This window comes from Yinghuangia sp. YIM S10712 (assembly GCF_051388935.1).
GTDB lineage: Bacteria > Actinomycetota > Actinomycetes > Streptomycetales > Streptomycetaceae > Yinghuangia.
Genome location: NZ_JBPKBI010000022.1, coordinates 57,672 through 101,317, shown reverse-complemented (window position 1 = coordinate 101,317; position 43,646 = coordinate 57,672). Strand labels below are relative to the sequence as shown.

Sequence of the window (43,646 nt, the reverse complement as noted above, 5' to 3'; positions counted from 1 at the left end):
ACCGCCTGGGCCCACCACGCGAACCTCACCGCGGCTTGACGCCTAACGCCATGGGATGTCTGACAGGAGGAGCGAGACGAATCGGGGCCCGCCGGACATCCGGCGGGCCTTGTGACGGGCGGAAGTTGCGTGATGTGTGCCGCTCAAGGCGTTCTGCCGCACCGGAGTTCGCCTCGGAGCACACGCACACGCACGCGACGAGCGGACCCCTACGCGCCCGGGAGCTCCCCGGCGGGATTCCGGGGGACCGACTCGTCCTCGGATTGGCGCGGCAGCACCGCTTCGTCGGCCTGTGCGCCCTTCGGCGTCGCTCGCGGCTCCGGGAAACGCAGCAGGGTCAGTGCCGGGCCGGTGAGCACGGTGGTCACCAGCGCCACGAGCACCAGCACCGTGTACAGCGACTCGTCGATGATGCCGCTCTGCAAGCCCATGTTGAGTGCGATCAGCTCGGTCAGGCCGCGGGTGTTGAGCATGACGCCGACGATCGTCGCCTCGCGGTACGACATGCCTCCCACGCGCGCGCCCAACACACCGCCGCCCAACTTGCCGGCGATCGCCACTGTCCCGAGGATCGCCAGCAGTGCGTAGTCGTCGGCCGTCAGCGCGCCGATGTCCACGGACAGGCCGCTGACCACGAAGAACACCGGCAGAAGGACGGTGCCGGTCTCCTGGAGCGGGCGGACGAGATCCGGCTCCGGCTCCCCGGCATCGTTGCGCGGCATGATCAGCCCGGCCACGAACGCCCCGAAGATGACGTGCAGTTCGAGTGCGGCGGTGGCCCACGCGGAGGCCATCGCCAGCGCGGCGACGACCGGCAGGTCATCGCGCGCGCGAGCACCGGCCCGGCTCAGCCAGCGGCCCAGCAGCGGGCGGACGACGCACCACATCGTCACCAGGTAGCCCGCGAAGAGCGCAACGGTCATTGGCAGCGGCAGGTGGTCGCCGTCGGTCGAACTGCTCATCAGGATCGCCGCGGCCAGGAACAGCCAGCCCAGTGCGTCGATGATGCCCGCGGACGTCATCGCGACGACGCCGGGGAGGCTGCCCGCCGCGCCCCGCTCGCGGATGATGCCGGCCAGCACGGGCACGGCGGTCACCGCCATCGCGACGGCCATGAACATCACGAACGAGACGTTGTCGTGTGCCGGGCCCTCGGGCGGCGTGTAAAGCGGCCCGATGAGGAAGGCCGTACCGACGCCCAGCAGCATCGGGATCACGAAGGCCCCGGCGGTGACGGCCGGGACCAGGCGCCGCCGCTGCCGCAGCACCCTCAGGTCGAGTTCGCACGAGACAGCGAACATGAAAGGCACCAGGGCGACTTGCGCCAGCACCGAGATGTACGGCAGTACCTGCGTCGGGAACAGCGTCTCGGTGGGGTCGCCGGGCAGGTGCCCCAGCAGGCTCGGCCCCAGGGCGATGCCCGCGAAGATCTGCCCGATGACCTCCGGCTGTCCCAGCCGTCGGGCGACGGACCGCAGCAGATAACTGAGAGCGACGATGATCGAGGTGGCGGCTACGACTTGGGTGACCAGTTCGTCCGTGCTCACCTGAAATCTCTCGTTGTGTTGGGCCAGGGCGCGACCAGGTTCGCCCACCGGCCCGAAGCGGTGTCCCGGGCCGCGTGATCCGGCTGACGGATCGCGTTGTGCGGACGAGCAGTTGCCCACTGTGCACGCCGCACCGGCAGCTCGGTGCCACGGCGGTCCGCATGGCGGCCCCGATTCGGGTTACGGGCTTCCTCGGAAGGGAGCCGATATGTCGGGGAGTGGCAGCAGCACTGTGGACCGGGCCGGGCGTGAGGCCGCCGGGAGTTCGTCACTGAGCGTCCTCGCGCGAGCAGGGCTTGTGGCACGCGGGGTCAACTACATTTTGGTCGCCGTGCTCGCGATTCAGATAGGCCGCGGCGCCGAAGGAGCAGAGGCGGACCGGCAGGGGGCCCTCGGAGCGGTCGCCGGGAAGCCCGGCGGGGAAGCCGTCCTGTGGGCGATCGCGGTCGGGTTCGCCGGGCTGGCGTTGTGGCGCCTCGCGGAAGTGGCGTACGGCCAGGCCGGGCCCGAGGGAACGAAGCCCACCAAGAGGCTGATCTCGCTCGCGCGGGCGATCGTGTACGGCGTGATCTGCGGCAGCGTCGTCGCGTTCGTGACCGACAGCGGCGGCGGCACCTCGGGCGGGCAGCAGTCGAGTGACGAGCAGTCCAAGGGATGGACCGCGCGCGTCATGGACCAGACCGGCGGACGGTGGCTCGTCCTGCTGATCGGTGTCGGCGTCGTGGTCGCCGGTGTCGTGGCGATCGTCAACGCCGTACGCCGCCGGTTCCTGCGCCACCTGAAGACCGGGCGGATGTCGGAGGCGACGCAGCGACTGGTGGAATCCCTCGGCGTTCCCGGGCGTTCGGCACGTGGCGTGGTGATCTGCGCGGTCGGCGGCTTCCTGATCTCGGCGGCGGTCTCGTACGACGCGGGCAAGGCCAAGGGGCTCGACGACACCCTGCGCGAGACCGCCACGACGTCGGCCGGTCCGTGGCCGTTGTTCGCCATAGCGGTGGGGCTCATCGCCTTCGGCGCCTNCGGCGGTCTCGTACGACGCGGGCAAGGCCAAGGGGCTCGACGACACCCTGCGCGAGACCGCCACGACGTCGGCCGGTCCGTGGCCGTTGTTCGCCATAGCGGTGGGGCTCATCGCCTTCGGCGCCTACTCGATCTTCGAGGCGCGCTTCCGTGACGTACAGCCCGCCAAGGCCACCTGACCGTGCCCGGGAGGCGCCGGCGCAGCAGTGCATGCCTGCGCCGGCGCCGTTTCGTACCGCGCGGCCTGTCGGTGCGGCGGCTCCCCGGACCGGTCCCACGGCACTCGGCGGCACGTGGGGATCGGTCTGCGTGCGGGGGGCTCAGCCGACCTTCGGCCCAGGAGCCGTCGGCGTGCCCGGCGCCGCCTCAGCCGGCGCGGCCGGGTCGTCGCCCTGTGATTCCTGCTGTGCCGCACGCAGCCGCTCGGCCATCGCGTCCGTCCGTGCGCGCAGCGCGACCGCGCGTGCTGCGGCGTCCTGCGTCCTCGGCGGCGCGGGGGTGACGGGGACGCCGTGTGCGACGGCGGTCGCCACGAGGGCCGCCGCGACCTCGGGCCGGTGCGCGAGCAGCGCGGTCGCGAACAGGCCTGCGTTCAAGGTCTTCTGACGACCCAACATGCCCTTGTAGGTGATCTCGCACGCCACTTCGACGGTGTCGAGCCTTCGCTCGGCGGCCTGTTCGAGGGACGCGAGCGCGACCGTCGCGGCGGCCTCGACGGCCTTGCCCACCACCCACTTGCGGCCGGGCAGCGGCGGCAGAACCTCGCGCACCCGGTCGATCTCGGCGTCGAGGCCGTCCGTCGTCATGACCGTGAAGGCGTCGTGCAGGCGCAGCCCGGTGACCTTGTCCCAAGGCACGTTCTCGCCGTCGAAACCGACGCCCTCGGGGCCGAAACCGACCGCGCCGAGACTGTCGAGCGGGGTGAGCAGCCTGGCCGTCGCCGCGGGCACGCGAGGGTGCGTGCAGATGAGCACACCGAGCGAGTACTCCCAGGTCGCCGTCGCGGGTGACGACGGCACCGGCAGCGCGCCCAGCGCCGTGCGCACCCAGTCACCGGACGCTATCCCCTCACGACCGGCCTCGACCCCGCGCCCGACCGCGGCGCGCCCCGCCGACGCAGCCGATCCGACCGCGCTGCCGATACCGCGGACTTTGTCCCCGAATCCCATGCGCCTGCCCTTTCCTGTTCCTTGTGCCGGGCCCTGTGCCGCCCGTGCCGCGGCCGCCGACGCCCCCCGGGGTGCGGCCCGGTTCGTGGGCGGTCCCTCGGGTGGTCGTCACCCGGGTCCGCTGTGCGCGTCACCTTAACGGGGTGTGACGACGGCCGCGTGAGCGTCCGCATCCGGCGTCCACGATCCGCCGCGACGGGTCCGCGTGACCGGGCGCGTGACAGGACTGGCTCTTGAGATTCGGCCACGACGTACGCTGATGCGACAAGACCCCTGCTCACCGCCCCTGTGGCCGGTGCGCCCAGGTGGTCCCGAACCGATGCGGGGTGGGAAGTGACGGTCCTCTTGGTGGTGATCGGGGTGCTCGTGGTTGTCGCGGCGATGACCGGCGTGCACTGGTACGTGTGGTGCCGCATGGTCCGTGACACGACCCGGTCCGGCGGGAGTGCCCGGCGCGTGGGGACGGCCGTGCTGGTGGCCCTGCCGATCGTGACCATCGCCGCGTTCGTCTCGTCGCGCGCGGGTGTGTGGTTCACCGTGCAGCAGATCGTCGCGTGGCCGGGCTACCTGTGGCTGGCGGTGCTGTTGTACCTGGTCCTCGCTCTGCTGGTCGGAGAGGCGGTACGTCCGCTGCTCACCCGCCATCTGGCCCGCCGGGCGGCACAGTCGTCGGCGGACGAGATACCCGAGCCGGCCGTCGGCTCCGTCGCCGCGATGCGCAGCACCGGCGCCGCCCGGGCCGAGGACGCGTCGACGGAGACGGGCAACCCCGGCGCAGCCGGCGACACGGTCCGCGACACGGTCCGCGACACGCAGGCCGACGGCACTTCCGCATCCGCCCCCGACGCCGTTCCCGCATCAGACGAGCAACCCGCGGTGTCCCGAAGGCTGTTCGTGTCCCGTGTCGTCGCCGTCGGTGCGGCGGCGGCCGCGGCCGGCACGGTCGGGTACGGAACGTACAGCGTCCTACGGGGCCCGAGCACCAGGCGTGTGACCGTGCCGCTGGCCAAACTGCCGCGCGCCGCCCACGGGTTCCGCATCGCCGTCGTCAGCGACATCCACCTCGGCCCGATCCTGGGCCGGGGCCACGCGCAACGCGTCGTCGACGCGGTCAACCGCACCAACCCGGACCTGATCACCATCGTCGGAGACCTGGTCGACGGCTCCGTGGACGACCTCGGCCCGGCCGCCGCGCCGCTGCGTGAACTTCGGGCCCAGCACGGGGCGTTCTTTGTCACCGGCAACCACGAGTACTTCTCCGGAGCGGAGGAGTGGGTGGACCACGTCCGCGAGTTGGGCATCCAACCCCTGGAGAACGCCCGGGTCGAACTGCCCGCCTTCGACTTGGCCGGAGTCAACGACTTCGCCGGTGAATCGGACGGTCAGGGGCCGGACTTCGGCCTCGCGCTCGGCAACCGTGACCGAACCCGCGCCTCCGTGCTCCTCGCCCACCAGCCCGTCGCCATCCACGACGCCGTCGACTACGGCGTCGACCTGCAACTGTCCGGCCACACGCATGGCGGCCAGATGTGGCCCGGACCGCTGATCGCCGAACTCGCCAACCCCACCGTGGCCGGTCTGGAGCGTTACGGTGACACCCAGTTGTACGTCACGCGGGGCGCCGGCGCGTGGGGCCCGCCCGTCCGCGTCGGGGCGCCGGCGGACATCACCGTGGTCGAACTCGCTTCTCTGAAGGCATAGTTCCATGACACCTGAGCAACTCAAGGCGCACTGCCTGGCGTTCAACGGCGCCGTCGAGACCTTCCCCTTCAACGAGCAGGTCTCGGTCTTCAAGGTCGAAGGAAAAATCTTCGCCCTCAGCGCACTTGCCGCCCAACCGCTGACCGTCAGCCTCAAATGCGAACCGGAACTCGCGGTGCGGCTGCGGAAGCAGCACCCGGCGATCGTCGGCGGCTACCACCTCAACAAGCGGCACTGGAACACCGTCACCCTCGACGGCACGGTGGGCGACGAACTTGTCCGCGACATGATCGAGGACTCCTACGACCTGGTCGTCGCGTCACTGCCCAAGTCGACCCGGCTCAGGCTGGATTGGCCCGGAGACCGCGACTGAGCACCCCGGTCGCGCGGCTCGGCATCGCCGAGGGCGTTGCCCGACAGCCGCGACAGTGCCAATGTTGCCGGAGTGGACCAGGATCTCGGATGGTGGCTGCGGATCGGCCTGGACGGCTGGGACACCCGCGAGGGTCCGCGCTACCGGCAGATCGCCGCGACGCTCGCCGAAACCATCGAACGCCGGCTCGTGGGCACCGGCGTACGCCTGCCCGCCGAACGACTCGTCGCCCAGGCGCTCGGGGTGAGCCGGGGCACGGCGGTGCGCGCGTACGACGACCTCGCACAGAGCGGACTGGTCGAACGCCGCCAGGGCGCAGGCACGTTCGTCCGCCCGAAGCCACCGTGGACCCATGCGGCCCGACGGCCACCCGGCGACCCCGACCACCCCCGTCTGACCGTACCCCCGCAGCAGGCCCGGCGGTACGACGGCGACACGATCGACCTGTCGTTCGCCGTCCCGGCCGACACCGGGCACCTGCCGCCCGTCGCGCCTTTGTCGCTCGCCGAGTTGGGCGATGCGGCCGGAGCCGCCGGGCAAGGTGCCGCCGAACCGGCAGGACTGCGCGCGTTGCGGGAGGCCCTGGCCACCCACCTGACCCGCCGCGTCGGACTCGCCACGAGCCCCGACCAACTGATCGTCACCTCCGGGTCCCAGCAAGCGCTTTCGCTGATCGTGGAGGCACTGGTGGCGCCCGGCCGCACGATCATCGCCGGCTGCCCCGCGCACGCCGGCCTCGCCGCGGCCGTCGCACTGCGCCAAGGGCGCCTGGTCGGCGTGCCGGTCGACGGCTACGGCATCGACGTCCACGCCGTGGACCGCGCCGCTTCGCACACGCACGCACCGCTGATCTACGTCGACTCCGCGGCACACGACCCCACCGGCGCGGTGCTCAGCCGGCTGCGCACCGAAAGGCTCCTCACCGTCGCGCGACGCCGCGACGCGCTGATCGTCGAGGACCTGTCCCAGACCGGACTGGGATTGGTCGCCGCGCCCTCGCACGGCGAGCCGACGCGCCCCCTCGCCGCATCGGACACCTCCGTGATCGCGATCGGCTCACTGTCGCGCACGTTCTGGGCGGGCCTGCGGATCGGCTGGCTGCGCGCCCCCGCGGCCCTGCGCGGCCGCCTGCTCCGCCTGCGCACCGCCCTGGACGCGGCACCGGGAGTTCCCTCCCAGATCCTGGCCGTGCGCCTGCTCGCCGCCGCCGACACCGCGTGGTACGAAGGGCTGCGCCGCGCCCTCCGCGCCCGCCGCGACCTGCTCCTCGACGACCTGGAGCGCCGGCTCCCCGCCTGGACACGCCACGTCCCCCACGCGGGCCGGGCCGCGTGGGTCACCCTCCCGCTCGCCGAAACCGACACCTTCGCCGGCCACGCCGCCGCCCACCACGGCATCGTCGTCACCCCCGGCAGCACCTTGTGCTTCGACGGCCGCCACCACGACGGGCTCCGCCTCTCCTTCGCCGAGTCCCCGGCCACGTTGCGCGCCGCCGTCGACCGCCTCGCGGACGCATGGCAGGAACACAACCGAAAAGTGGTCACCGGCACAGCGTGAAAGACTCGACGCCCGACGGCTCCCGATTCAGTCGATGCGACGTGCCGGCTGCCCGGTAATACGGGCGATGGCCTCGAAGTCCCGGTCCGCGTGCAGGACGGTGAGCTTGTGGTGCGCGGCCGTGACGGCGATGAGAAGGTCCACCGGGCCGGCTGACTGGTGCCAACTGCGATCGGCCATTCGCTGCTGAAGGCGCGCGGTCTCCTGCCATGCGTGATCGGGAACACCGTAGTAGGGGAAGGTCTCGTGGAGCATGGCGTCGGCTTCGTAGTAGTCGGCGCGTCCGCCGACGGCCCGCAGGTACTCCTGGCGCACGGGTTCGCATAAGCCGACAAGCCCTGCGCTGACTGGAGGGTGCGTACGTCGTGCGCGGTTGCGGGCTCCTCCTGTTGGTCCCAACTCATGGCGCTCCCAGAGACGTTGATGTGCGAGTGTGTCGCAGTCGCGGCACCCGCACCAGACGCCGCGAGGGCTTCGCGGGTGTGGTTCACTGCCGGGTGATGGCAGACAATCAGCAGATCACCCGGCAGTTCATTCAGTCCGAACCGACCGCGGCCGACCTCCACCACGTCATCCAGGTGCGCGGCGCGCGGGAGAACAACCTCAGAAACGTTTCTCTCGACCTGCCGAAGCGACGGCTCACGGTGTTCACCGGCGTGTCCGGCTCGGGCAAGTCGTCGCTCGTCTTCGGCACGATCGCCGCCGAGTCGCAGCGGCTGATCAACGAGACGTACACCGCGTTCGTGCAGTCCTTCATGCCCAGCCTGGGCAGGCCCGACGTCGACGGGCTGCACAACCTCAGCGCCGCGATCGTCGTGGACCAGGAGCGCATGGGGGCCAACTCCCGCTCCACCGTGGGGACCGCGACCGACGCCTACACGATGTTGCGCATCGTCTTCAGCCGGCTGGGCAGCCCGTACGTGGGCACCTCGACGGCATTCAGCTTCAACAGCCCCGAGGGCATGTGCCCGCGCTGCGAGGGGCTGGGGGAGATCTCCACGATCGACGTCGACCAGCTCGTCGACCGCGAACTGTCGCTCAACGAAGGGGCGATCACCGTCCCGCAGTTCGGGGTGGACTCGTGGTACTGGCAGGTCATGGCGCACTCCGGGTTCTACAGCCCCGACAAGAAGCTGAAGGACTTCACCACCCAGGAATGGGACGACTTCCTGCACAAGCCGTCATGCAAGGTGAAGGTCGGCTCGAACAACATCACGTACGAAGGGCTCGTCACCAAGGTCCAGCGCATCTACCTCGCCAAGGACCGCGACGCCATGCAGCCCCACATCCGCGCCTTCGTGGACCGGGCCGTGGTGTTCGCCGCATGCCCGGAATGCGCGGGGACACGCCTCGGTGCCGCAGCGCTCTCGTCACGGATCGGCGGCGTCAACATCGCCGAGTGCTCCTCGATGCAGATCACCGATCTCGCGGAGTTCGTCAAGGGCATCGACGACCCGTCCGTGGCCCCCTTGTTGGCGAACCTGCGCCATCTGCTCGACTCGCTGGTCGAGATCGGGCTCGGATACCTGAGCCTGGACCGGACGTCGTCGACGCTGTCCGGGGGCGAGGCCCAGCGCGTCAAAATGGTCCGGCACCTCGGGTCGAGCCTGACCGATGTGACGTACGTCTTCGACGAGCCGACCGTCGGCCTGCACCCGCACGACATCCGGCGCATGAACGACCTGCTGCTGCGACTGCGCGACAAGGGCAACACCGTGCTCGTGGTGGAGCACAAGCCCGAGGTCGTCGCGATCGCCGACCACGTGGTCGACCTCGGTCCGGGCGCGGGCCAGGACGGCGGACGGATCTGCTACGAGGGCGACGTGGCCGGGCTGCGTGCCTCCGGAACGCTTACCGGGAGGCACCTGGAACACCGGGCCCGCCTGCGGGAGGCCGTCCGCCGGCCGACGGGGCACCTGTCGATCACGGGCGCGCGGCAGCACAATCTGCGGGACGTCGATGTCGACATCCCGCTCGGTGTCCTGACCGTCGTCACGGGTGTCGCGGGATCGGGCAAGAGCTCGCTGATCCACGGCAACGTGTCCGGCCGCGACGGCGTCGTGGTCGCCGACCAGTCCCCGATCCGGGGTTCGCGGCGCTCCAATCCGGCGACGTACACCGGTCTGTTGGGGCCGATCCGCACGGCGTTCGCGAAAGCCAACGGGGTCAAGCCCGCCCTGTTCAGCGCGAACTCCGAGGGGGCGTGCGGCAATTGCAACGGCATCGGACTGGTCTACACCGACCTGGCGATGATGGCCGGGGTCGCTTCGGTGTGCGAGAAGTGCGAGGGCAAGCGCTTCACCGCCGAGGTGCTGACGTACCGCCTGAACGGCAGGAACATCAGCGACGTCCTCGACATGTCGGTGGCCGAGGCGCACGGTTTCTTCACCTCGGGACAGGCGCACGCCATCCTCGGTCGGCTCAACGACGTCGGGCTCGGCTACCTCCGGCTTGGCCAGCCGCTCAACACGCTGTCCGGCGGTGAGCGGCAGCGCATCAAGCTCGCGATCCACATGGCCGAGAAGTCGTCGGTGTACGTCCTCGACGAGCCCACCAGCGGCCTGCACATGGCCGACGTCGACAAGCTCCTGGCTCTGCTGGACCGGCTTGTCGACGAGGGCAACACGGTGATCGTGATCGAGCACCACCAGGCGGTGATGGCGCACGCCGACTGGCTGATCGACCTCGGCCCGGGCGGCGGCCACGACGGCGGTCGCGTCGTCTTCACCGGTACGCCTGCCCAACTCGTCGCCGAGGCCGACACTTTGACGGCACGTCACCTGCGGGAGTACGTCGGCGGCTGAGCCCCCGAGGCCGCCCACGAGGTGCGCCCCGCCCGCTCGTCCCGGCCGCGAGGCCGGGCGGACGAGGCGGGGCGGACGCCCGCGAGGCCCGGCGACCGTGTGCACGCGCCCAACTGGCACCGACGTGTGGGCGTTCGCGTCGCGCTATGTCACAGGGGGTTCGCTCCACGTCATGCCGAGAGCGAATGTGGCCGCTTCGGTCACCCCGCCGCCGTGCCGCGCCCGGCGCCTGTGGCATCGTGAGCTGCGCAATATCTCCCCGCCCTGGTCTGCGGCCGGGCGGACGGCCTCTTACGATGGTGATCAAATTGGAGGGGGCGGTGTGAGCGTCGATACCGTCGGGCCAAAATGGTCATCGGAAAACGCGGGTCTGTCAGACTTCGCGCGCTTTGTCGCGGGGAGCGCTCCGCGCGATGTGCTGTTCCTGGGGTTCGCCGCCGAACGCGCCGGACTCGGCGATGACGCGCTGCCCGCCGCACGCACCACAGGTGCCCGGGTCGCGGTGATCGCGAACGCGCCGTACGGCGTGTACCACGCCGGAGGCCGCGACCCGTCGCGCGCGGCCGTCCTCGGCTTCGCGCCGCGCGTCGCGCTGCTGCTCGGCGACGACACCGCGCGCCTGGCCGTGGGCTCGCAGGGGGACGACGCGCTGTGGACCACGGTCGCCTGCGCGCGCGGCTCCTCGCACGCGATGCTCGCCGACCTCGCGGACTGGCTCGAATCCCTATGCGGCGCATTGGAGTTCGCCCCATGGGCCGAAGCCCACCTCCGCGAACTGGCCGACGCGGTGGCCGAACGCCACATCGGTGCGCCGGTCGGCCCCGACGACGAGGCACGTCTCCTCCACAACCTCCACGCGCCGCTGCTCGACCGGCTGCCAGTGGGCCCGGTCACAGAACTCCGCATCCACGCACCGGTCTTGGACCCCGACGCGCGGGCCCTGCGTGCACTGGTCGACCGCCTCACCCCCGCACACATCACCCTCGTGCTGCCCCCGCCGCGCGTCGGCTACGACCCGGACGCCGTCGCTGCGGCACTGGCCGGGCACCCCGCGGAGATCCGCATCGTCGACGACGCGCACGTGCGCGGCGGGCGCCTGATCCAGTGGCGGGCCGGCGACCGGTGGACCGTGCTCACCGGGGGATCCGAACTCACGTGGCGTGCCCTCGGGTCGGCCGTTGCCACGGGCGGACTGCCGGAGCTCGCGGTCTGCGGTGAAGGCGACCCGGCGCTGCTCCCGTCCGAGGGCACGCGCATACCGTACGACGCGGCGCCGACGACGTCCGACGAACCCGCAAGCGGCCGACCAAAGGGTGCGCCGGTACACGTCGTCGCGCCACCGGGCGCGCCGCAACCGGCAGCACCGCCGGGCGCCGTCGGCGCGGACTCGCTCCTGAGCCCAGGACGAACCGCGCCCGCGCCGGCCGCACCGGCACCGGCCGCGCCCGGACCGGCGGTCACTGCGGTCAAACCGGTCACTCCGGCCGCCCCTCCCGCCGCACCGTCGGCGGCCCCGGCCGCCGCGCCGACGCCACTCCCGCAAGTCGCCCCGCAAACCCGGGACTTGCCCTCCACGCCTGAAGAACCCGCGCCCGCTGCCTGGCCGGACGACGACACCGATAACGAAACGCCCGAGTTCCAGGGCCCATTCGCGGACGTCCTGGCCAACCTCGCAGCCTCCGGCTTGACCGCCGACGAGCAGGACGGCATCTGGGAGGTCACCGGCTCGTTCGCCAACCCGCTCCCCATCGCCGCCGGCGCGGTCGACGGATTCGCCCAGGTCCACGACGGCCTTGTGTTCGTCCGCGCCGCGAGCAAGGGCCGCTGGGTCTTCCTCGCCTGGGACGGCCGCCACGCGGTGATGCTGAAGCACGATCAGCCGGTGTGGCGCACCTACCGCATCGACGCCCCCGCGACCCCCGGCTCGCGCTTCAGCGGCGGCAGCGTCGCGGTCCCCGGCCTGCTCGCCACGACGCCCCAGGTCAAGGGAGCCCCGCCGGTATTGGCTGCCATGCTCGGTGAACTGGGCTGGGATTACCCCGAGTTGATCAAACGCCTGTTCGTGGACTGAAAACCGGGAAGGCGCCCGCCGAGCAAGCGGGCGCCTCCACGGTCTCGCCGGTGGCGCGGGGTCACAGGCCTTCGCGGGCTGCGACGGCGGTGTCGGGGTGGTCGCTGAAGACGCCGTCCACGCCGAGGCGGTAGAAGAGCTCGTACTCGGCGGTGATGTCGCCTCGGGCGTTCGGGTCGCTGCCGATGCGGAAGTCGACCGGAAGGAACTGGTTCTCGGCGCGGAACGTCCACGCGTGGACGATCAGGCCGGCCCGGTGTGCGTCCCGGACGACGTCGGTCGGGGCGAGGAGCTTCCCTGCGGCGTCACGCGGGACGACGAGGTTCTTGTTGACGCCGATGCCGTCCGCGTACGTGCTGATCCACTTGAGGTTCTCGGGCTTCGCCAGGTCCTGGTAGGTGCGCGGGTCGCCGGAGACGGTGAAGTCGTACGGCTTGCCGCTCGCGTCCATCAGTTGGGCGAGCCTGACCCGCGTCATCTTGTCGAGCTTGCGCAGGTTCGCCGTCTCGAACGACTGGATGATCACCTCGGCGTTCCGAGAGTTCAACCGGTTCTTCTCCAGCAGCGCGACCAGCGGCTCCTCCAGCGGCAGACCGATCGACTGGAAGTACGACGGGTGCTTCGTCTCCGGGTAGATGCCGATCGTGCGGCCCAGACGCCGGCTCTCGGTGCGGGCCAGGTCGACGACCTCCTGGAGGGTCGGCACCTCGAACCTGCCGTCGAACGCGGTGTTCGTCGGACGCACCTGCGGCAGACGCTCCTTCGCGCGCAGCGTTTTGAGCTCGCCGAGGGTGAAGTCCTCGGTGAACCAGCCGGTCACCGTGGCGCCGTCGATCGTCTTGGTCGCCTTGCGCGCGGCGAACTCCGGGCGTGCGGCGACGTCGGTGGTGCCCGATATCTCGTTCTCGTGCCGCGCGACGAGCACGCCGTCCTTCGTGGACACGAGATCGGGTTCGATGTAGTCCGCGCCCATCCGGATCGCGAGGCGGTACGCCTCCAAGGTGTGCTCGGGGCGGTAGCCGCTCGCGCCCCGGTGCGCGATCACGATCGGCTCGGCCTCGGGGCGTCCGCGGTCGGACGAATCCTGGGCCGCGGAGGCCGGCACCGCCACCAAAGCGGCGAGCATGGCGCCGGCCAGCCCCAGAGTGGAAAGAGTGCGTCGCAACGTGGTCTCCTGTCGTCGTTCGACTCGCGGCGGGTTCGGCCGAGTCAAACGACGGCAGGCGACCTCCGGCCACGACGGAGCTGGCCGGCGGGTGAAGCTCTCGGGAACGTCCGGATCCGGCGTCTCGGCGTGCGGCGTCACTTCGTGTCCGTGTCGGCCGTCTCCGGCGCACCGGCACCGGCACCGGTGTCGGTCGGTGCCGCGCGCGGTGCGGCCCCGTTGCCGTTCGGTGCGGCGGCGGCCTGTTCCGCCTCCGCGTCGTCGGACGCGGAGCCGTTCGTCGCGGGCGGCGGCGCTCCTGTCCCGCGGCGGACCGACCTCAACAGGACTTCCGAGACATCGGTCACGCGCACGGACTCCGCCGCCCTGCCCTCCTGTTTGCGGGTCGCCACGCCGTCGGTCAGCATGACGATGCAGTACGGGCACGCCGCGGTCACCAGGTCCGGTTCGGTGCCCAACGCCTCGTCGGTACGCGTCTCGTTGATACGCGTGCCGATCGTCTCCTCCATCCACATGCGCGCGCCGCCCGCCCCGCAGCAGAACGAACGCTCCCGGTTGCGTGGCATCTCGGTGAGGCGAACGCCCGGCACGCTGCCGAGGATCGCCCGCGGCGGGCTGAACACCCGGTTGTGCCGGCCCAGGTAACACGGATCGTGGTAGGTCACGTTGGCGTCCACCTCGCCGGCCGGGACCAGCCTGCCTTCCTCGACCAGCCGGGCCAACAGCTCGGTGTGGTGGACGACTTCGTAATGGCCGCCGAGTTGCGGGTACTCGTTGCCGAGCGCGTTGAAGCAGTGCGCGCACGTCACCACGATCTTCCTCGTCTCGCGCGCGCCGAACGCGGCGTCGAGGGTTTCGACGTTCTGCCGCGCGAGTTCCTGGAACAGGAGTTCGTTGCCCATGCGGCGGGCCGCGTCACCCGTACACCCCTCGTCGCGGCCCAGCACCGCGAAGCCGACGCCGGCTTCGTGCAGCAGCTCGGCAACCGCCCGGCTCGTCTTCTTCGCGTGGTCGTCCAACGAGCCCGCGCAGCCCACCCAGTACAGGTACTCGACATCGGACGGGATCTCCTCGCCGCCCAGCACCCGCACCTCGAACGGCAGTCCGACGGCCCACTCCATCCGTGCCTTCCGGCCGCGCCCCCACGGGTCGCCCTTGCGCTCCAGGTTCCGCATCATCGACGACGCTTCCTTGGGGAACGCCGATTCCATCATCACCTGGTAGCGCCGCATGTCCACGATGTGGTCGACGTGCTCGATGTCGACGGGGCACTGCTCGACACACGCGCCGCAGGTCACACAGGACCACAGGACGTCGGGGTCGATGACCCCGCGGTCGTCCGAAGGGCCTACCAACGGCCTTGCGGCCTCCGCCGCCTGGGCCTCGGGCAGCGCCGCACGTGCCTCGTCCGACGACGCCAGGAGGTACGGCGCCTTCGCGAGCGCGTGGTCACGCAACGCCATGATGAGCAGTTTGGGACTGAGCGGCTTTCCGGTGTTCCACGCAGGACACTGCGACTGGCAGCGCCCGCACTCGGTGCACGTCGCGAAGTCGAGCAGCCCCTTCCAGGTGAAATCCTCGATCGCGCCGCGCCCGATCGTGTCCTCCTCGTCCGGGTCCTCGAAGTCGACCTCCCTGCCCCCCGATCGGACCGGCAGCAACGGGCCGAGAGCGCGCGGGCGTCGCGAGAAGAGCACGTTGAGCGGGGCGAGGAAGATGTGCAGGTGCTTGGAGTACACCACCAGGACCAGGAAGGTCAGGACCACGCCCAAGGACACCAACAAGGCGACGTGTTCGAGGACTTCGTTGCCGTCGTGGCCCAGCGGCTCGAGTACCTCGCCGACCGCCTCGGAGGCGAACGCGCCGTCCTGGTAGGGGAAGGTGCCCGCGTTGACCTGCGAGCCCCGGAACAGCAGCAGCGTCCACATCACATTGAAGATCATCAGCAGCACGAGCCACGCGGCACCCGTGTGCGAGCCGAAGAACCGCGAGCCGCGACCGGCCCGGTCCGGCGACTGCCGCCACCGGATCACCGCGAACGCCGCGATGCCGCACAGCACCGCGACCACGAACGCGTCCTCCAACGCGCCCAGCCACGCCTGCTTTCCGATGATCGGAATGTGGAAGTCCTTGTCGAACAAAGCCCCGTAGCCCTCGACGATGGTCGCGCCGAGGATCACGAAGCCCCAGAAGACCGCGAAGTGCGCGACGCCGGCACCCGTCCACTTGAGCAGCTTCCGCTGGCCCAGCACCTCGGTGGCGACGGCCCACAACCGGGTCCCCGCGCCACGGGTGCGGTCCGGCTCCACCGCCTGCCCGGCGCGGCCGAGCCGGTAGAGGTTCAGGACGCGGTGTCCGGCCAGCGCGAACGCGACCGCCGTGATCGCGAGTCCGATGACGAGTCGTACTGCCACTTACGCCTCCCACGGGGATCGGGGTCTCGGTCCGAAGGGTGTGCTTCGTACGAGGTGCCGTGCGGGTACGCGAATTCGTGCGGGTACGTCGTGCCTCGTGCTCGTTCGTCCTGCGGCGGTCAGGTGACCGCAGTGTCGGCCGCGGCCGTCTCCTCGACGCCGCAGGGCTGTCGCCGCCGCCGGTCCAGCTCCGCGAGCAGGGCCGGCAGCACCTCGTGCAGGTCGCCCACCACGGCGACGTCGGCGATCCGGAAGATCGGCGCCGACGGGTCCTTGTCGATCGCCACGATCGTGGACGCGTGCCGCATGCCGGCCCGGTGGTGCACCGACCCGGAGATGCCGCACGCCAGATACAGGCGCGGATGCACGATCGCCCCCGTCTGGCCGATCAGCGCGTCGGGCGGACACCAACCGTGATCGGCCGCCGCGTGCGTCCCCCCGACCGCGCCGCCGAGAGCGTCCGCGACCTTCTCGATGAGCGCGAACCCGTCGGCGGAACCGACACCACGCCCGCCGGCGACCACCACGGCCGCCCCCGCGACACCGGGGCGCCGGGTTTTCGGCGTGCGCGCCACCACCCTCACCGCACAGGCCGGTTCTGCCGGCCGCACGCGCACACGTTCGACGACCGGCACCGCCGGATCAGGTACCGCCGCGACCGCGCCGGGGGCCACCGTGATCACCGGCGAATCCCCGCGCACCACCGACTCGACGCGGTACGCGCCCTCACACACGTCCTGCACGGTCACCGGCCCGCCCGGGCCCGGCCGCACATCGACCGCATCCGTCACGATCCCGGCACCGAGCCGCACCGATGTCCGGGCCGCCACCTCGCGCCCCTCGCGTCCCGAACCGATCAGCACGGCCACCGCGGACATCTGCCACGCGAGTTCGGCGAGACCCGCGACCGCGACCACGGCCGGGCTCGCACCCGGTACGGCGGACTCCACCACGCAGACGCGCGTCGCGCCGTACCGTCCCAGCGCCGCGACGCACGCCGCGTCCACCGGATGCCGGGCCACTGCCACCGGATCACCGAACCGCCGTGCAATCGTAAGCAGTTCGTATGTGCGTGACTGGACGGTGTCGCCATTGCCTTCGTGTTGTTCGACGAGCACTAGCACAGGGCCCATCGCCCGGCCTCCCAGCGCCTCGTTCATCGATCAGATCAACTGGTGCTCCGTCAGGTAGCGTGCGAGGCGCGCCGCAGCGACGTCCGATGCGCCTTCGATCAGCACCGCGGGCCGCTCGCCCGGATGCGGGGTCACCGAACGCACAACGGTCGCCGACGCGTTGGCGCCCACCGTCTCGGGTCGGATGCGCAGATCCGCCAACGACCAAGTGCGCAGCACCTTGTGGCGGGCCTCGACGATCGCCCGGAACGACGGATACCTGGGCTCGTCCGCGCGTTCCGTGACGGAGACCACCGCGGGCAGCGGTGCCGCGACCTCCTCGACGAATCCGTCGGCGTCGCGGCGTACGAGGACTTCGTCCTCACCCACCCACACCGCGTCCGCGTCGCACGCCACGGGGACGCCCAGATGCTCGGCCACCATCGCCGGGACGACGGACATCCCCGAGTCCGACGACGCCGCGCCGCACAGCACGAGGTCGAAGCCGAGCCGGGCAACGACTGTCGCCAACACCGAAGCCGTCGCCCGCGCATCCGATCCGTGCAGGGCGTCGTCGCGCACGTGCACGCCTTCGTCGGCTCCGAGCGCAAGGGCCCGGGCCAGCGAGCGCTCCGCACCTGCCGGGCCCATCGTCACGGCGATGATCTGCACGTCGAGCCGCCGCCGGGCGATGCGCATCGCCTGCTCGACCGCGTTCTCGTCCAGCGCGCCGAGGCGACAGCTCAACGCGCCCCGGTCGATCGTCAGGTCGGGCGCGAAGACTTTGGTGCCGGACGCCTCGGTACCGGAAGGGCGATCGGCTGCTTCGTCGGGCACGTGCTTGACCAACACCACAACTTTCACCGGTGCTCGCCTCCGCTCATCGTGCGGATCGTGCTGCCGGATGCGAGTGTAGGCGCACCGCACCGCCGACCAACAGAGCTGAGACGATCCGCATGATAACCATGCGTGATCAAGAACTGCCCGGTTTGGTACGGTAGTTGATTGTTCTGGGCCTGAACGGCTCCGGTCAGCGCAGCCGACCGCGGCCGATCCGCCGCAGCCGCGCGCGACCGGTCCCGACGGAGCCTTCGGCGTTCTTGTCGGACGACGTGGACTCCGCACGATCCAAAGCGAGTTCGGCGTGCCTGCCGTGAATCGTCAAGGTCATCAGGTGGTTTCCGAACCAAGGGCCGCCGAGCTTGGTCCAGTGCAGCGGCCTCGGCGGCAGGCCGGCGTGCCGGGCGAGAAGGCGCCCGATGCCGGTCGCCAACCGGCCCCAGCCGAACAGGAATCCCGCACGGATCGCCGGCGGCACCGAGTTGTGCAGCGGCGAACAGGTCAACTGCACGACGCAAGCGGCGCCTTGCGCGGTGTCGACGCCCGGCCAGTGCGCCTCGGCGACGTACGCGTGGTGCACATCCCCGGACAACACGCAGATGGTGGACGGACGTTCGCCGTTCGACCCGGTGCCTTCCGCGGCGATCCGGCGCAGCTCTGCGCTGAACTCCTCGAACGACTCACGGAATGCCGACCAGTGTTCGAGGTCTCCCGCGCGACGCACCTTCTCGCCGACCTCGGCGGCGCGCGGCCCCCAGACCCCCGAGCACAGCGCCTCGTTCCACGACTCCAGATCGTGGATCGCGTGCGGCAGCAGCCACGGAAGCGAACTGCCGATCAGCAGATGGTCGTAGCCGCCCTCCTCGAACTGCCGGACCGCCCAGGAGAATTCCTCGCTGCTGAGCATGCGGCGGTCGGTCGGCGTCAGAACCCGCCCCGCCCGGTTGTCGAGCATGACCAGCCGCGTCCGGCCGAAGTCCCGGCGGAAACTCCACTGCATACGGGGGCGGGCACCGTCCTCCTGATCGGCGTCTCCGTCGGCCCGGACCGCGAACTCGCGCAGGATCCCGGTGGCTTCCTCGGGCGCTTCGGCGGCCTGCACAGCGGCGAACGTGCGGTCTTCCGCAAGTGTTTCCGGCGACAGATTGCCGAGGTGCTGATACACCCAGTAGGAGGCGAACGCGCCGGTGATGCGCTCGGCCCACCACGGCTGTTCCGCCATGTCACGGCGCCAGCTGTGCGACGTGTTCCAGTCGTCGATCATCTCGTGGTCGTCGAAGATCATCGCGGTCGGCACCGTCGACAACAGCCAGCGGATCTGCGGGTCGGTCCACGACTCCTGGTAGAGAAGTGCGTACTCTTCGTAATCGGCGGCCTGGGGCCCAGGTGGCTGCGACAGGTCACGGCGCTCGGCGAGGCGGTTCCGCATCCGGTGGGAGATCTCATCGGCGTACACCTGGTCACCCAACAGCAACAGAGCGTCGGGAAGTTCGGCGTCCGGCTCGTGTGCAAGCCGCAGTGCGAGGGTGTCCAGCGCATCAGGGGCGAGGTGGCGTTCCCCGGACTCACCGGGAACCGGAGGCCGCGACCAGCGGCACGAACCGAAGGTGATGCGCTGCGGGCCCGAACCACCGTCGTCGGACAGCGTCCGGATGACGCTGGGCGGGAACGCGCCGTCCTCCGGCGGCCACACCTGCCGCCCGTCCACCAGTACCTGGTACGCCCGGCTCCGCCCGGCGGCCAGCCCCTCGACCACCACAAGCGCGTAATGCCGCCCGAACACCGACCAGGTGTCCGTCGACCCGGCCGCGTCGTCACACTCCACGGCGACCCGCGCCGGCCCGTCGGTCTCGACCCACACCGTCGCGGTCGTCCGCCCGGTGTAGCGCAGCAGCGGCCCCAACGTCAGTTCGGCCATGGTCGTTCGCTCCTCCCGGCACGCTCCGGCCTCTTGCCCAGGGAGCATCCACGGGAGACTCTGCCCGACCGGGGGCCGCCTACGCGCGTGCTACTCGCGCACGGCCGGGGAACGCGCCTTGCCTCCGAGCTCCTGCCGGCGGCCCGAGGCGAACGCCGCACACGTGAGGGCCAGGATGGCCCCGCCGAGCAGCCAACCGCCGACGACGTCGGTCAGGTAATGCGCACCGAGAACCGCGCGAGTGGCACCGACACCGACGACGGAGACCAGTGCGATGCCGCGCACCAACAGCCCCAGGCGAGCGGAGAGGGCGGGTGCGAGCAGCAGCACCAGAACACCGGCACCGACCGTCGCGGTGACCACATGGCCCGACGGGAAGGAGCCGCCGGGGGCCGTGACCGCCATCCCCTCCGGACGCGGCCGGTCGAATGCGATCTTCATCAGCCCGCTCGTCCCCGCCGCCGCGGCCATCGCCACGACCGCCCACATCACCGTGCGGCGCTCGCCTTGGCGCCACAGCCACACACAGACCACCAGGACGAGGCCGCGGAAAACGAACGGATCCCACACCCAATCGCTCAGCACCGACGCCGTGTCCACACGCACGGCGTCGGCTGTCACCCACGCGTCGAGATGCCGGGCAACCCCGGCGTCAAGCTCTTCCAACGGCGACCACGACAACTCGACCGGCACCGCGAGCAGCGTGAACGCCGCAAGGAGCACCGCACCCGCGACGAACGCCCGTTGCCGATCGAACCGCCGCTCGGGCAACGGCACCTCCCGCTCGATCGCCTCGTGGCCGCGCGAGCGCATCGCGCGTCAGGCACCGACCAGCGAGTCGTCCTCGGGGCGTGCCCCGGGCAGTCGCAGGCGTGCGGCTATCAGCGCGGCGTCGATGTCACGGGTCCCCGTCGAGACACACAGGGTGTACGCGATGTCCTCCATACGCCGCCGGGCCTCCGGGCTGCCCTGTTCGGCGTGCAGAAGGCTGAGTGCCTGGTACTGCTCGACCAGATCACGCAGTACAGCCGGGTGTGCCATCAACATCGAGAACCTCCTCGGTCGACGACCGACCCCCGAATGGGGGCCGGTGGCCCCCAGGACTGCCCGGCATCCGCGCATCCATGCGTGATTCTTCGGGCGTGTTCCGCAGGCCACCGCTGCTCCGCTCAGCTTCGTGCGGCACCGCTCGGCCAGACGACCGTGACGGGCGTGCCGAGCTGCCGGGCGTACGCGACGACATCGGCCGTACCGCCTTTGCCGGACGGGGGCTGCCCGTCCCAGACGGCGAAAAGCGCTTCGCATTCCGACACGAGGTATTCGTTCGCGGCGGTATAGGCATCGCGGTCGGCGTTGTCGTACGGCATGGTCTGGACTTCCGCGGCCCGCCCGAGCAGCGAGTCGAACGCGGCCAGGTAGTCCGGCTTGACCTTCGCGGCTCGGTAGTCACGAGAGGGTAGAACCACAACAAGACGACCCCCGAGCGACAGCACAACCTCAGCGAAAAGCGCGTCGGCACCCTTGGCAATGCAGCTCATGCCCACCAGCTCGCCGGGTGGGATGTTGTCGAGGTGCTTCCGCAGCTCGGTTTCCACAAGCTGCGAAGTCTCCGACGTGATGTCCATGTGACCGGTGATCCCGATGGTGGGCATGTAACTCCCTACTTGGTCGTGAGTAGTTCGCGCATCCTGTCACGTACTTCTCGCAGTCTGGGGTCGCGGTCGCCATCGTTGGTGTAGGCGTAGAGGTCGCGCATCTGTGCGCGAACCCGGCTTGACTGAGTCATTTCAGCGACAGCCAAGGCGTTGTGTGTGGTGTCGATGGCTGCTTTCCTCTCGCCTTGAATGAATTGCGCTTCAGCCAGGCCGACTTGGTCGAGCCCGTGGCTGCGCAAGCCGGTCGGCCCTCGTAAGTCGACGGCCCGCCTGATGGTATGAACTGCCTGGTCCGCGTACTTGGCATCTTTGCGCGCGAGTTCCAACCACCGACCACCGGTGACACCGGCGAGTTCAGCCGCCCCGAAGTAGTGAATCCAGTGGGGTTCGTCAACTGGTGTGCTGGACGTCAGGGCGTCTTCGGCTCGCGCCGTCGCACGCTGGAACGCTGAGATGCGCCCCAGTTGCGCATACGCCCAGGCCTCGCGTGTGAACAGCATCGCGCGAACCGCAGGGCTGGCGTGCTCGGCTGCACCTTCGATGGCCAATCGGACAATCTCCAGAGCGTCCGACGCGCGCCCCAGGTAGAGCTGTTGTCTTGCCATCCCGGCCAGCGTATTGGCTGCGAATGGTCGGTCACCCGCAGCCTTGGCGGCCTGCAGCGCGATCAGGTAGTAGTTGTGAGCCCTCTTCTGTAGGCCAGAGTCCCATGACATGGTTGCGGCGGTTCCCGCCAACTCGGCCATCGTGCGATAAAGGCGTCGTTCCAGTAGTTCCGGATGACGAGTCTTCAGGAGTTCGCTGACTTCGTTGAGTTGGCCGACAACGGCTTTACGGCGAAGGCCGCCACCAAATTGGTGATCCCACTGTCGGAATACGCGCGCGGTCTTTTCGAGAAGAGCGACTTCCTCCTGGCCGACCCCACTTCGGCTCGCGGTCGGTGGTGGCCCATCGGGATCGTCGTCGAGCCAGCGTTCCAGAGATGCAATCGGTGCATGCCCGACAGCTGTGGACAGCATGGCCAGCAGGGCCGTTCGGCGATCCATTTGTAAGTCGCTCCTCGTGAACTGCTCTGCCATGGCGGCCACTTCTGGTGGCCTCCACAGCAGCGCCATATCAGGGAAGTCATGTTCGTTCTTGGCCATGCTCCGAGCAACCCCCTTTTCCCACGGACGGGCAGCCAGCCCGAGCAGGTGGCCGGGGATGCGAAGTCCATCCGAGATGCGTTCGATGACGTCGATCTTCTGCACGGCATGACGTCCGACAAGGACATCGCCGACGCGGCCGGGTGTAAGACCGCAGGCACGCGCGATGCCTGTGGGGTAAAGGCCGGCGATCCGCGCGAGTCGGAAGATCGTTCGGAAGTCGCGAGATGCGCAGGCGGCAATCATTTCTGGCTTGGCCAGTAAGCGGTCCATCAGTTGTCGGTTCGCTTCGTCGCCCATGACCCCACCCGTCAGCCGCCTGTGTACTCCACGAGACAGTCAACACCTTGCCGCCACCCTGGACCGACCCAACTTGGGTACCCACGTCGCCTCTTCTGAGCCTGCGCTCGACCGCTCATGGTGGAAGCGAAACGTGAACGAGCGAGGCGGAGTGCGTGATGAGTGATGGTGAGGCGGAGCAGCCGTTACGGTCGAAAGCGGCCTACGAGGACAGCAAGTTCAAGGTCGGCGACGGAGCCTCGTCGGGTGCTGTGACATCGTCCGCGCAGGCACTGTGGGCGGCTCGGAGCAGGCCGCCCGAGACGGCCATGTGCGGCTTTCCGCCACTGGACCCGGAAGTTGAAGCAGGCAACCCGGGCCGGGTGTTTCGTCCATTTGTGTGGCCGGCGGCGGGCAGACCGGACATCGCTGCGTGCCCTGCTCCTTCGCGGACCCTCGGGTCGTCCGGACTTCCGCTCGTGATCCTGGTCGCGTGGGGCGCGGACGCGGATCAGGCCAGGTTCGCCGCGCGCGATGGTGTGGACTACGCCCAAATCTTCAACTACAAGATCCACGAATCGCTGACCAGCCACGGCGGTCGGATGCGTGACGCCCCGCTTGTGAATATCGCCTTGGCGAACTTCGTGCGCCGGCACGTCGATTACGACTTGGCGTGGTGGTTGGTACCCCAGAGCGCGATGCCGCCCCGTTCTGGCGAGGAGCAACCTCTACAGCTCGGAGCGCTACCCGACAGTGGTGGAGGGTGACGGGCGTTCGGGGTATCTCGAAGGCGCGCCGTACGACCGATTGATCGCCACGTGCGGGGTCGCCGGCATTTATCCGGAGTGGCTGGATCAGTTGACTTCCTCCCCCTCGTGAACGAGGGGGATTCCCCTCGGCCTCGCGGCCGAGCCACCGCGCGTCAGCGCGGCGGTTGGGACCTTTCCTGCTTCAGCGACGACTGCCCCGTCCGGGAGGACTCCCGTTGAGGTCTGACACCGTCTCCACAGGCCGACACCGCCAGCCCGGCGGCCAGAATGTTGTTCGCGGCATTCACGTCGCGGTCATGGGTGACGCCGCACGCGCACGTCCACGCGCGGACGTCCAGCGGCAGTTTCTCCCGGATGGTCCCGCACGCCCCGCACAGCCTGCTGGACGGGAACCAGCGGTCGACCACGACGAGTTCACGCCCGTACCAGGCGCACTTGTACTCCAGCATCCCCCGCATGTCCCGCCACGCCGCGTCCGAGATCGCGCGGGCGAGGTGGCGGTTTTTGACCATGTTGCGGACGGTCAGGTCCTCGATCACGACCACTTGGTTCTCGTGGACGAGCCGAGTAGTGAGCTTGTGCAGGAAGTCCCGGCGCCGGTCCGCGATCCGCGCGTGGACACGGGCGACCCTCACCCGAGCTTTCGCGCGGTTGTTGGAGCCCTTCGCCTTGCGGGACAGCTCCCGCTGCGCCCTGGCGAGGCGGGCGCGGTCGCGGCGTTCGTGTTTCGGGTTGGCGATCTTCTCCCCGGTCGACAAGGTCACCAGCGAGGTGACGCCCGCGTCGACACCGACCGCGTTCGCGGTGGCCGGGGCCGGGGTGACGGTGTCGTCGCACAGCAGCGACACGAACCAGCGCCCAGCCGCGTCGCGGGACACCGTCACCGTCGAGGGCACCGCCCCCTCCGGCAGCGGACGCGACCAGCGGATGTCCAACGGCCCGGACATCTTCGCCAGCGTGAGTTGCCCGTCGCGCCAGGTGAACGCGGAGCGGGTGTACTCCGCCGACGCACGGGACCTCTTCCGCGACTTGAACCTCGGGTACTGCGCACGGCGCGCGAAGAAGTTGGCGAACGCCGTCTGCAGGTGCCGCAGCGCCTGCTGCAGCGGAACGCTCGACACCTCGCCGAGGAACGCGAGTTCGCCGGTCTTCTTCCACGCCGTCAGCGCGGCCGACGACTCCACGTACGAGACACGGCGCTGCTCGCCGTACCACGCGCGGGTGCGTTCTTCGAGGGCCTTGTTGTAGACGAGACGGACACAGCCGAACGTACGCGACAGCTCCGCCGCCTGCTCGCCGGTGGGGTAGAAGCGGTACCGATACGCCCGCTTGACCGACGAATGCCCCATACCTCACAGTCTATCAGCTTGCGGGTGAGACGCGGGTGTTCGCCGTTCACTGTGCTGAACGCCGAACCGCCCGGGAGCGGTTCGGCTTCTCCTGCCCTGCTCCGCAGGGGTCCGTTTCCTCCCCGGCCTGAAGGCCGGGGTATCCACGGAGGAGTCCGATGAAACCCGGCGGCATCATCATTGCCGGGCTTCGCGGTCGGCTGCTGAGCGCCGGTCTCGTCCGGCTGACAATGGGTGACGACGGAGTGGCAGAAGGGCAGTTCGTCTCGGGTGGCAACTACATGCCCGCGCGGCAGGAGGCTGCTCAACGGCACCTCATTCTTCCCGACCTGGACAGTGGTACGGAAAGACTGTCCTCGGTAGGGGCGTCGGCGCTCGCGGACAACGCCGCCTTGGTGTTGGCGGACAGTGTCGCTCCTGCCTTCCAATGGACTCGGGGCAGCATCGATGGTCAGCCGTCGACGGACGCGTACATCGATCAGGACAGCGGGTCCTTCGTCGTGGTCACCGACCGCCCGGACGGAAGCGCTGTGATTCGCGAGGGCGGTCCCGATCTGATGTGGCGTCGCGTCGAGCAAATCGTCACGTCGTGGCGGGAGGCCGGGTGCCCGTCGATTGAGGCGTTCCGCGTGCGGGCGACGCGGTGTGGTCACACGATCGTGGTCCCAAAATAGCGTGCGGACGCGGCCTCAGCGTAGGCCGTGGCGGCGGGCGGTGAGGCGTTCTGCTGCGGTGCGGGGGAGGAGGCGGCGGAGGGCGAACACAACCGGGGCGTTGCTGCCTACTGCGTAGAGGGGCTTGGGGCGGGGGGATTCGACTGCCTTGAGGATTGTGGCGGCGACGGTTTCGGGGGTGATGCCTGCTGCCTCGTTGGCGTTCAGGGCGTTCAGCATGGTGTGGTACTCGGTGGCGAAGGGTGAGTCTTCGGCCAGGTATTGGGTGCGGCGTTCGCTGATTCCGGTGTTGATGGAGCCCGGCTCGACGGTGGTGATCGCGACGCCGTAGGGGGCGAACTCGCGGCGTGCGGCGGTGGCGAAGCCCTTGAGGGCGGCTTTTGACGCGACGTATGAGGAGCGGTAGGCGAGCGGGAAGCTGGCCAGCATCGAGCCGACCATCACGACGCGGCCGTGGCGGCGGGCGCGCATTCCCGGGGTCAGCAACTGCGTGAGTCGGACCGCGCCGAAGACGTTGGTCTCGAAGAGGCGGCGGACGGCGTCCATGGGGAGTTCTTCGAGTGGGCCGCTCTGGCTTTCGCCTGCGTTGTTGATGAGGATGTCGACCGGGCCGCAGGCGGCGGCGCACGCGCCGATCGAAGCCTCGTCGGTGAGGTCGAGGGCGATGTATTCGACGTCGGGGACTGGGGCCGAAATCGCCGCCGGGTTGCGGGTTGTGCCGTACACGCGGTAGCCGCGCCCGGCCAGCAGAGCCGCGACTGCCGCGCCGATGCCGGAGGACGCGCCGGTGACCAGGGCGACACGGCCGGCCTCCGACACCCCGCCGGTCATGCGAGCCTCTTCGCGAGTGCGCGGCCCGCCGCGCGTCCCGAGAAGATGCAGCCGCCGAGGAAGGTGCCTTCCAGCGCGTTGTAGCCGTGCACGCCGCCTCCGCCGAAGCCGGCGACCTCGCCTGCGGCGTACAGGCCCTCGAACGGCTCCCCGTCGGCGCGTACCACCTGCGAATCGAGTGTTGTCTCCAGACCGCCGAGAGTCTTGCGGGTCAGTACGTGCAGGCGTACGGCGATGAGTGGGCCGTGGGCCGGATCCAGGAAGCGGTGTGGGGCGGCGACGCGCGTGATCTTGTCGGGTAGGTAGGCGCGGGCGTTGCGAACGGACATGAGCTGGAGGTCTTTTCCGTACGCGTTGCCTACGGCCTGGTCGTGCGCGAGGACTTCGCGTTCCACCGTGGCGAAGTCGACGACCGGACCCGGTGCGATGGCGTTCATGCCGTCGACCAACTCGCGCAGTGTGGGCCGTACGACGAAATCCTCGCCGTGGTCCAAGAACGCCTGCACGGGCCCCGGCGCACCCTTCTTGACGCGCGACAGGACCAACTTGAGGTCCTTGCCGGTGATATCAGGGTTCTGCTCGGAGCCCGACAACGCGAACTCCTTTTCCACGATCGAGCGGGTCAGCACGAACCACGAATGGTCGTGACCGGTCGCGAGGATGTGGCGGAGTGTGGCGAGGGTGTCGTGGCCGGGGAACAGCGGGGCGGGCAGCCGGTGTCCGGTCGCGTCCAGCCACAGGGACGACGGGCCGGGGATGATCCGGATCGCGTGGTCGGGCCAGATCGGGTCCCAGTTCCTGATGCCTTCGGTGTAGTGCCACATCCGGTCGCGGTTGACGACCGATCCGCCCGCAGTCTCGCTGATCTCCAGCATGCGGCCGTCGACGTACGCCGGCACTCCGGTGATCATCGACCGCGGTGCCGGGCCCATGCGTTCCACGGGCCAATTCCTGCGCACGAGTTCGTGATCGCCGCCGATGCCGCCGGAGGTCACCACGACGGCCTGGGCGCGGAGTTCGAACTCGCCGACACGGTCTCGCGACGACGCCGCCCCGCGCGGGTCGGACGACGGCACGAGCACGGAGCCGCGTACGCCGACCGCCGCACCCTGTTCGACGATCAACTCGTCGACGCGGTGGCGGAAGTGAAAGCGCACCAGCCCGCGCGAGGCGGCGTCGAGCACCGGTTCGCGGAACACCCGCACGACCTCGGGCCCCGTGCCCCACGTGAGATGGAACCGCGGCACGGAGTTGCCGTGCCCGGTCGCGGTGCCGCCGCCGCGCTCGGCCCATCCGACCGTCGGCACGACCCGCAGGCCCAAGCCGTGCAGGTAGCGCCGCTTTTCCCCGGCCGCGAAGTCGACGTACGCGTGGGCCCATCGGCGCGGCCAGTGGTCCTCGCGCTCGCGGTCGAAACCGGCGGAGGCCAGCCAGTCGGCGAGGGCGAGGTCGTACGAGTCCTTGATGCCCATGCGGCGTTGCTCGGGACTGTCCACCAGGAACAGCCCGCCGAGTGACCAGAACGCCTGCCCGCCGAGGTTGGCCTCGCTCTCCTGGTCCACGACCACCACCCGCCGCCCGGCACGGCTGAGTTCGTATGTCGCGACCAGTCCGGCCAGGCCCGCCCCCACCACGATGACGTCCGCGTCGAAACCCATCGCGACTCCTCGGCGATCGGGGGTGTTGTACGTGCTGGGCACCGACCGTACGGCCAACCACCCGGCCCGGCCAAGCACATCGCGTCGCGTCGGAGGACGCGACGCGTCACGCGACGTCGATGCCGAAGTCGCCGAGCAACGGCTCCAGTCCGTCCGGATAGCCTCGGCCGCCGATCACGAACGCCCAGTCGCCGTTGGACCGGCGCCGGAACGAGCCCAGGACCAGCGCGGTTTCCCCCGCGCGGCCGTCGGACACCGTGAGGCGGTCGACCTCGCCGCCGGAGGCGTCGCGCAGCACGATCGCCGCGTCGGTGAAGCCGGACAGGTCGGCGTTGGGGTTGACCGACGGATCAACCGCCGCGACGAGCACCAGCCGGTCCGCGCGGGCCGGAAGCGCGTCGAACGCGACGCGCAGAGCGGCCTTGTCGTTTCCGGTCGCAGCCTCCGAGCGGACCGATCCGTCAGGGGTGGAGGTGTTGTTGTAGAACACGAAGTAGTCGTCGCCCAGAACGCGTTGCCCGGTGCAGACCAGGGCGCAGACATCGAGTGCGACGCTGCCGGACCACGACATGCCGAGGATGTTCGCCTCGTCGGCGGTGGAGGGAGAGGCCGCAGGCGCAGCAGAACCCGCCCTCCGTGAAGGGGCACTTCGCGTTCCCGCCGCCGGAAGTGTCCCCGGGGGCGCGGTGGTTCTCCCCGCCCGTGCCGCCGAGGCCGCCGGCACCGCCGCCTCGGCGGCCCCGCGCTGGGCCGGGACCCCCGCGCCGCCCGGCCCGAGGCGCCCGCTCAACCCACACTGAGTGAGCAGGTCCACCAACTCCTCACCGGTGATGAGCGTGAGCGGCTTGCCGCGCGCGAACGTGTACGAACTCGGCCCGAAACGCGACGTCGTCACCAACACGCCTTTGTTGGCTCCGACATCGTGGACCGTGCCGTACAGGTCCCGGACGGCGGTGGGCGGAACGGTGTGCCGGTAGCGCTTCACCTGCACGATGATCTTTCCGCCGCTGAGCGGATCGGGATCGATCGCCTCGACGTCCACACCGCCGTCGCCCGACCTCTGCGTCGTGACCGCCTGAAGGCCGCGCGCCCGGAACAGTTCCGCGACCAGGCCCTCGAACGCGATGGGGTCCATCTCCAGCAGATCGGGCACGTCGTCGTTGTCGGCGTGCGAGACCACCGCGACCCCGCCGCCCACCTCGCCGGGACGCCGGGCGGCGCGCACGGCTGTCCGCTGGTCCGGGCGGGCCGACAGCGTGCCGTCCAAGGCGTCCACCAGGCAGTCCACGGCGCTCACCCGCGCGAGGTTGAGCCGTTCGAATTCCGCGCGCGGGGCCCGCACCGAAGCCAGGACGATGCGTGCCCGCCGCCCGGTCGCCGGGTCGCGGTCGTCGACGAAGCCGTTGACCACCACGGATTCCAGCGCGCCGAACTCGTCGGCAACGAAGACCTCGCGCAGCACCAGCAGCACGCACTGCGCGAGAACGTCGCGGTAGAGCGCACGCCGTGCCGTCACCGGCCGCGCGACTTCCTTGTCCTGGTCGGTGCTCGGCATGTACTTCACCGACCGGGCCGCCGGCACGATGTCGACGGTGGGCAGCTGCCAGTCCAACACCAGTTCGCGCGTGCCGCGTTCGTACGCGACATCCACCTGCCGGGGAAACTCGTCCGGCCACGCGGTCGACGCGTACAACGCCGCCGAGAAGAACTGCACCGCCGCATCGGCGTCCCCGCGCCGCAGGCTGTCACCCAACGCCCGCACCTGCGCGTTGTGCTGCCGGATCTGCGTCAGCGTCGTCGCCGCCCACTGGTCGTACTGCCGCCGGTACGCCTCCAGTTGGCGCAGCCGCTGTGCCTCCGCGTCCTGCGCGGCGTACCAGTCCCGTTCGAACCGCGCGCGGGCCTCCTGCCGGGCCTGTGCGCTCGGGCCGAAGCCCCAACCCGATTGCGCGGGCTGGTAGTCGGCTTCGACCGGCATCGGCACCGGGACGCCGAGATGGCCGGGCTCGAACGGCTCGACCCGCTCGGGCCGCAGCATCGACGCCGAACGAAACGCCGGTCCCCGGCACGCGGACGCCAGCAAGGCGCCGAGGGCGTCCGCCTGGCGCTCGATCTCCTCGGTGCGGCGCAGCGCGTCCGCCTCACGATGGCGTTTGTACGCCGCCCGCTGCTCGCGGTGCATGCGCGCCATGGCCTGCTCGGCGGCGCGCTGCCGCCGTTCCTCCTCGCGCCGCCGCTGGTCCGCGGCTCTGCGCTGCGCGTCCTGTCGGCGTTGCTCCTGCCGTTGGGCCTCGGCCCACGCACTGATCAGCCCGTTGCCACGCCGACTCATGAGCGACGCCGACCTCCCCACGCCCGACAGTTCGTCCGAAGACCCTATCGCCGGTGATGATCAACGCAGGTGCGGATGACGAAGAAGGTCAGCGCCCGGTCGCGCCCAAGCGCGTACGCGCCTCCTCCACCGTCCGCATGATCGCCAGTGTGGCGTCGAGCGGCATGACCGTGCTCTCCAGACGACCGTCGCGGACGCGGTCGCGGACCTCGCGGATCTCGGCGGCGAGCGCGACCTCGGGTGAGTCGATCGTGAACTCCTGGGGTGTGCGGCCTCCGTAGGTGTGCACGGTGATGCGGGTGGTGCAGTGGAAGAACGCGTCCAGCTCGGCCCGTCCCCGGGTGCCGATCACCGAAGCGGTCATGGGCAGTTGGCTGATCAGCGAGGTCTCCAGAAGCGCGTGCGGGCCACCGGGCCAGCGCAGGAGCAGGGCCACCTCGGAGTCCACGCCGCTGGGTGCGAGCGCGCCGGCCACCTCGATCGACTCGGGTGCTCCGAGCAGCAGTTGGGCCAGCGCGACCGGATACACGCCCAGGTCGAGCAGCGCACCGCCGCCCAACTCGGGGTTCCACAGGCGGTGTTCCGCGTCGTAGGGCATGGGGAAGCCGAACGTCGCGTGGATCGACCGCACTTCACCGAGCGTGCCGTCGTCGGCGAGCTCCTTCACGCGCCGCACGAGCGGGTTGAACCACATCCACATGGCTTCCATGAGGAACACGTCGGCCGCGCGGGCGTCCGCCACCATCGCCTCGGCGTCGGCCAGCGTGGCCGCGAGCGGCTTCTCGCACAGCACCGGCTTGCGCGCGGCGATCGCGAGGTCGACGACTTCGCGGTGCAGGGCGTGCGGGGTGGCGACGTACACCGCTTCCACCGCCGGGTCGGCGACCATCTCGGCGTACGAGCCGTAGCCCGTGCCGTCGCCCAGCTCGCGGGCGAAGTCGGCCGCGCGGTCCTTGTCGCGCGAGGCGACCGCGGCCACGCGCATCCCCGGCTCGGCGGCGATGACCTTGCCCAGGGTCCGCGCCATCGATCCGGTCGCCGCGATACCCCATCCGAAAAGCCCGCTCATGCCCACCCCTTGGCGGTGTCGATTGCCGCGTGCGGGCTCACCGCACGCGATTCAGTGGGTACATCCTCACCCCTGGCGCGCGCGGCCACACCGCCGCACTCGTCCCAACCGTGACCGCCCGCGAGCGGGAGCACGGGGCGGGAGGCCGGCCGGAAGGGATCAGATCGTCGAGATCGCGCGCTCGGGGCAGTTGGTGATCGCCTCGTGCACGGAGTCCTCGTATTCGGCCGGGATCTCGTCCACCTGCACCACGGCGTAGCCATCGTCGTGCAGCGCGAAGACCTCGGGGCAGATCGCGCAGCAGACGCCGTGGCCGCGGCAGCGGTCGTCGTCGACGGTGACCTTCATACGATCGGCTCCTTAGCGGGCGTGGTTTTCGGTTCTGTTCGATCAGAGCCCGCACAATATACGGCGTCGTTCGAATTTCGGGGACCGGGCCGAGGCGGGCTCTACGGCAGAGGCTCCCCGATGCGGTGCAGCTCGGCCGCGCCGCTGTCGATCACCTTCGGCTGGTGCCAGACCTCCACGCACATCGCGACCATGATCACCGAGTGCACGAGTTCCAGCAGGTGCCGGGGCTGGTCGGGCATGTCGTCGAGCGGGAACTTGTCGCAGTATGCCAGCGCGTCGCGGATGCGCGGGAACGCCGCCCGGTAGAAGGGCTCCATCTCGGCCATGGTGCTCGCCATGCGCCGAGCCCAGCGTTCCGGCTCGGTCGGGAGGCACCACGTGCCCGCGAAGGGTTCGAGGTCCGCGAAGTCGGCGGGGAGGAGGGAGGACATCGGGTCAGACCCCCGTGCTCGTCGTACGTGCCTCGCGGCTGCGCCGGTAGTCCTCGACCCAGGTTCCGACCGCGTGGTGGAAGTGCCGGACCAGGAGCTCCTGGTCGCTGAGCGGGAACTCGTCGCCCGCCGCCCGGGACTCCAGCCCCTCCTGGGTGCCCGCGAGCGTCCCGGCGTCCTGGAGGGCGAACTCCTTGAACATCACCGCCGCGCACTCCTGCGCGGCCCGCTGCGACGCCGTCTCGGCCTTGGGGAAGAACAGGGTGCCCTCGAAGCGGTGTGTGTTGTGCGAGGTCGGCCAGAACCGGTACGTGAGGTACCAGCCGCTCGCCCAGACCAGGATCTCCAGGTTCGGGAAGATCTGGAAGTTGTCGATCGCCCAGTTCTTGACCTTGCCGGGGTTGGTCCCGGGCAGGTCGGCGCCGAGGTCGGGCTCGTCCCAGGGGCCGAACAGGCCGCTGCGTGTGGCGATTTCGATGGGGTACTGGAAGTCGTCCGGCCACAGGCGGCGCGGTACGCCGTCGGCGGTGACCATCCGGTGGGGGCCGTCGAGCTGGTAGTGCGGGGCCTCGAAGCCGGTCATCTTGTCGCGGGCGGCCGGTGTCGCCTCCTGCGGGTGCAGGAAAGGCACGTGGTAGTACTCCTGGAAGGCGTCCAGGAAGATCTTCCAGTTGCAGTCGATGTCGGCGCGGAAGTCGTACCGCTCGGTCATCCGGTCGAACGGATAGCCTTCCAGCGGTGTGATCATCGGGCCGAGGAACTCCCGCAGGGACTGCGGCGGTTCCTTCGCGAGGTTGACGAAGACGAAGCCCGCCCACACGTCGCAGTGCACCGGCACCAGGCCGTACGCGTTCTTGTCGAGGTCGAAGAACTCGCTCTCCTGCTGGACGAAGGTGCACGCGCCGTCGAGGCCGTAGCGCCAGCCGTGGTACTTGCAGGTGAACTGCCGTACGGTGCCGGAGACTTCCTCGCGAGGGTAGTCCTGCCATACCAGCTTGTTGCCCCGGTGGCGACAGATGTTGTGGAAGGCCCGGACCTCGCCCTGCTTGTCCCGCACCACGATGAGGGAGGTCCCAGCGACCTCCAGCTCCTTGGTGAAGTAGCTGCCGGGGCGCGGGAGTTCCTCGACTCGGCCGACGTTCAGCCAGGCACGCTTGAAGACCGCCTCGCGCTCGTCCGCGTGGAACTCGGGCGAGATGCTGTCCTCGTAGGACACGAAGCCCGTGCCGACGTCCGGGTAGTGCGACGTCCAACTGCCTTCGGCCGGCTTCGGATACAGCGCCATGGGCCCGGTCCTTTTCGATGGTGCCCGTGCGATTTGGGCGGGTGCCTGATCTGCCCACATCATGGGCACTGATCCTCGGCCTTGCCCAATAGAAAATCGTTATGCGACCATGTCGCGCGCGCATGGCCACAGGTGCCCCCGTGCACCCCCCGGCCGGTCGCCGCGGGCCGTCCGACGACCACGTTTGCGCAGGTCAGCCGATGTCAGTCAGGGCCTCGGACTGGTAGACCTCCTCGACCGGCCACCGGCCCTCCGCGACGGCGACCCGGACCTGACGGACCAGCTCGCGGGCGACGGTGTCCACCGCCGGCGGAATCCGCGACGTGCGCTGGGCCGCCGCGACGACCGCCCGCGACACGTCGGGCTCGCACAGCGGCGCGGCGCTCAGCACACCGCGCGCCACGTCGGCGGCGATGCCGACACCGGGCAGGATCGTCCAGCCGTGCCCGGCCAGCACGAGCTGCTTCTGCACGCGCATGGAGTTGGTCTGCACGACGACGTCCATCTCGATGCCGGCCTGCTTGGCTGCGTCGTCGATCAGCGTACGCAGCGCGTGCCCGGTCGTCGGCATCACCAGCGGATGCGTCGCGGCGGTCGCGAACGGCACCGGCGCATCGGCGCGCAGGCCCTCGGAGGCGGGGGCGACGGCCCACAGGTTCTCGTGCAGCAGCAGGTGCGCGTTCAGTGACGGCGTGCTGTCGAGGTTGTAGAGGAGGGAGAGGTCGAGGTCGCCTTCGTCGAGCCACTGCTGGAGGTGCCCGGAGTAGGCCGTGATGAGCCGCAGGTCGATGCCGGGGTGTTCGCGCGCGAGAGATGACACGAGCGGTGCCGCGAGGAGGTCGGCGGTGCTGTCCAGCAGGCCGACCCGTACGACCCCGGTCACCACGCCGGGAGTCGGCCGCACCTCGGACCTGGCCCACTCCAGCTCGTTCAGGGCGCGCCGCGCGCGGGCGACCATGATCGCCCCCGCCTCGGTGGCCCGCATGCCCTGGCGGCTGCGTTCGAACAGGGCGACGCCGAGTTCTTCCTCCAGCGTGCGGATCTGCCGGGTCACCGCGGGCTGCACGAGGTGCAGCAGCTCCGCCGCGCGTGTGACGCTCCCCACCTCGGCCACCGTCACGAGCGCCTTGAGCTGTTTGAGGTCCATTTCCTACCGCACACCTCGTTCGTATATCCGCGCCGAGTATGCCTCCATCATTCCTTATTATTTCACTCACGGTGCCATAAGTGTTCATGATGAAGTCCAACAAGGCTCACGACAAGCCGACAACGACCAGCGAGGACGCCCGCATGACCGACACCGCCGGCCCCGCCGACGCTCTGCCGCTCGCCGGCATCACCGTCATCAGCGTCGAACAGGCGGTCGCGGCGCCCTTCGCCACCCGCCAGCTCGCCGACCTCGGCGCCCGGGTGGTCAAGATCGAACGCCCGGACGGAGGCGACTTCGCACGCCGGTACGACACCGCCGTCCACGGCGACTCCAGCTATTTCGTCTGGCTCAACCGCGCCAAGGAATCGGTCACGCTCGACCTCAAGACCGCCCGAGGGCGCGACATCCTGGAGCAACTGCTCGCCGGTGCCGACGTGTTCGTTCAGAACCTCGGACCGGGCGCGGCCGCCCGCCTCGGATTCTCCGCGCCCGCCCTCGCCGCGCGGCACCCGTCGCTGATCCCGTGCTCGGTCACGGGCTACGGGTCCACCGGCCCGTGGGCCGACCGCAAGGCCTACGACCTGCTCGTGCAGTGCCAGACCGGTTTGGTCTCGCTCACCGGCGGCGCGGACGAGCCGGCGCGGGTCGGCATCTCGATCGCCGACATCGCCGCGGGCATGTACGCCTACAGCGGCATCCTCACCGGCCTCTTCGTCCGTGCGACCACCGGCGCCGCCCGCGCGGTCGAGGTCTCGCTCTTCGAGGCGCTCGCCGAATGGCTCGGCCAGCCCGCCTACTACACCCGGCACACCGGCGCCCAGCCCCCGCGCATCGGCACGCAGCACGCCACCATCGCGCCGTACGGGGCGTTTCCCACCGCCGACGGCAAGAGCGTCATCTTCTCCGTCCAGAACGAACGCGAATGGGCCGCGCTGTGCGAGCGGTTCCTCGACCGCCCCGAACTCGCCGCCGATCCGCGCTTCGCCACCGGTGCGGACCGCGTCGCCCACCGCGGCGAGGTCAACGCGATCGTGGCCGAGCGTCTTCTCGGCCTCGACAGCACAAAGGCGCGGGAACTGCTCGACCGGGCCGGCATCGCGAACGCCGGCGTCAACGACGTCGAAGAGTTCCTGGACCACCCCGTGCTCGCCGGCCGCGACCGCTGGCGCGAGGTCCGCACACCCTCCGGCACCGTCGTCCCGGCGCTCGTGCCGCCGGTCGACATGGCCGGCACGGCCCCGGTCATGGGCGACGTACCCGCGCTCGGCGAGCACACCGCCGAGGTCCTGGGCGAGCTGGGATACAGCGCGGCCGACATCGACGGCCTGCGGGCCGAACGCGTCATCTGACGCCCGCACCACAGCCACACACCGGCAAGGAGCAACAGGCATGGGCACTTGGGACATCCTGTCCGAGGACGAGCAGTTCATCGTGCGTACGGTGCGCGACTTCGTGGACAAGGAAGTCAAGCCGGTCGTCCAGGGACTCGAACACGCCAACACCTACCCCGAGGCGCTGATCGAGCAGATGAAGCGGCTCGGCATCTACGGCCTCGCCGTCCCGGAGGAGTACGGCGGCGCACCGGTCTCCATGCCCTGCTACGTGCTCGTCACCGAGGAGCTCGCGCGCGGCTGGATGAGCCTGGCCGGCGCGATGGGCGGCCACACCGTCGTCGCGAAGCTGCTCACCCACTTCGGCACCGACGAGCAGAAGACCCGCTACCTCCCGCGCATGGCCACCGGCGAGGTACGGGCGACCATGGCGCTGACCGAGCCCGGCGGCGGATCGGACCTGGCGGCCATGCGCACGGTCGCCCGCCGCGACGGCGACGACTACCTCGTCGAGGGCTCCAAGACCTGGATCTCGAACGCGCGCCGCTCGCAACTCATCGCACTGATGTGCAAGACCGACCCGGACGCGAACCCGCCGCACGCGGGCATCTCGATCCTGCTGGTCGAACACGGCCCCGGCCTCACGGTGTCCCGCGACCTGCCCAAACTCGGCTACAAGGGCGTCGAGAGCTGCGAGCTGTTCTTCGAGGGGCTGCGCGTACCCGCCGACGCCGTACTGGGTGGCACCCCTGGAGCGGGCTTCGCGCAGATGATGAAGGGCCTGGAGACCGGACGCCTCCAGGTCGCAGCCCGCGCGCTCGGCGTCGGACGAGCCGCGTTCGAGGACGCGCTCGCGTACGCCCAGGAGCGCGAATCGTTCGGCAAGCCGATCTGGAAGCACCAGTCGATCGGCAACTACCTGGCCGACATGGCCACATCGCTCACCGCCGCCCGCCAGCTCACGCTGCACGCCGCCCGCGAGGCCGACGCCGGACGCCGCGTCGACATGGAGGCGGGCATGGCCAAGCTGTTCGCGTCGGAGACCGCGATGCAGGTCGCACTCAACGCGGTGCGCATCCACGGCGGCTACGGCTACTCCACGGAATTCGACGTGGAGCGCTACTTCCGCGACGCCCCACTGATGATCGTCGGCGAGGGCACCAACGAGATCCAGCGCAACGTCATCGTCGGCCAGCTGGTCAAACGCGGCGGCCTCGACGCGTGAGCGGCGACAGGTGTCACGCGACAAGCGAGGGCGGCACTCATTCCCTGCCGGAACGTGTGCCGTCCTCGCTGAAGAACACGGTGGCCGCGCCCGAGACATGCCGCGCGCGCGAGGCGCAACGCCTGGTGGGAACCACCGCGCCCGGGCTCGTGCAGACATGCCGCGCGCGAGGCGCAACTCTCGCTTTCCGGGTCTGGGCGCGGCGCGTCAGTCCGTGCCGATCGGCGGGTTAAGGCCGGTCGCCAGCGCACCCAGCAGTTCCGTTGCCTCGGTGGTTGCCGGCAGGTCGCTCACCTGCCCGTCCCCGACCTCGACGACGCGCCACACCCCGTCTGCGCGCAATGCCAAGTCCGTTGTCACAAAAGGTGCTTCGAAGGCGGCCACCGCGCTTCGCAAGGACTCCGACAACGGTGGCGCGACCGGTTGCCCCGGGGAGTCCGGATGCGCCGTGGACAGCACCGGCACGGCGTCGACCCACCAGACGCGTGCCTCGGGCCCGGTGAACTCCTCGTACGCGCGCAGCGCGACGCCGCCGGTCAGGAACACGCCCTGGCCGGTCAGGAACGCGTCGACGACCGACGCGAGGCCGGCGGTGTCGGCGAGGTCGGGGACGAAGCACGCGGTGTCCCACTCGTGCTTGCGCGACTTGACCCAGTCCTTGACCATGGCCGCTCCGCCCGGCAGTTGCGAGGCCGCGGCCGCCAACTCCGAGGCGTCCGGCCGGTCCCCGACCGCCAGCGGCAGCAATGCGGTACGGGGCGTGAAGGCGGCGAAGTGCTCGTACCAGCCGGGTAGTTCATGCGCTCGTGCGTACGCGTCGGGAGTTGTCGCCGCGACGGCGCCGCGAGCACGCAGCGCAGCGTCGAATGCCTCGTAGGCACGCACCGGCACCATCCAGCCCCGGTACACCGCCGGCCCGAGCCCCTCGGGGACCCGCCGCGTCGCCTCTCGGGCGTCCCCGCGCAGCAGCGCGTCATGGTCGACCAGCGCCACCGCGAGCCCCAACTCGCGTGCGGCCCGCGCCTCACGCGCGAAGTGTGAGTCGACCCGTCGCGGATTCAGCGGGTCGATCGGAAACAGCAGAGCATTCGCCACCGCACCACGATAGGCCGCCGCCTGCCGCCCGCCACGCACGCGTTCGGCGGGGGTCGAATCGGATCCGTCACAACTTCCGGTGTTAGAACAGGTATTGGGCATGTCAGACCCAATTCGTATGCTCATGGTATGGCAAACGGTGTATGGCACACGCAGCGAGGTATCGCTGTCAACCTCAACCGAAGCGACCTCGGCCACCCCGAAATCGACGGCCTGCTCGACGAGATCACCACCGCGGTATCCGACCGAGACCCGCACATGCTGGAGTGCCTGTCCCACCGCCTCCACGGCGTATGCCACTCCGAACACCGCGGCAAATCCCGCTGGATGTTCGTCCGCCGCGCCCGGAGCGGCAGCCAAGTGCGCTGGGTGGCGGCGCACTTGCCCGTCACCCACCGCGCGTCCGCGGAGCAGGGGGACCAGCGCCGCGCGACCCGGGACCGCATCGCGTCCGCCGCCGCCGCACACGACCTGGACGTCGAAGTCGAGGCCCGCACCCCCGACGGGCACGGCGTCATGGACGCACTGGTCACTGGGCCCGACGGCGTGCGCGTCGGCTGGAAGATCCAGTACTCGCCGGTTTCGGCGGGCAGCGTACGCCGCCGCTCGCAGACCGCCCGGCGCAACGACGCGATCCCGTCGTGGGTGGTCAACGACCCCGATTCCGAGGTGGTCGACCGGGCTCCGTGGGCGCGCGTCGACGACATGCCGTGGCGCGAGATAGCGAACGGCCGCGAGCTGGTGGTGCGCAGCGGTGTGCGGCACCTCCAGATGTGGCGCTGCACCCGGAGAGCCGTGTGGCCGTGTCCGGACGGGCGCGGACCCTGCGACGCGTGGCACCACGACTGGCTTCCGCCGGCGCAGTGCCTGCCCGCCAAGCCGCACATGACCATCGACGAGTTGGTCGTGTCGACGGCGTACGGCCGACACGTGCCGCTGTTCGTCCGGGCCCGAGGGCGCCGCCGCTCCGGCCACCATTTGTGGGTCGACCCCCGGGAACTGGCGGCCTGGCGCGACCTGACCGGCAGCCACGACGCGGACACGGGCGACGAAGACGACGGCACCGAGGAGATCACCTACACCGGCGAACCGATCGAATTCGACTGCCACGCGGGCGAGTCCGCACGCCCGCCGGGACGATCGCGGGCAGCGCGCGACCTCGCCGCCCCGCCTGCCCCGCGCCCGGCGTGGATGCCGGATCCCCCGCCGGAACCCGGCCGCGCACGCTTCCGGCTCAGCGACGCGGAACGCCGCGCGGCTGCGGTGCTCCTGCACTGCCCCGGCTGGGAGGTCGGCCCGTGCGCCGGATGCGGCGAACCGGTGCACCGCTACGGGCGGAACGCCGGGCAGTACTGCGGCACTTGTCGCACGCACATGGCAGCGGCCCGCCGTTTGGAGCCTTCGCTCGTCCGAACGCGAAAGCTCGATGCCGGCGGTGCCGCCGCGTAGACCGCCCCCCGAACGAGCGCCGGTCGGCGTCGACGCGGGCGCCCCGATGTCGACTGCCGATCCGCATCGCCCCCGCGCGCCTGATCGGAAAGGGCCGCCGGGAGCACCGGCGATCGGGTGGCGGCGCCATCGGCGCCTGCCGGCGGCTGCTGGCGGCTGCCTGCCGCCGGGAGGCGACGTAGGATCGGCACGTTTGTTCGGCAGGAAGAGAGAAGATGTCGTCAGCCGCGCCCCAGCGCCCCAAGCGTGCGGACGCCAGGCGCAACCGCGACCGCCTGGTGGACGCGGCCCGCGCGGTCTACGCGGAGCAGGGCCTCGACGCGCCACTCGAACTGATCGCGCGCCGCGCGGGGGTGGGCAACGCGACGCTGTACCGCCACTTCGCGAACCGCGAGGCGCTGCTCAAAGCCGTCTACTCCGCACCGTTCGAGAAGCTGTCGCGGCGCGCGGAGGAACTGGCCGCCGACCCGTCCGCCGCCGACGGGATGGCGGTCTGGCTGGGCGAGATCGTCGTCTACGGCGCCGGATCGCGCGGCCTGACCGCCGCGCTGGGCAGCACCTTGCACGAGCGCGGCGACGACGTCTCGTGGAGCCGGGAAGCGATGCTCACCGCGGCGGCCCGCCTGCTCGACAAGGCCCAGCGTGCCCGGACGATCAGGCCGGACGTCACCGCGCCGCAGGTGCTCCTGCTCGCGAAGGCGATCGCCTTCGCCGCCGAATCCCGCCCGGACCCGTCCGGTCAGGCCCGCGAGCTGCTGGCCCTGGTGATGGACGGCCTGCGGCCGGAGGCCGGGGCCGGGGTCGCGGGCGACGCGGTGCCCTGAATTTGCGGCGACGCGGTCACATCGGGGGCCCGCCGTTCGTCATGGACCCGAGGAACGCGGACTTGCCGCCGCATCAGCGAACGAGCGGGCCCACGGACGCCCCCGACCCGAGGACGTACGACACCATGAACCAACACGACTTCCTGGCCGAGAACTTCGAAAAGCACCGTCCTCACCTGCGGTCCGTCGCCTACCGCATGCTCGGCTCGTTCGCCGAGGCAGACGACGCCGTCCAGGAGGCGTGGCTGCGGCTCGACCGCTCGGACGCCGACGAGATCGCCAATCTCGGCGGGTGGCTCACCACGATCGTGGGCCGCATCTGCCTCGACATGCTGCGCACCCGGCGGCACCGCCGTGAGGCGGCCTGGGACGACGTGACCTCGCACGGAACGGAATCGGACCGCACGCGCGTCGAGGTCGGGCCCGAAAATCAGGCGCTGCTCACGGACTCGGTCGGCGTGGCACTCATGGTCGTCCTCGAAATGCTGGAACCGGCCGAACGGCTCGCGTTCGTGCTGCACGACATGTTCGCCGTGCCGTTCGACGAGATCGCGGTGATGCTCGACCGCACGCCGGCCGCCGCGCGCCAACTCGCCTCCCGGGCGCGCCGCCGCGTGCAGGGCCGGGCGTCGGATGTCGACGCGGGTACGCGGCCCAGGCGCGAGGTGGTCGAGGCCTTCCTTGTCGCGGCCCGCGGCGGAGCCGTGGACGCACTCGTCAAACTGCTGGCGCCGGACGTCATCGCCCGGTCCGACATGTTCCCCGGCGGTCCGACTCGTGGCGCGGAGAGCGTCGCGAGCCGCGCGGCGATGTTCGCGGCCGGCGCCGGAACCGCGTTCTGTGCCCTCATCGACGGCGTGCCCGGCATCGTCGCCGACCCCGACGGCCCGAACCACCGCGTCATGCTCTTCACCGCGCGCGACGACCTGATCATCACCATCGACGTCGTCGCCGCGCCCGAGCGGCTCGCCGCGTTCGACATCACTCCGCTCCCGTAGCGGCGTACGCCCGCGCGATCCGCGGATCCCGCAGTGCGCGGGATGCGCGGATCAGTCGCGGTTGTCCGCCAGGTCGAACGTGAAGACCGAGGCGTCGAAGTCGGCGTACGAGGCGTAGTCGACCAGGTCGTAGAGCCTCGCGCGGGTCATCATGTCCGGAACCCGCGCGGCCAACGAGCCGTCGGCGAGGAGAGTGTCGAGGCCGCGCTCGACGGCGCCCATGGCGATGCGCAGCAGCGAGACCGGGAAGATCACCGTGTGGGTCAACACGTACCGCTCGACCCGCGGCCCAGGCGCCGTTCGGCGGCACCAAGCAGACCGGCTACGGCCGTGAACGGGGTGAGGACGCCCTCGCCGCGTACACCTACGTCAAGAACGTCATGGTCGACACGTCGAACGAGGCGCGCGACCCCTTCGCCATCCGAACCTGACGGCACCCGGCACGGTGCCCGGACGCGGCCGAGACCGGCCCGTGAGTGACATCCCCACCGGCGACTCCGACCTGAACCCGCGACTTGAGACTGCAACAGGAAGAGGCAACGCTGTGGCTGCTGCGCATGTCTACGACGTCATCGTTGTCGGCGCTGTGCAACGACCAAGCCGACTGGGTCTGGCGCCTCACCCGTCCACGAACCCCTCGTCACTCGTGAACTATGGGACCAGGTTCAGAACCTCCAAACACGCCAAAAAATCTCCACACCGTGGGCGTCGAGATTGATCCCGACGCCCACGATATGGAGATCTTGTCGTGTCCGAGGGGGGACTTGAACCCCCATGCCCTTGCGGGCACTAGCACCTCAAGCTAGCGCGTCTGCCTATTCCGCCACCCGGACTTGGGTGTGGCCCGTGACTTTTTGGTCGGGGCGACGCGGAGAACTGTACCAAAGGCGGAGGGGCGGTCGGGGCGGGGGAGACGGGCCGGGTTTGTCACGTCGGGGACATGCGCCGGGTGCAGGATGGGGGGCCGAGGACGGGTTTTGTGGTGAGGAGCTGGGATGACTGGTCGGGCTGCGGCTGTCGAGGGTGCCGAGTCGGCGGCGGAGCGCGAGGTTGTCGGGTTGTGCCGGGACCTGATTCGCATAGACACCAGCAATTTCGGGGACGGCAGCGGACCCGGCGAACGGGCGGCGGCCGAGTGGGTCGCGGAGCAGCTTGCGGAGGTGGGGCTTGAGCCGCAGGTGTTCGAGTCGGAGCGTGGCCGGGCCAGCACGGTGGTGCGGATCGAGGGTGAGGACCGCAGCAGGCCGGGGCTGCTGATCCACGGGCACACCGACGTCGTGCCGGCCAATGCGGTGGACTGGGCGTACGACCCCTTCTCGGGCGAGGTGGCCGACGGCTGCGTGTGGGGGCGCGGGGCCGTCGACATGAAGGACATGGATGCGATGGTGCTCGCGGTCGTGCGCGAGCGGATGCGGACGGGCCGCAAGCCGCCGCGCGACGTGGTGCTGGCGTTTCTCGCGGACGAGGAGGCCGGCGGCACGTATGGCGCGCGGTGGCTCGTGGACCGGCACCCCGAGCTGTTCGAGGGCTGCAACGAGGCCATCGGCGAGGTCGGCGGCTTCTCGTTCTCGGTGAACGACGACATGCGGCTGTATCTCATCGAGACGGCGCAAAAAGGTATGGAGTGGATGAAGCTGGTCGTCGACGGGACCGCCGGTCACGGGTCGATGATCAACACCGACAACGCCATCACCGAGCTGTGCGAGGCCGTCGCCCGCCTCGGGGCGCACCGGTTCCCGGTACGCCTGACCAAGAGCGTGCGTGCGTTCCTCGAAGAGGTGTCGGACGCGCTGGGGATCGAGCTGGACCCCGAGGACGTCGAAGGCGCGATCGAGCGGCTGGGGCCCATCGCCCGGATCGTCGGCGCGACCATCCGCAACACCGCCCAGCCGACCATGCTCGGCGCGGGATACAAGGTGAACGTCATCCCCGGCCAGGCCACGGCGCACGTGGACGGACGGTTCCTGCCGGGCTTCGAAGACGAGTTCCACGCCGAGCTGGACGCCGTCCTCGGCCCGCGCGTGCGTCGCGAACGAGTGCACGGCGACAAGGCG

The 43,646-nt window shown here is 70.2% G+C and carries 38 protein-coding genes, 1 tRNA gene and 2 pseudogenes (1 of these 41 only partly in view); 17 read left to right on the top strand and 24 right to left on the bottom strand.

Features of this window, described 5'->3' with window-relative positions; translation table 11 throughout:
• Positions 1-209: 209 nt before the first annotated feature.
• On the bottom strand, positions 210-1,547 hold the full coding sequence (locus tag ACRX5W_RS29395) for a cation:proton antiporter (RefSeq protein ID WP_436791391.1): 1,338 nt from the start codon (positions 1,545-1,547) through the stop codon (positions 210-212).
• A gap of 208 nt (positions 1,548-1,755) precedes the next feature.
• Between ACRX5W_RS29395 and ACRX5W_RS29390 the strand changes: the two are divergent.
• Both ACRX5W_RS29390 and ACRX5W_RS29385 read left to right on the top strand, forming a co-directional pair.
• Positions 1,756-2,553: pseudogene (locus ACRX5W_RS29390) on the top strand (DUF1206 domain-containing protein); the annotation flags it as partial.
• A 61-nt stretch (positions 2,554-2,614) separates the two neighbouring features.
• On the top strand, positions 2,615-2,746 hold the full coding sequence (locus tag ACRX5W_RS29385) for a DUF1206 domain-containing protein (protein WP_436791397.1): 132 nt from the start codon (positions 2,615-2,617) through the stop codon (positions 2,744-2,746).
• A gap of 141 nt (positions 2,747-2,887) precedes the next feature.
• Here the strand turns inward: ACRX5W_RS29385 and ACRX5W_RS29380 are convergent, their stop codons facing one another.
• Positions 2,888-3,736, bottom strand: a complete 849-nt coding sequence (locus ACRX5W_RS29380) for a hypothetical protein (RefSeq protein WP_436791390.1) — start codon at positions 3,734-3,736, stop codon at positions 2,888-2,890.
• Positions 3,737-4,117: 381 nt separating this feature from the next.
• On the opposite strand from ACRX5W_RS29380, the gene ACRX5W_RS29375 reads away from it, so the two are divergent.
• From ACRX5W_RS29375 to ACRX5W_RS29365, 3 genes are all read left to right on the top strand, one after another.
• Entirely contained in the window at positions 4,118-5,437 is a 1,320-nt protein-coding gene (locus ACRX5W_RS29375) for a metallophosphoesterase (RefSeq protein WP_436791396.1), read from the top strand.
• Between the two features lie 4 nt (positions 5,438-5,441).
• Complete coding sequence (locus ACRX5W_RS29370; RefSeq protein WP_436791389.1) at positions 5,442-5,810, top strand: MmcQ/YjbR family DNA-binding protein; 369 nt, start codon at positions 5,442-5,444, stop codon at positions 5,808-5,810.
• Between the two features lie 72 nt (positions 5,811-5,882).
• On the top strand, positions 5,883-7,367 hold the full coding sequence (locus ACRX5W_RS29365) for a PLP-dependent aminotransferase family protein (protein WP_436791388.1): 1,485 nt from the start codon (positions 5,883-5,885) through the stop codon (positions 7,365-7,367).
• A 27-nt stretch (positions 7,368-7,394) separates the two neighbouring features.
• Here ACRX5W_RS29365 and ACRX5W_RS29360 read toward each other — a convergent pair whose 3' ends face one another.
• Positions 7,395-7,682 carry a PIN domain-containing protein gene (locus ACRX5W_RS29360; RefSeq protein ID WP_436791387.1) on the bottom strand — a complete coding sequence of 96 codons (288 nt, stop codon included), beginning with the start codon at positions 7,680-7,682 and terminating at the stop codon, positions 7,395-7,397.
• A gap of 185 nt (positions 7,683-7,867) precedes the next feature.
• Between ACRX5W_RS29360 and ACRX5W_RS29355 the strand changes: the two genes are divergently transcribed.
• Positions 7,868-10,171, top strand: coding sequence for an ATP-binding cassette domain-containing protein (locus tag ACRX5W_RS29355; protein WP_436791386.1), 2,304 nt, complete (start codon positions 7,868-7,870; stop codon positions 10,169-10,171).
• 415 nt (positions 10,172-10,586) lie between these two features.
• A complete protein-coding gene (locus ACRX5W_RS29350; protein WP_436791385.1) occupies positions 10,587-12,242 on the top strand; it encodes a hypothetical protein in 1,656 nt (551 codons plus the stop codon).
• 61 nt (positions 12,243-12,303) lie between these two features.
• Here ACRX5W_RS29350 and ACRX5W_RS29345 read toward each other — a convergent pair whose 3' ends face one another.
• The 9 genes from ACRX5W_RS29345 to ACRX5W_RS29305 all read right to left on the bottom strand — a co-directional run bounded on the left by ACRX5W_RS29345 (position 12,304) and on the right by ACRX5W_RS29305 (position 22,791).
• The gene (locus ACRX5W_RS29345; protein ID WP_436791384.1) at positions 12,304-13,407 is read right to left on the bottom strand and encodes a glycerophosphodiester phosphodiesterase; all 1,104 of its coding nucleotides are present in this window, start codon (positions 13,405-13,407) and stop codon (positions 12,304-12,306) included.
• A 137-nt stretch (positions 13,408-13,544) separates the two neighbouring features.
• Positions 13,545-15,821 carry a (Fe-S)-binding protein gene (locus ACRX5W_RS29340; protein WP_436791383.1) on the bottom strand — a complete coding sequence of 759 codons (2,277 nt, stop codon included), beginning with the start codon at positions 15,819-15,821 and terminating at the stop codon, positions 13,545-13,547.
• Positions 15,822-15,940: 119 nt separating this feature from the next.
• Positions 15,941-16,954: an electron transfer flavoprotein subunit alpha/FixB family protein gene (locus ACRX5W_RS29335; RefSeq protein WP_436791382.1), complete on the bottom strand. Its 1,014-nt coding sequence runs from the start codon at positions 16,952-16,954 to the stop codon at positions 15,941-15,943.
• Positions 16,955-16,984: 30 nt separating this feature from the next.
• Positions 16,985-17,797 carry an electron transfer flavoprotein subunit beta/FixA family protein gene (locus tag ACRX5W_RS29330; RefSeq protein WP_436791381.1) on the bottom strand — a complete coding sequence of 271 codons (813 nt, stop codon included), beginning with the start codon at positions 17,795-17,797 and terminating at the stop codon, positions 16,985-16,987.
• Between the two features lie 166 nt (positions 17,798-17,963).
• Entirely contained in the window at positions 17,964-19,691 is a 1,728-nt protein-coding gene (locus ACRX5W_RS29325) for an alkaline phosphatase D family protein (RefSeq protein ID WP_436791380.1), read from the bottom strand.
• Between the two features lie 90 nt (positions 19,692-19,781).
• A complete protein-coding gene (locus ACRX5W_RS29320; protein ID WP_436791379.1) occupies positions 19,782-20,504 on the bottom strand; it encodes a phosphatase PAP2 family protein in 723 nt (240 codons plus the stop codon).
• 6 nt (positions 20,505-20,510) lie between these two features.
• Positions 20,511-20,738 carry a DUF5133 domain-containing protein gene (locus tag ACRX5W_RS29315; protein WP_436791378.1) on the bottom strand — a complete coding sequence of 76 codons (228 nt, stop codon included), beginning with the start codon at positions 20,736-20,738 and terminating at the stop codon, positions 20,511-20,513.
• Between the two features lie 122 nt (positions 20,739-20,860).
• On the bottom strand, positions 20,861-21,343 hold the full coding sequence (locus tag ACRX5W_RS29310) for a hypothetical protein (RefSeq protein WP_436791377.1): 483 nt from the start codon (positions 21,341-21,343) through the stop codon (positions 20,861-20,863).
• Between the two features lie 8 nt (positions 21,344-21,351).
• Positions 21,352-22,791 (bottom strand): hypothetical protein, encoded by a 1,440-nt coding sequence (locus ACRX5W_RS29305; RefSeq protein WP_436791376.1) that lies wholly within the window; start codon positions 22,789-22,791, stop codon positions 21,352-21,354.
• Between the two features lie 158 nt (positions 22,792-22,949).
• Between ACRX5W_RS29305 and ACRX5W_RS29300 the strand changes: the two genes are divergently transcribed.
• A complete protein-coding gene (locus ACRX5W_RS29300) occupies positions 22,950-23,537 on the top strand; it encodes a hypothetical protein (protein WP_436791375.1) in 588 nt (195 codons plus the stop codon).
• The gene (locus ACRX5W_RS29295) at positions 23,524-23,649 is read left to right on the top strand and encodes a hypothetical protein (RefSeq protein WP_436791374.1); all 126 of its coding nucleotides are present in this window, start codon (positions 23,524-23,526) and stop codon (positions 23,647-23,649) included. The genes ACRX5W_RS29300 and ACRX5W_RS29295 overlap by 14 nt, the downstream gene beginning before the upstream one ends.
• A gap of 43 nt (positions 23,650-23,692) precedes the next feature.
• On the opposite strand, the gene ACRX5W_RS29290 is transcribed toward ACRX5W_RS29295, so the two are convergent.
• Entirely contained in the window at positions 23,693-24,889 is a 1,197-nt protein-coding gene (locus tag ACRX5W_RS29290; RefSeq protein WP_436791373.1) for an RNA-guided endonuclease InsQ/TnpB family protein, read from the bottom strand.
• 158 nt (positions 24,890-25,047) lie between these two features.
• Here ACRX5W_RS29290 and ACRX5W_RS29285 point away from each other — a divergent pair, with 158 nt between their 5' ends.
• Positions 25,048-25,563: a hypothetical protein gene (locus tag ACRX5W_RS29285; protein WP_436791372.1), complete on the top strand. Its 516-nt coding sequence runs from the start codon at positions 25,048-25,050 to the stop codon at positions 25,561-25,563.
• A 15-nt stretch (positions 25,564-25,578) separates the two neighbouring features.
• Here the strand turns inward: ACRX5W_RS29285 and ACRX5W_RS29280 are convergent, their stop codons facing one another.
• The 8 genes from ACRX5W_RS29280 to ACRX5W_RS29245 form a co-directional block, all read right to left on the bottom strand.
• Positions 25,579-26,394 (bottom strand): SDR family oxidoreductase, encoded by an 816-nt coding sequence (locus tag ACRX5W_RS29280; RefSeq protein WP_436791371.1) that lies wholly within the window; start codon positions 26,392-26,394, stop codon positions 25,579-25,581.
• Positions 26,391-28,052 (bottom strand): FAD-binding dehydrogenase, encoded by a 1,662-nt coding sequence (locus ACRX5W_RS29275; protein ID WP_436791370.1) that lies wholly within the window; start codon positions 28,050-28,052, stop codon positions 26,391-26,393. The genes ACRX5W_RS29280 and ACRX5W_RS29275 overlap by 4 nt, the downstream gene beginning before the upstream one ends.
• A 106-nt stretch (positions 28,053-28,158) precedes the next feature.
• Positions 28,159-30,384 (bottom strand): restriction endonuclease, encoded by a 2,226-nt coding sequence (locus ACRX5W_RS29270; RefSeq protein ID WP_436791369.1) that lies wholly within the window; start codon positions 30,382-30,384, stop codon positions 28,159-28,161.
• 88 nt (positions 30,385-30,472) lie between these two features.
• A complete protein-coding gene (locus tag ACRX5W_RS29265; RefSeq protein ID WP_436791368.1) occupies positions 30,473-31,453 on the bottom strand; it encodes a Gfo/Idh/MocA family protein in 981 nt (326 codons plus the stop codon).
• Positions 31,454-31,612: 159 nt separating this feature from the next.
• Positions 31,613-31,801: a ferredoxin gene (locus ACRX5W_RS29260; RefSeq protein WP_436791367.1), complete on the bottom strand. Its 189-nt coding sequence runs from the start codon at positions 31,799-31,801 to the stop codon at positions 31,613-31,615.
• Positions 31,802-31,902: 101 nt separating this feature from the next.
• Complete coding sequence (locus ACRX5W_RS29255) at positions 31,903-32,235, bottom strand: hypothetical protein (RefSeq protein WP_436791366.1); 333 nt, start codon at positions 32,233-32,235, stop codon at positions 31,903-31,905.
• A gap of 4 nt (positions 32,236-32,239) precedes the next feature.
• A complete protein-coding gene (locus ACRX5W_RS29250) occupies positions 32,240-33,520 on the bottom strand; it encodes an aromatic ring-hydroxylating oxygenase subunit alpha (RefSeq protein WP_436791365.1) in 1,281 nt (426 codons plus the stop codon).
• A gap of 193 nt (positions 33,521-33,713) precedes the next feature.
• On the bottom strand, positions 33,714-34,667 hold the full coding sequence (locus ACRX5W_RS29245) for a LysR family transcriptional regulator (RefSeq protein WP_436791364.1): 954 nt from the start codon (positions 34,665-34,667) through the stop codon (positions 33,714-33,716).
• A gap of 143 nt (positions 34,668-34,810) precedes the next feature.
• Between ACRX5W_RS29245 and ACRX5W_RS29240 the strand changes: the two genes are divergently transcribed.
• Positions 34,811-36,019: a CaiB/BaiF CoA transferase family protein gene (locus ACRX5W_RS29240; RefSeq protein ID WP_436791395.1), complete on the top strand. Its 1,209-nt coding sequence runs from the start codon at positions 34,811-34,813 to the stop codon at positions 36,017-36,019.
• 40 nt (positions 36,020-36,059) lie between these two features.
• Positions 36,060-37,226, top strand: coding sequence for an acyl-CoA dehydrogenase family protein (locus ACRX5W_RS29235; protein WP_436791363.1), 1,167 nt, complete (start codon positions 36,060-36,062; stop codon positions 37,224-37,226).
• A gap of 207 nt (positions 37,227-37,433) precedes the next feature.
• Here the strand turns inward: ACRX5W_RS29235 and ACRX5W_RS29230 are convergent, their stop codons facing one another.
• Entirely contained in the window at positions 37,434-38,321 is an 888-nt protein-coding gene (locus ACRX5W_RS29230) for an ATP-grasp domain-containing protein (RefSeq protein ID WP_436791362.1), read from the bottom strand.
• A 129-nt stretch (positions 38,322-38,450) separates the two neighbouring features.
• Between ACRX5W_RS29230 and ACRX5W_RS29225 the strand changes: the two genes are divergently transcribed.
• The 3 genes from ACRX5W_RS29225 (at position 38,451) to ACRX5W_RS29215 (ending at position 41,592) form a co-directional block, all read left to right on the top strand.
• Positions 38,451-39,770 carry a hypothetical protein gene (locus ACRX5W_RS29225; protein WP_436791361.1) on the top strand — a complete coding sequence of 440 codons (1,320 nt, stop codon included), beginning with the start codon at positions 38,451-38,453 and terminating at the stop codon, positions 39,768-39,770.
• Positions 39,771-39,985: 215 nt separating this feature from the next.
• Positions 39,986-40,594 (top strand): TetR/AcrR family transcriptional regulator, encoded by a 609-nt coding sequence (locus tag ACRX5W_RS29220; protein WP_436791360.1) that lies wholly within the window; start codon positions 39,986-39,988, stop codon positions 40,592-40,594.
• 125 nt (positions 40,595-40,719) lie between these two features.
• The gene (locus tag ACRX5W_RS29215; RefSeq protein WP_436791359.1) at positions 40,720-41,592 is read left to right on the top strand and encodes a sigma-70 family RNA polymerase sigma factor; all 873 of its coding nucleotides are present in this window, start codon (positions 40,720-40,722) and stop codon (positions 41,590-41,592) included.
• Between the two features lie 51 nt (positions 41,593-41,643).
• Here the strand turns inward: ACRX5W_RS29215 and ACRX5W_RS29210 are convergent, their stop codons facing one another.
• On the bottom strand, positions 41,644-41,862 hold the full coding sequence (locus ACRX5W_RS29210) for a hypothetical protein (RefSeq protein ID WP_436791358.1): 219 nt from the start codon (positions 41,860-41,862) through the stop codon (positions 41,644-41,646).
• Between the two features lie 56 nt (positions 41,863-41,918).
• Here ACRX5W_RS29210 and ACRX5W_RS29205 point away from each other — a divergent pair.
• Positions 41,919-42,023 (top strand): annotated as a pseudogene (locus tag ACRX5W_RS29205) (hypothetical protein); the annotation flags it as partial.
• Positions 42,024-42,341: 318 nt separating this feature from the next.
• Here the strand turns inward: ACRX5W_RS29205 and ACRX5W_RS29200 are convergent.
• Positions 42,342-42,425 (bottom strand) — tRNA-Leu (locus tag ACRX5W_RS29200).
• Between the two features lie 162 nt (positions 42,426-42,587).
• Between ACRX5W_RS29200 and ACRX5W_RS29195 the strand changes: the two genes are divergently transcribed.
• Positions 42,588-43,646, top strand: partial view of a M20/M25/M40 family metallo-hydrolase gene (locus tag ACRX5W_RS29195; RefSeq protein ID WP_436791357.1) — the 5' portion only. It continues 276 nt past the right edge of the window; only the first 1,059 of its 1,335 coding nucleotides appear in the window; the start codon lies at positions 42,588-42,590; its stop codon lies off the right edge, out of view.

What these genes read in the sequence shown, in the direction of transcription:
- ACRX5W_RS29380 (WP_436791390.1), bottom strand. Translation starts at nt 3,736, where the DNA reads ATGGGATTCGGGGACAAAGTCCGCGGTATCGGCAGCGCGGTCGGATCG.
- ACRX5W_RS29375 (WP_436791396.1), top strand. Translation starts at nt 4,118, where the DNA reads ATGACCGGCGTGCACTGGTACGTGTGGTGCCGCATGGTCCGTGACACG.
- ACRX5W_RS29370 (WP_436791389.1), top strand. Translation starts at nt 5,442, where the DNA reads ATGACACCTGAGCAACTCAAGGCGCACTGCCTGGCGTTCAACGGCGCC.
- ACRX5W_RS29355 (WP_436791386.1), top strand. Translation starts at nt 7,868, where the DNA reads ATGGCAGACAATCAGCAGATCACCCGGCAGTTCATTCAGTCCGAACCG.
- ACRX5W_RS29335 (WP_436791382.1), bottom strand. Translation starts at nt 16,954, where the DNA reads ATGGGCCCTGTGCTAGTGCTCGTCGAACAACACGAAGGCAATGGCGAC.
- ACRX5W_RS29325 (WP_436791380.1), bottom strand. Translation starts at nt 19,691, where the DNA reads ATGGCCGAACTGACGTTGGGGCCGCTGCTGCGCTACACCGGGCGGACG.
- ACRX5W_RS29320 (WP_436791379.1), bottom strand. Translation starts at nt 20,504, where the DNA reads ATGCGCTCGCGCGGCCACGAGGCGATCGAGCGGGAGGTGCCGTTGCCC.
- ACRX5W_RS29315 (WP_436791378.1), bottom strand. Translation starts at nt 20,738, where the DNA reads ATGTTGATGGCACACCCGGCTGTACTGCGTGATCTGGTCGAGCAGTAC.
- ACRX5W_RS29310 (WP_436791377.1), bottom strand. Translation starts at nt 21,343, where the DNA reads ATGCCCACCATCGGGATCACCGGTCACATGGACATCACGTCGGAGACT.
- ACRX5W_RS29305 (WP_436791376.1), bottom strand. Translation starts at nt 22,791, where the DNA reads ATGGGCGACGAAGCGAACCGACAACTGATGGACCGCTTACTGGCCAAG.
- ACRX5W_RS29300 (WP_436791375.1), top strand. Translation starts at nt 22,950, where the DNA reads ATGAGTGATGGTGAGGCGGAGCAGCCGTTACGGTCGAAAGCGGCCTAC.
- ACRX5W_RS29290 (WP_436791373.1), bottom strand. Translation starts at nt 24,889, where the DNA reads ATGGGGCATTCGTCGGTCAAGCGGGCGTATCGGTACCGCTTCTACCCC.
- ACRX5W_RS29285 (WP_436791372.1), top strand. Translation starts at nt 25,048, where the DNA reads ATGAAACCCGGCGGCATCATCATTGCCGGGCTTCGCGGTCGGCTGCTG.
- ACRX5W_RS29280 (WP_436791371.1), bottom strand. Translation starts at nt 26,394, where the DNA reads ATGACCGGCGGGGTGTCGGAGGCCGGCCGTGTCGCCCTGGTCACCGGC.
- ACRX5W_RS29275 (WP_436791370.1), bottom strand. Translation starts at nt 28,052, where the DNA reads ATGGGTTTCGACGCGGACGTCATCGTGGTGGGGGCGGGCCTGGCCGGA.
- ACRX5W_RS29270 (WP_436791369.1), bottom strand. Translation starts at nt 30,384, where the DNA reads ATGAGTCGGCGTGGCAACGGGCTGATCAGTGCGTGGGCCGAGGCCCAA.
- ACRX5W_RS29265 (WP_436791368.1), bottom strand. Translation starts at nt 31,453, where the DNA reads ATGAGCGGGCTTTTCGGATGGGGTATCGCGGCGACCGGATCGATGGCG.
- ACRX5W_RS29260 (WP_436791367.1), bottom strand. Translation starts at nt 31,801, where the DNA reads ATGAAGGTCACCGTCGACGACGACCGCTGCCGCGGCCACGGCGTCTGC.
- ACRX5W_RS29255 (WP_436791366.1), bottom strand. Translation starts at nt 32,235, where the DNA reads ATGTCCTCCCTCCTCCCCGCCGACTTCGCGGACCTCGAACCCTTCGCG.
- ACRX5W_RS29250 (WP_436791365.1), bottom strand. Translation starts at nt 33,520, where the DNA reads ATGGCGCTGTATCCGAAGCCGGCCGAAGGCAGTTGGACGTCGCACTAC.
- ACRX5W_RS29245 (WP_436791364.1), bottom strand. Translation starts at nt 34,667, where the DNA reads ATGGACCTCAAACAGCTCAAGGCGCTCGTGACGGTGGCCGAGGTGGGG.
- ACRX5W_RS29240 (WP_436791395.1), top strand. Translation starts at nt 34,811, where the DNA reads ATGACCGACACCGCCGGCCCCGCCGACGCTCTGCCGCTCGCCGGCATC.
- ACRX5W_RS29235 (WP_436791363.1), top strand. Translation starts at nt 36,060, where the DNA reads ATGGGCACTTGGGACATCCTGTCCGAGGACGAGCAGTTCATCGTGCGT.
- ACRX5W_RS29225 (WP_436791361.1), top strand. Translation starts at nt 38,451, where the DNA reads ATGGCAAACGGTGTATGGCACACGCAGCGAGGTATCGCTGTCAACCTC.
- ACRX5W_RS29220 (WP_436791360.1), top strand. Translation starts at nt 39,986, where the DNA reads ATGTCGTCAGCCGCGCCCCAGCGCCCCAAGCGTGCGGACGCCAGGCGC.
- ACRX5W_RS29215 (WP_436791359.1), top strand. Translation starts at nt 40,720, where the DNA reads ATGAACCAACACGACTTCCTGGCCGAGAACTTCGAAAAGCACCGTCCT.